Annotated in this window: 43 protein-coding genes and 1 pseudogene (1 of these 44 only partly in view); 27 read left to right on the top strand and 17 right to left on the bottom strand. The window is 71.0% G+C overall.

Going from position 1 to position 45,586, the window contains the following annotated elements:
- Positions 1 to 168: 168 nt before the first annotated feature.
- On the bottom strand, positions 169 to 1,302 hold the full coding sequence (locus tag ACFWW9_RS10615) for a glutathione-independent formaldehyde dehydrogenase (protein WP_390374354.1): 1,134 nt from the start codon (positions 1,300 to 1,302) through the stop codon (positions 169 to 171).
- A gap of 275 nt (positions 1,303 to 1,577) precedes the next feature.
- Here ACFWW9_RS10615 and ACFWW9_RS10610 point away from each other — a divergent pair, with 275 nt between their 5' ends.
- The 4 genes from ACFWW9_RS10610 to ACFWW9_RS10595 all read left to right on the top strand — a co-directional run bounded on the left by ACFWW9_RS10610 (position 1,578) and on the right by ACFWW9_RS10595 (position 4,279).
- Positions 1,578 to 2,198 (top strand): flavodoxin family protein, encoded by a 621-nt coding sequence (locus ACFWW9_RS10610; RefSeq protein WP_390374352.1) that lies wholly within the window; start codon positions 1,578 to 1,580, stop codon positions 2,196 to 2,198.
- A 52-nt stretch (positions 2,199 to 2,250) separates the two neighbouring features.
- A complete protein-coding gene (locus ACFWW9_RS10605; protein ID WP_390374350.1) occupies positions 2,251 to 3,087 on the top strand; it encodes an alpha/beta fold hydrolase in 837 nt (278 codons plus the stop codon).
- A gap of 311 nt (positions 3,088 to 3,398) precedes the next feature.
- A complete protein-coding gene (locus tag ACFWW9_RS10600) occupies positions 3,399 to 3,773 on the top strand; it encodes a hypothetical protein (RefSeq protein WP_390374349.1) in 375 nt (124 codons plus the stop codon).
- Positions 3,770 to 4,279, top strand: a complete 510-nt coding sequence (locus ACFWW9_RS10595; protein WP_390374347.1) for a sigma factor-like helix-turn-helix DNA-binding protein — start codon at positions 3,770 to 3,772, stop codon at positions 4,277 to 4,279. Before ACFWW9_RS10600 ends, ACFWW9_RS10595 begins: the two co-directional genes overlap by 4 nt.
- 24 nt (positions 4,280 to 4,303) lie before the next feature.
- Here ACFWW9_RS10595 and ACFWW9_RS10590 read toward each other — a convergent pair whose 3' ends face one another.
- The 5 genes and pseudogenes from ACFWW9_RS10590 to ACFWW9_RS10570 form a co-directional block, all read right to left on the bottom strand.
- Positions 4,304 to 4,834 (bottom strand): saccharopine dehydrogenase C-terminal domain-containing protein, encoded by a 531-nt coding sequence (locus ACFWW9_RS10590; protein ID WP_390374345.1) that lies wholly within the window; start codon positions 4,832 to 4,834, stop codon positions 4,304 to 4,306.
- A 100-nt stretch (positions 4,835 to 4,934) separates the two neighbouring features.
- A pseudogene (locus tag ACFWW9_RS10585) lies at positions 4,935 to 5,336 on the bottom strand (saccharopine dehydrogenase NADP-binding domain-containing protein); the annotation flags it as partial.
- 90 nt (positions 5,337 to 5,426) lie between these two features.
- Positions 5,427 to 5,711 carry a hypothetical protein gene (locus ACFWW9_RS10580; protein ID WP_390374343.1) on the bottom strand — a complete coding sequence of 95 codons (285 nt, stop codon included), beginning with the start codon at positions 5,709 to 5,711 and terminating at the stop codon, positions 5,427 to 5,429.
- Between the two features lie 378 nt (positions 5,712 to 6,089).
- Positions 6,090 to 6,266: a DUF397 domain-containing protein gene (locus ACFWW9_RS10575; RefSeq protein ID WP_390374341.1), complete on the bottom strand. Its 177-nt coding sequence runs from the start codon at positions 6,264 to 6,266 to the stop codon at positions 6,090 to 6,092.
- Positions 6,263 to 7,120: a helix-turn-helix domain-containing protein gene (locus tag ACFWW9_RS10570; protein WP_390374339.1), complete on the bottom strand. Its 858-nt coding sequence runs from the start codon at positions 7,118 to 7,120 to the stop codon at positions 6,263 to 6,265. The genes ACFWW9_RS10575 and ACFWW9_RS10570 overlap by 4 nt, the downstream gene beginning before the upstream one ends.
- A gap of 414 nt (positions 7,121 to 7,534) precedes the next feature.
- Here ACFWW9_RS10570 and ACFWW9_RS10565 point away from each other — a divergent pair, with 414 nt between their 5' ends.
- From ACFWW9_RS10565 to ACFWW9_RS10525, 9 genes are all read left to right on the top strand, one after another.
- On the top strand, positions 7,535 to 7,798 hold the full coding sequence (locus tag ACFWW9_RS10565) for a zinc finger protein (RefSeq protein WP_390374337.1): 264 nt from the start codon (positions 7,535 to 7,537) through the stop codon (positions 7,796 to 7,798).
- On the top strand, positions 7,795 to 8,130 hold the full coding sequence (locus tag ACFWW9_RS10560) for a hypothetical protein (protein ID WP_390374335.1): 336 nt from the start codon (positions 7,795 to 7,797) through the stop codon (positions 8,128 to 8,130). Before ACFWW9_RS10565 ends, ACFWW9_RS10560 begins: the two co-directional genes overlap by 4 nt.
- A 108-nt stretch (positions 8,131 to 8,238) precedes the next feature.
- The gene (locus tag ACFWW9_RS10555) at positions 8,239 to 9,117 is read left to right on the top strand and encodes a helix-turn-helix domain-containing protein (RefSeq protein ID WP_390374333.1); all 879 of its coding nucleotides are present in this window, start codon (positions 8,239 to 8,241) and stop codon (positions 9,115 to 9,117) included.
- A 317-nt stretch (positions 9,118 to 9,434) separates the two neighbouring features.
- A complete protein-coding gene (locus ACFWW9_RS10550; protein WP_390374331.1) occupies positions 9,435 to 9,827 on the top strand; it encodes an ankyrin repeat domain-containing protein in 393 nt (130 codons plus the stop codon).
- Positions 9,776 to 10,918: a glutamate--cysteine ligase gene (locus ACFWW9_RS10545; RefSeq protein WP_390374329.1), complete on the top strand. Its 1,143-nt coding sequence runs from the start codon at positions 9,776 to 9,778 to the stop codon at positions 10,916 to 10,918. The genes ACFWW9_RS10550 and ACFWW9_RS10545 overlap by 52 nt, the downstream gene beginning before the upstream one ends.
- 364 nt (positions 10,919 to 11,282) lie before the next feature.
- Positions 11,283 to 11,549 carry a GlsB/YeaQ/YmgE family stress response membrane protein gene (locus ACFWW9_RS10540; protein WP_390374328.1) on the top strand — a complete coding sequence of 89 codons (267 nt, stop codon included), beginning with the start codon at positions 11,283 to 11,285 and terminating at the stop codon, positions 11,547 to 11,549.
- 314 nt (positions 11,550 to 11,863) lie between these two features.
- Positions 11,864 to 14,074: a transketolase gene (gene tkt, locus ACFWW9_RS10535; RefSeq protein WP_390374326.1), complete on the top strand. Its 2,211-nt coding sequence runs from the start codon at positions 11,864 to 11,866 to the stop codon at positions 14,072 to 14,074.
- 20 nt (positions 14,075 to 14,094) lie between these two features.
- Entirely contained in the window at positions 14,095 to 15,180 is a 1,086-nt protein-coding gene (tal, locus tag ACFWW9_RS10530) for a transaldolase (protein WP_390374324.1), read from the top strand.
- A 243-nt stretch (positions 15,181 to 15,423) separates the two neighbouring features.
- Positions 15,424 to 15,786 carry a hypothetical protein gene (locus tag ACFWW9_RS10525; protein ID WP_390374322.1) on the top strand — a complete coding sequence of 121 codons (363 nt, stop codon included), beginning with the start codon at positions 15,424 to 15,426 and terminating at the stop codon, positions 15,784 to 15,786.
- A 16-nt stretch (positions 15,787 to 15,802) separates the two neighbouring features.
- Here ACFWW9_RS10525 and ACFWW9_RS10520 read toward each other — a convergent pair whose 3' ends face one another.
- The 3 genes from ACFWW9_RS10520 to ACFWW9_RS10510 all read right to left on the bottom strand — a co-directional run bounded on the left by ACFWW9_RS10520 (position 15,803) and on the right by ACFWW9_RS10510 (position 21,069).
- On the bottom strand, positions 15,803 to 18,439 hold the full coding sequence (locus ACFWW9_RS10520) for a SpoIIE family protein phosphatase (RefSeq protein WP_390374320.1): 2,637 nt from the start codon (positions 18,437 to 18,439) through the stop codon (positions 15,803 to 15,805).
- 140 nt (positions 18,440 to 18,579) lie between these two features.
- A complete protein-coding gene (locus tag ACFWW9_RS10515; protein ID WP_390374318.1) occupies positions 18,580 to 19,560 on the bottom strand; it encodes an RNA polymerase sigma factor RpoD/SigA in 981 nt (326 codons plus the stop codon).
- A 234-nt stretch (positions 19,561 to 19,794) separates the two neighbouring features.
- Positions 19,795 to 21,069: an ArgE/DapE family deacylase gene (locus ACFWW9_RS10510; protein ID WP_390374316.1), complete on the bottom strand. Its 1,275-nt coding sequence runs from the start codon at positions 21,067 to 21,069 to the stop codon at positions 19,795 to 19,797.
- A 141-nt stretch (positions 21,070 to 21,210) separates the two neighbouring features.
- On the opposite strand from ACFWW9_RS10510, the gene ACFWW9_RS10505 reads away from it, so the two are divergent.
- Together ACFWW9_RS10505 and asnB are read left to right on the top strand one after the other, a co-directional pair.
- Entirely contained in the window at positions 21,211 to 21,648 is a 438-nt protein-coding gene (locus ACFWW9_RS10505; RefSeq protein ID WP_390374314.1) for an Lrp/AsnC family transcriptional regulator, read from the top strand.
- A 151-nt stretch (positions 21,649 to 21,799) separates the two neighbouring features.
- Entirely contained in the window at positions 21,800 to 23,641 is a 1,842-nt protein-coding gene (asnB, locus tag ACFWW9_RS10500) for an asparagine synthase (glutamine-hydrolyzing) (RefSeq protein WP_390374312.1), read from the top strand.
- A 52-nt stretch (positions 23,642 to 23,693) separates the two neighbouring features.
- On the opposite strand, the gene ACFWW9_RS10495 is transcribed toward asnB, so the two are convergent.
- Together ACFWW9_RS10495 and ACFWW9_RS10490 are read right to left on the bottom strand one after the other, a co-directional pair.
- Entirely contained in the window at positions 23,694 to 24,359 is a 666-nt protein-coding gene (locus tag ACFWW9_RS10495; protein ID WP_390374310.1) for a M15 family metallopeptidase, read from the bottom strand.
- An 86-nt stretch (positions 24,360 to 24,445) separates the two neighbouring features.
- A complete protein-coding gene (locus tag ACFWW9_RS10490) occupies positions 24,446 to 27,454 on the bottom strand; it encodes a BTAD domain-containing putative transcriptional regulator (RefSeq protein ID WP_390374308.1) in 3,009 nt (1,002 codons plus the stop codon).
- Positions 27,455 to 27,582: 128 nt separating this feature from the next.
- Here ACFWW9_RS10490 and ACFWW9_RS10485 point away from each other — a divergent pair, with 128 nt between their 5' ends.
- The 3 genes from ACFWW9_RS10485 (at position 27,583) to ACFWW9_RS10475 (ending at position 31,549) form a co-directional block, all read left to right on the top strand.
- Positions 27,583 to 28,911, top strand: a complete 1,329-nt coding sequence (locus ACFWW9_RS10485; protein WP_390374306.1) for an FG-GAP repeat domain-containing protein — start codon at positions 27,583 to 27,585, stop codon at positions 28,909 to 28,911.
- Positions 28,912 to 28,970: 59 nt separating this feature from the next.
- Positions 28,971 to 30,287, top strand: a complete 1,317-nt coding sequence (locus ACFWW9_RS10480) for an FG-GAP repeat domain-containing protein (RefSeq protein WP_390374304.1) — start codon at positions 28,971 to 28,973, stop codon at positions 30,285 to 30,287.
- A gap of 179 nt (positions 30,288 to 30,466) precedes the next feature.
- The gene (locus ACFWW9_RS10475) at positions 30,467 to 31,549 is read left to right on the top strand and encodes a BMP family protein (protein ID WP_390374370.1); all 1,083 of its coding nucleotides are present in this window, start codon (positions 30,467 to 30,469) and stop codon (positions 31,547 to 31,549) included.
- Positions 31,550 to 31,597: 48 nt separating this feature from the next.
- On the opposite strand, the gene ACFWW9_RS10470 is transcribed toward ACFWW9_RS10475, so the two are convergent.
- On the bottom strand, positions 31,598 to 32,329 hold the full coding sequence (locus ACFWW9_RS10470) for a helix-turn-helix domain-containing protein (RefSeq protein WP_390374302.1): 732 nt from the start codon (positions 32,327 to 32,329) through the stop codon (positions 31,598 to 31,600).
- A 217-nt stretch (positions 32,330 to 32,546) separates the two neighbouring features.
- Between ACFWW9_RS10470 and ACFWW9_RS10465 the strand changes: the two genes are divergently transcribed.
- The 3 genes from ACFWW9_RS10465 (at position 32,547) to ACFWW9_RS10455 (ending at position 36,341) form a co-directional block, all read left to right on the top strand.
- Complete coding sequence (locus ACFWW9_RS10465; RefSeq protein ID WP_390374300.1) at positions 32,547 to 33,212, top strand: DUF4097 family beta strand repeat-containing protein; 666 nt, start codon at positions 32,547 to 32,549, stop codon at positions 33,210 to 33,212.
- Positions 33,213 to 33,243: 31 nt separating this feature from the next.
- On the top strand, positions 33,244 to 35,511 hold the full coding sequence (locus ACFWW9_RS10460) for a DPP IV N-terminal domain-containing protein (protein ID WP_390374298.1): 2,268 nt from the start codon (positions 33,244 to 33,246) through the stop codon (positions 35,509 to 35,511).
- Positions 35,512 to 35,591: 80 nt separating this feature from the next.
- Positions 35,592 to 36,341 carry a dienelactone hydrolase family protein gene (locus ACFWW9_RS10455; protein ID WP_390374296.1) on the top strand — a complete coding sequence of 250 codons (750 nt, stop codon included), beginning with the start codon at positions 35,592 to 35,594 and terminating at the stop codon, positions 36,339 to 36,341.
- Between the two features lie 45 nt (positions 36,342 to 36,386).
- Here the strand turns inward: ACFWW9_RS10455 and ACFWW9_RS10450 are convergent, their stop codons facing one another.
- The 3 genes from ACFWW9_RS10450 to ACFWW9_RS10440 form a co-directional block, all read right to left on the bottom strand.
- Positions 36,387 to 37,778 carry an FAD-dependent oxidoreductase gene (locus ACFWW9_RS10450; RefSeq protein ID WP_390374294.1) on the bottom strand — a complete coding sequence of 464 codons (1,392 nt, stop codon included), beginning with the start codon at positions 37,776 to 37,778 and terminating at the stop codon, positions 36,387 to 36,389.
- A gap of 171 nt (positions 37,779 to 37,949) precedes the next feature.
- Entirely contained in the window at positions 37,950 to 38,861 is a 912-nt protein-coding gene (locus tag ACFWW9_RS10445; protein WP_390374292.1) for a S1 family peptidase, read from the bottom strand.
- A gap of 4 nt (positions 38,862 to 38,865) precedes the next feature.
- Positions 38,866 to 40,335 (bottom strand): hypothetical protein, encoded by a 1,470-nt coding sequence (locus tag ACFWW9_RS10440; protein ID WP_390374290.1) that lies wholly within the window; start codon positions 40,333 to 40,335, stop codon positions 38,866 to 38,868.
- Between the two features lie 88 nt (positions 40,336 to 40,423).
- Here ACFWW9_RS10440 and ACFWW9_RS10435 point away from each other — a divergent pair, with 88 nt between their 5' ends.
- Both ACFWW9_RS10435 and ACFWW9_RS10430 read left to right on the top strand, forming a co-directional pair.
- Positions 40,424 to 41,536 (top strand): sensor histidine kinase, encoded by a 1,113-nt coding sequence (locus ACFWW9_RS10435; RefSeq protein ID WP_390374288.1) that lies wholly within the window; start codon positions 40,424 to 40,426, stop codon positions 41,534 to 41,536.
- Positions 41,533 to 42,192 (top strand): response regulator transcription factor, encoded by a 660-nt coding sequence (locus ACFWW9_RS10430; RefSeq protein ID WP_390374287.1) that lies wholly within the window; start codon positions 41,533 to 41,535, stop codon positions 42,190 to 42,192. Before ACFWW9_RS10435 ends, ACFWW9_RS10430 begins: the two co-directional genes overlap by 4 nt.
- A 6-nt stretch (positions 42,193 to 42,198) precedes the next feature.
- Here ACFWW9_RS10430 and ACFWW9_RS10425 read toward each other — a convergent pair whose 3' ends face one another.
- The gene (locus ACFWW9_RS10425; RefSeq protein WP_390374285.1) at positions 42,199 to 42,672 is read right to left on the bottom strand and encodes a winged helix-turn-helix transcriptional regulator; all 474 of its coding nucleotides are present in this window, start codon (positions 42,670 to 42,672) and stop codon (positions 42,199 to 42,201) included.
- Positions 42,673 to 42,747: 75 nt separating this feature from the next.
- On the opposite strand from ACFWW9_RS10425, the gene ACFWW9_RS10420 reads away from it, so the two are divergent.
- Together ACFWW9_RS10420 and ACFWW9_RS10415 are read left to right on the top strand one after the other, a co-directional pair.
- Positions 42,748 to 43,335: a dihydrofolate reductase family protein gene (locus ACFWW9_RS10420; RefSeq protein ID WP_390374282.1), complete on the top strand. Its 588-nt coding sequence runs from the start codon at positions 42,748 to 42,750 to the stop codon at positions 43,333 to 43,335.
- Positions 43,329 to 44,120, top strand: coding sequence for an MBL fold metallo-hydrolase (locus ACFWW9_RS10415; protein ID WP_390374276.1), 792 nt, complete (start codon positions 43,329 to 43,331; stop codon positions 44,118 to 44,120). The genes ACFWW9_RS10420 and ACFWW9_RS10415 overlap by 7 nt, the downstream gene beginning before the upstream one ends.
- A gap of 7 nt (positions 44,121 to 44,127) precedes the next feature.
- Here the strand turns inward: ACFWW9_RS10415 and ACFWW9_RS10410 are convergent, their stop codons facing one another.
- Positions 44,128 to 44,631 (bottom strand): pyridoxamine 5'-phosphate oxidase family protein, encoded by a 504-nt coding sequence (locus ACFWW9_RS10410; protein ID WP_390374274.1) that lies wholly within the window; start codon positions 44,629 to 44,631, stop codon positions 44,128 to 44,130.
- Between the two features lie 60 nt (positions 44,632 to 44,691).
- Here ACFWW9_RS10410 and ACFWW9_RS10405 point away from each other — a divergent pair, with 60 nt between their 5' ends.
- Complete coding sequence (locus ACFWW9_RS10405; protein WP_390374273.1) at positions 44,692 to 45,228, top strand: DUF4240 domain-containing protein; 537 nt, start codon at positions 44,692 to 44,694, stop codon at positions 45,226 to 45,228.
- Positions 45,229 to 45,316: 88 nt separating this feature from the next.
- Positions 45,317 to 45,586, top strand: the 5' end (the start) of a protein-coding gene (locus tag ACFWW9_RS10400; RefSeq protein ID WP_390374270.1) for an aldo/keto reductase. Its footprint extends 765 nt past the window's final position; only the first 270 of its 1,035 coding nucleotides appear in the window; it begins with the start codon at positions 45,317 to 45,319; the stop codon falls past the right edge of the window.

Raw genomic sequence — 45,586 nt, 5'->3', positions numbered from 1 at the left:
GTGGTGGGTAGTAGACCCGGCACCACCACGGCGAGCAGCGCCGCCCCGATCACGCAGAAACCCAACCACCGGCGATGTCGCATGACCGCAGCTACCCGCTGGTCCGGCCCTGAAACCTTTTCCGCTCCAAGTGGTGGTATATGCCGGATTAGTCCTGAATGGACCGGCCTACGGGTGCAGGAGGACCTTCGTCCAGCCGTCCTCGCGGTTGTCGAAGTGCTCGTAGGCCTCGGCGGCCTGGTCGAGGTTCAGCTCGTGGGACACGATGAGGCCGGGGTTGAGCTTGTCGCGGTGGATGAGGTTGCGCAGCTGCCGGTTGTACTGCTTGACGTTGGCCTGGCCGGTGCCCATCGACTGGCCCTTGAAGAAGAACGTGCCGAAGTCGAAGGCGAACCGGCCCTCCTTGGCCTCCTCGTCCGGGGCGCCGGGGTCCTGTGGGACGAAGACGCCGACGACACCGATGCGACCGGTGGGGCGGACGGCCTGGATCAGGCTGTTGATGGTCAGACCGGGCTTCTCGACGCCCTGGTGGTCGTGCGCCTGGTAGCCGACGGCTTCGACGCCGCGATCGGCTCCCTCGCCCCGCGTGGCGTCGAGGATCTGCTGCACGGCGTCACCGGCGCTGTCGTCGACGGGCGTGGCGTCCACGGCCTCGGCGAGCTTGAGCCGGTCGGGCTGGTGGTCCACGACGAACACCTGGTCCGCGCCGCGCAGGCGAGCCGACATGGCGGCCATGAGACCGACCGGGCCCGCGCCCCAGACCACGACCGAGTCGCCGATGCCGACCTGGGCGAGTTCGGTGCCGTGGTAACCCGTGGGGAGGATGTCGGACAACATGACGTAGTCCTTCTCCTTCTCCCGCGCGTCATCGGGCAGGACCAGCGCGTTCCAGTCTGCGTAGGGCACGCGCAGCAGTTCGGCCTGCCCGCCGCTGTAGGGGCCCATCGAGGCGTAGCCGTAGGCCGCGCCCGCGTTGCCGGGGTTGGCGGTGAGGCAGAACCCGGTGAGCCCGGACTCGCAGTTCTTGCAGAACCCGCAGCCGATGTTGAACGGCAGGCAGACCATGTCGCCGACCTTCACGCGGTCGACACCGGGCCCGACCTCGACGACCTCGCCCATGTTCTCGTGACCCAGGACCTTGCCCTGCTCGACGTCGGTACGGCCCTCGTACATGTGCAGGTCGCTGCCGCAGATGTTGGTGGTCGTGATCCGGACGAGCGCGTCGGTGGGGCGCTCGACCCTCGCGTCCGGGACCTCGTCGACGGAAACGTTCTTCGGGCCGTGGTAGACAAGCGCGCGCATGGGGAACTCCTCGATTGATCGTGCGATCCGAGTTGTTTTCGCTGGTGCTCGCGTCGTGGTGGCGCGGCACGGATCCCGGTCATCTCATCTCGGGGGCATACCCGGTTCGCCCGCGTTCATGTCCCCGGCGACGAAGCAATCGCCGTGACGCGAAGGCAGGTCGTTGTCATGAGCGGTAGTCGCATTCGGATGAACGGAGGCAGAGCCGGGCGTACTGCTCGACACTGACCCCGACCAGGCCGGTGTGAACTCGTCCGAACGGGGTAGCCGCCGGTATGACCACTTCAACGCCTTCGCTGAAAGCCCTCGCACTCGTGTGCACGCTCTCGCCGTCCCCGGCGGAGTCCAGCAGCCAGCTCATCGCCGACCAGGTGCTCGGCGCGCTGGCTGAGCACGGGGTAACGGGGGAGAGCGTCCGGTTGGTCGACCACGACGTGAAGCCCGGCGTCCTCACCGACATGGGGACCGGGGACGCGTGGCCGTCCATTCGGGAACGGATGCTCGCGGCCGACATCCTGCTGGTGTCCACGCCGACGTGGATGGGGCAGCACAGCAGCGTGGCGCAGCGGGCGATGGAACGCCTGGACGGAGAACTGTCCGAAGAGGACGACGAAGGACGTCTGCTGACCTACGGCAAGGTCGGTGTCGTGGCCGTGGTCGGCAACGAGGACGGCGCGCACAAGATCAGCGCGGACCTGTTCCAGTGCCTCAACGACGTCGGCTTCACGATCCCGGCGGCCGGCATCACGTACTGGAACGGCGAAGCCATGCAGGGCAAGGACTACAAGGACCTGAACGAGACCCCGAAGGCCACCGCGGGCACCACGAAGACCCTCGCCGCGAACGCCGCCCACCTGGCGCGGCTGCTCAAGTCCGCGCAGTACCCGCCGAGCTGAGCGCGACGTGCCCCATGCCGAAGTGTCGAGTGTTTCCACGCCTGGAGGACAGATGACCGAGGTCACCGCGCACCACGGAATGTTCAAGGACACCAAGCTCCACGTGGACGACACCGGCGGGCCAGGACGACCCGTGGTCCTGATCCACGGCTGGCCGCTGTCGGGTGAGTCCTGGAAGTACCAGGTGCCCGTGCTGGCGAGCGCGGGTTACCGCGTCGTCACCTACGACCGGCGCGGGTTCGGGCGCAGCGACAAGCCGCTGACGGGCTACACCTACGACACCCTCGCCGGGGACCTGCACACCCTGCTCGACGAGTTGGACCTGCGCGACGTGACCCTGGTCGGCTTCTCCATGGGCGGCGGTGAGGTGGCCCGCTATGTCGGGAAGTACGGACCCGATCGGCTGCACAGCGTCGTTTTCGCCTCTGCCGTGCCGCCGTACCTGCTCCGGTCCGATGACAACCCCGACGGTCCGTTGACCAAGAAGCAAGCGGCGGGGATGGCGGCCTCGCTGACGAAGGACAAGGACGCGTTCTACGACCAGTTCGTCACGGAGTTCTTCTCCGCCAACGGTGAGCTGAAGGTGAAAGAAGCGCAGCGCCGGGAAGCTCTCGCTCTGTGCGACCAGGCGAGCAAGGAAGCGGCGCTGGCCTGCATGGCCGCCTTCGGCGCCACCGACTTCCGCGACGACCTGGCCAAGGTGACCGTGCCCGCGCTGGTGGTGCACGGCGACAGCGACGCCACCGTGCCGTTCGAGGGATCCGGCGCCCGTACCCACGCCGCCGTGACGGGTAGCGAGTCGCACGTGATCGCGGGCGCGCCGCACGGCGTCACCGTGAGCCACACCGACGAGTGGAACCGGGTGCTGCTGGACTTCCTGGCGAAGTAGTCGTCGCTCGAACCGATGAGGTGCTCGCGCCGAACATCCAGGAGAAGGGGATCTCGACGCGAGTGGGCATCGGGAGTGGTCCACCGCCGTGCGCTTCCGCGGTTGCGAACGCCTCCCGGTGCTGTGATCGTGGATCACAGCGAGTCCGTTGCGGCGGTGCGCCCCTGTTCGGTTCGTGGTGCCGCCCCAGACCCCGGTGGCCTGTGCAGGACCAAGTGGTCTGGAGGCACGTGATGACGCGCGTCAGAGCCCAATCCATTGGACGGCGGTCCGACCCGAGTTCCTGGGGAGTGGAGTACCCGCGTCTGCGGGTGGACAACGTCCCGCGCGCGATGGACTTCTACCTCGCGGTGGGGTGCGAGGTGCACCTGGTGGCGGATGGGTGGGTGCAATTCCGCCAAGCGGAGACCCGATTCGTTCTCGTCCAGGGCTGTGACGACCGGGATCACGTCTCCGAGTTGCTCGACCTGACCAGCCCGGATCTGCTCGGGTTACGCGGAAGAGTGTTGGCATTGGGGATCGAGGCGGGTCCGATCGTGTGTTCTCCCAGCGCTCCCGACGGTCGGATCCAACTCCAAGATCCTGATCTGCACACGGTGATGATCACCTGCGTGACGCTCGCGTCGGCTGTGGAGATGACACCACCGGTCCAGCGCGGACCAAGAGACTTCACCGGGTACCGATGAACTCGGCGCAGGGATTCCCATCGGACGACACCGCGCGCCTCCTGGTCGCCGCCGGGAGAGGGGACGTGCACGCGTTCGGGCAGTTCTACGACCGTGTCGTGGGCACGATCGTGGAGTGTGTTCACGCGGTGGTGGGTGATCCGGTTCGTGCGGAGAAGATCGCCCACGAGGTCCTCGTCGAGGTGTGGGCAACTGCGGGGAGCTACTCGCCCGACCGCGGCGACGCCGTTTCCTGGACGGTGCGGCTCGCACAACGACGGGCGACCGAGCAGGTCGCTTCCGCGCCGGAGGTCGAGTACGCGGACACAGCGCCGGTGCGCCAAGACCGTGGTCGTGTCGCCGATGGGTTGACGCGGCTGACCCGGTCGCAGCGCGAGGTGTTCCTGCGGGTTCACCGTCAAGGGCAGACCTACCGCGAGGTCGGCAAGGCCATGGGCGTCTCCGTGGTCGCGGTGAGAGCACTGGCTCGTGACGCCGTGGCCCTGCTGCGGGACGTTCTCGCCTGAACAGGGCTGGCGACGGGATGGCGCTCACCGCGGCTTGTCGACCTGACGGAATTCGCACACCACACCGTGGTCCCGCAGGAAGGCCAGCCACCTGAGCGCGGAGTCGGCGTCATCGGCCGCGCAGTGCAGCCCCGGCGTCGTCGTGCGGGTGAGGATGTCGAGCACGCCGCACGCCAGCGTGACCGAGACGGTGCGGGCCATCGCCGTGTCCGTCCGGTCGCCGATGGTGTCCAGGAGGTACTCGCCCGACCACCGGACCTCGCCCTCGGCGACGACCTCCAGCGCGACGGACAGGATCACCCGGTCGAGGTCGTTCTCGGTCATCGGGTGCGCGCGGGCGAGGTCGGCTGCCACGACGTCGAGTCGGGAATCGTCGCTCGGCACGGGAAAGACGTCCGTCCACGCTTCGCGCCAGCCGTCGAGCCGCACGGTGCCGCGGACGAACGTGTCGAGCGGCCAGCGCATCCGGTAGCGCTCGATGAACGGGACGCTGTCGCGGTTGGGGTAGATCTCGAACTTCTCGCCGTCGATCGAGTGGGCGCGGGTCGCTTCCACGGGTGGTCGACGGTGATCGTCTGGTCGTGGTCGACGTACCGGGCGGGGTGCGCAGGGCGGTGAGGACGCTGCGGGGCGCCCAGCTGAAGCGGTAGCGGAAGTTGTTGGGAACGGCCGGAAGGCCGCCGCAGTAGGACGTGAACGCGGCGGTGCCCGTGACGTCACCGGCCTCGGCGACGAGGCGATGGGCGAGCAGGTGGTCGATGCCGGGGTCCAAGCCCGCCTCGGTGAGGATCGCCAAGCCCCGTTCCGCCGCGATCGGCGCGAGCGCGGCGATGTCGTCGGACAGGTAGCTGCTGCACGCGAAGTGCGCCGACCGGTCGAGGCACAGCCGCACCAGCGCCAGGTGCTCGGTGGCGGGCAGCATCGACACGACCACGTCACCGGGACGCAGGGCATCGGACGGCGCGTCGTGGTCGAACGCTCGTGGCGTGGCCAGGTTCGTCGCGCCGACCTTCGCCAGGCACCGTTCGGCACGGTCGGTGGTGCGGGCCCACAGCACGACGTCGTGGTCCGCCGCGAGGAGGCGGAGTCCGCTGCCGGTGGACAGGCCTGCGCCGATTCAGTGGACGCGGCCGGTGGGGGCACGAGATCAGTCATCGGGTAGCTCCTCGGTGGTCTTGGTCGCGAACAGGTCGGCGCAGCGCCGCCATGGCGCGGTGGCGTCGAGGAGGCCCCGGAGGTGGGGCAGCAGGTCGGCGGAGACCGCGGTGCTGGATTCGAGCGGCACGAGCGAGGGCAGGTTGTCGATCAGGTCCCAGCGTGTCGGGTCGAGGCCCGCGGCGTGGAGCGCGCGCTCGGCGCCGTGTCCGCACCGGCCGAGGGCGCCGATGACGATCGCGCGGCACGGCTCGCCTCCCGCCAGCAGCCGGTTCACCGTGGCCACCGACATCGGTTCCGGCCAATGCCACCGATGAAACCGAGCACCATGTGGACTCTTGACGTGCTGCAAGCGCGTCATCCGCTCCGATTCCCTCGGTGTCTGACCACAACGACCCGGCCCGGTCCACCGAGCACGCGGACGGCTCGACACGCTGGTGGACGCCGTCACCGGACTGCTGGTCCTGCCGGTCCCCGGTGATCCGAGCGCTCCTCGTCCGGTCATCGGGAGCAGTCCGGAGCAGTGATCGTGAGCGAGCCGCCACGGCCGGGTGAGTGTTCCACCGACTCGTTCGTGTGATCGACTTTCGTGGAGTCCGGCCGCACGTGGCGCGCTGTGGTGCGGTGGCTGTGTCGGGCACAGCCACCGCACCGGTCAGCCTTCGAAGCGGCCTTGCTTGATCCCGGTGAGGAACGTCCGCAGGGCGACCCGGTTGATCTTCAACACCGGCCCGCGTTCGTTCTTCGAGTCACGGACTGCGTCGAGGTCACCAGCGATCTCGACACAATCGGTGTTGGCGCTGCTCCGACTCGACTTGCGCCATCTGGTCATGCTGATCTCCTGATCCGTTCGGCCTCCCGCGCGATCAACGCGGCGGTCTGTTCCGCGTCGATCGCCACCTTCAGCGTCCTGTCCACGGCCTCCACGTAGGCCGCGATGTCATCATCGTCGTTCAGGAACAGCGCGGATCGTCGGTTTTCCAAGTGCACCAACGACGTGGTGCTGTTGCCGAGGAGAAGGAAAGGTCCTTCGAGAGCTGGATGCCAGCCTGCGTCCTCGGGAATTACGCGCACGGTGATGTTCGGCAACTGAGCCATCTTGGCCAAGTGGTCGAGTTGCTCTGCGAGCACCCGAGGCCCACCGATCGGTCGCCGCAGGACACCTTCGCCGACGAGGGCGAGTAGAACCGTGGGCTGGGTGCGCACCAGGATGTCGCGGCGACCCATTCGCACGGCGACACGCGTTTCCACCTCGTCATCAGGAACACCTGCGGCTCGCATGACCGCACGGGCGTACCCGCTGCTCTGCAACAAACCGGGCATGAGCAGGGGAGCGACGCTCGTGATGTGCGTGGCCATCTGCTCGAAGTCCAGCAGGGCGGCGAGTTGGGCCTGCTGCTCAGGCAACGTCACAGCCAGCCAAGCGTTGCCGCCGGTGTCACTCGCCAGCGAGAGGATCTCCTCGGTCTCGGCTTCGGTGGCACCGAGAACCTCAAGAATCCCTACGAGTTCGTCCGGACTTGGCGGTGACTCGCCGCTCTCGATCCTCGACATCGTGCTGTTGGCGATCCCCAACTTCTTTGCTGCGCCGCGCTGGGACAGGCCACCGCTGTCGCGAACCGAGCGGATCTTGGCTCCCAGGGCCATGGCTTTGGGAGTGATGTTGCGGACCATGCCCGTCAGCATAGGGAGGCTCCTTGAACTGCGATGTGTCGCCCGATCAGGGCATTGACCAAGTGTTGCGGAACAGTCAGTCTAGTTCCGCAACACTTGGAACACCCTAACGGCGAAGACCGGAAGAGCGCGACTCATGGTTGGTCGTGTCGGGCTCGTCGAACTGCTACCGGCCCCCGATGGGCCGGATGTCGGCGGCGGGCAGCACTGGTGCGCGCGAGGTCTGCGCAGCGCCCGGTGCACCCGTCGCCCCCGAGGTGCGGGCTGTCGGCCCGCGCTCCCGGTCCCGCATCGCGCCCCCGTGCGGACCGGGCACGGGTGGGGTCGCCCGCTTCCCCCGACAGGCGACCCCACCCGTGTCGGTAAACGCGTCAACCAACCACGAGGACACCCCATGAACCACAGCGCACTCCACGGGACGACGTGATGGCGCACCGAGAATTCCGCTGGCTGCCCCACGACGGTGGACGGCACGCGATACCGGCGAGCCTGGTGGTCGGCGACGTGGCCAAGACCCTGTGCGGGCGCGAACTGGCCGTCCCGCACGATCCGCCGACGAAAAGCGAGTGGTGCTGGCCCACCTGCCTGGCGTGCGACGCGTCGTGGCGGGAACGGGAAGGCATCCTCCCGTTCCCCCGCCCGGCCACGAGCCATCGCGTTGTCGCGAAACGGGCGGTGGCGCGGCGATGAGCGGGACCGACGACGCGCTGGTGTTCCGCGCCGTGCGCGAGAAGGTGCTCGACCAGTTCACCGACCTGGTCGACATCGCGCTCAACGGCGACCGGGACGCCGCCGCCGAGATCGCCCGCAAACACCTTCCCCGACTGCTCGCCGGACTGCGTGCCCTGCTGGCCGACCACGTGCCCGACGCCGACGGGCGCTGCGTCGCCTGCGCTTCCCGACGACGACGCGGCCCTCGGCTGTGCCGCCAGTTCACCGAGTTCCAGCTGGCGATCGTCACCTACGACGAACGGCCGCTTCGCCCCGCCAGGCATCGCCGGTGGCGTAAGCGAAACCCCTGACTCCCACTCCCCGGCAGTCCACAGTGGATCCTGCCGGACCGGATTCGACTACCGAAGGTTGACCTGGTGATAACCGACGACGCAAACCCCCGCCGCGCTACCCTCCACATGCGTGAGATCGGTCAGGAGATCCGACTCGCCCGACAACGGTCGAACATCAAGGCGACGCGGGCCTGTGAGGAGTTCGGCTGGTCCGCGTCGAAGCTCAGCAAGATCGAGAAAGGCTTTCGACGCCCGAGCAGTTGGGACGTGGCGCGGCTCCTGGGCCTGTGCAGCGTGGGGCCCGAGACCGAGGGCACGCTGCGCGCCCTGGTCGAGGAGTTCGACGCCGGGTACTTCGTGCGACGTCACGGCAACCGGTTGCCCGAAGCGTTGACCGTCGTGGCGATGCACGAAGCGATGGCCACCGCGGTCACGACGTACGCACCTGTGGTGGTGCCGAGCCTCGCGCAGAGCGCCGACTACGCACGCGCGCTGCTGAACGATGAGCTGGAGGCAGGCGCTGACGTGGACGCCGCGGTCGAGTCGAGGATGGCGAGACGAAACCGCCTCCTCTACGGGGTGACGGCTCCCTGCGTCGTGGTGTACCTCGGAGAGATGGCGTTGTCCGGGGTCGTCGGTAGCGCTGCCGTCATGCACGACCAGCTCACCGCGTTGGCGATGATGGTGAGCAGAGGCGTGATCACGCTCAGGATCATCCCCCGCAGCGCCAGTCTCAGCAGGCTCGGTCAAGGCGGCTCGCAGCTCGAGTTCCGCAGGTTCCCGTCGGTCGTCTACGCCGAGATCGACTGCTTGACCGTGGTCTACGACGACGTCGACTTGGTGAATCGATGGCGCACCAAGGAAAGCAGGCTCGACGAGGTGGCGCTCACCGCGTCGGATTCGCTTGATCTCCTGCTGTACTGGGTCGACCACTACGGCCGCCTGTCCACGTCCGTGGCACCGCCCGCACCTGCCGCGGCCGGTAGCGATGATGCCCGGTCATAACGATCACCTGAACGAATGACACCTCGTGCGTGTTCGGTGGTCGGAATAGCGGACCACCACTCACTCGAACGAGTCGATAATGATCACCATGCGACGGGCGGACACGGCTCGGGGACAGGGCGGTTGACTGCAACGTGAACGGCGACGCGAAGAACCAAGTGCGGTTGAGCGGCGCGTCGTCGGCGGCGACCAGGCTCGTGCGGCGCTGTCCGCCCTGCCTCCCGAGCACGCGGCTGGTAGCGGAGTGCTCCACTGGTGGCGAACGAGCCGGACGTTGGAGTCCGAAGCCGGTTCTCCTGCTTCAACACGTTTTCCCCGTGGCAGAAGCACTCACGGACGCCGAGCTGGACTTCCTGCGGTCGGTTCTCGACCTGGCGCGTGCCGGTGACACCGCCGGGCCGGCCGAGGCCGTGGACGCGGGCGTGCCCGTCAACCTCGCCAGTGGCGCCGGGGACTCGCTGGTGATCCTCGCGACCTACCACGACCACCCCGAGACCGTTCGCGCGCTGCTCGCGGCAGGCGTGGACCCGGCGCTCGGTGGTCGTTCAGCGCTCGACATCGCGCGTTCTTCGAACTCCCGGAGATGCTGGACCCGCTCACCGCGGACCGGTGATACGACCGAGGGTTCGAACCGCTCCACCCGGTTATTCCCCGACCCATGGACCAGAACACCGCCAAGACGACGATCACCAGCACTCGTGGTGGTGTGACGATGGGTGTCGAGGAGGAGTTCCTCCTGGCCGACCGCGTGTCCCGGCGGACCGTGCCGCGCGCGCCCGCCGTGCTGAAGCGGGTGCGGCCCGACGGGCCGGGGCTCGCGCACGCCGAACTGCTCACCTCGCAGGTCGAGGCCTCGACCGGCGTGTGCGAGGACGTGGACGAGGTGCGCGAGCACCTGGTGTCGGGTCGTGAGCGGCTGGCCGAGGCCGCCCGTCAGGAGGACGCGCTGCTCCTCGCGGCGGGGATGCCGCCGTTGCCGGGACAGGACGTCCGGACCACCTCCGGGGCCCGGTTCGAGGCCATCGCGGAGCGGTACCGCGCGGTCGTGGAGGACTACGAGTCGTGCGGTTGCCACGTGCACGTGGGTGTGCCCGACCGCGACACGGCCATCGCCGTGGCCAACCACCTGCGGCCGTGGCTGCCGACCCTGCTGGCGCTGTCGGTGAACTCCCCGTTCGGCGACGGCCGCGACACCGGGTACGGCAGTTGGCGGACGATGCGCCAGGCGGCGTTCCCCGGTTCCGGCCTGCCACCGCGGTTCGGGTCGGCGGCCGAGCACGACCGCGAGGTCTCCCGCCTGGTCGAGTGCGGCGTGCTGGTCGACGAGCGCATGAGCTTCTGGCTGATCCGCCCCTCTCCCACGTACCCCACGGTCGAGGTGCGCGCGCCCGACACCGCGTTGACGGTCGACGGCGCGGTGCTGCAAGCGGCCTTGACCCGCGCGCTCGTGCGCACCGCGCTGGCCGACCTGGATCGGGGCGTCGAAGGCCCGGAGATCGACCCGCAGACCGCGGCGGCCGCCCTGTGGTCCGCCGCGCGGCACGGGGTGGCCGGACCCGGCGTCGACCTCCGGCTGGGCCGCGCCGTGCCCGCCGAGGACTTGGCGACCGGTCTGGTCGACCACGTCGCCGCCGCCCTCGAGGACACGGGCGACGCCGCGCTGGTGCGAAAGCTCCTCAAGGAACTCCTCGCCAACGGAACAGGCGCTGACCAGCAGCGTTCCGCCGCTGTGCGGGGGAGGGGCGCGGCGGTGGACTTCGTGGCCGGCCGCACGTCGTCCGTGACGGGACCCGGTGCATGATCCGGCGCGCACACGGAACGGCGAACTCGTGCGAGCCCGCCGGGACGGTCCACCTCGGTGCGGACCTGGACGGCTTGGCGGACGTCGCCGACGACCTCGCCCGTCGCGCGGGACGCACTCGGCTGGAACGACGTCGACCAGTTCACGACCTCGGCGACCAAGAAGCCGACCACCACCGCCACGACGATCAGGACCACCGGCCCGATCGCTCGCGAGGGACTACCCCGGTCGGACCAACGGGAACCAGGCCCGCGATTCCGCCGACTTCGCACGTTTGGCGCGAGGATCCCTCGGGAAACCGGCCCGCGAACAGCAAGGGTCGACGACGGTCCGTCGTTGCCGCCGAAGAAGGGAAGACGTCATCGTGGGCATCTTGGGTTGGATCGTTCTGGGGCTCATCGCGGGTGCCATCGCGAAGGCGATCATGCCCGGCAAGGACCCCGGCGGCATCATCGTCACCATCCTGATCGGGATCGTCGGCGCCATCCTCGGCGGCTTCATCGGCCGCGCGCTGTTCAACAGCGACATCAACAGCTTCTTCGACCTCAGCACCTGGCTGCTGGCCATCCTGGGCTCGCTGGTGCTGCTCGGCATCTACCGGCTCGTGACCGGTCGACGCTCACACGCCTGACCCCGCAAGACGTGGAAGAAGCCCCGGCCGACACTGTCGGCCGGGGCTTCTTCCTGTCGGTGAACGGTTGGACGACCGTGTGCGGGGTAGCCTGGTGATGTCCTCCGCCGGGAGCGCCTTGACCCCGCCCTCACGACGCTTTGCTGTCACGTGAGCAGTCGGGCTGCCCCTTCCCACCGTGTTGTGACGAGCCCGTGGACGTCCTTTCGGCCGTGGGGTTTCTCCAGTGCGCCGGGCTGTCGGTGCTGATCGCCGCGCACACCCACCACGAGAGCGCCCGACGGTCACCAGACCAACCTCGAAGGACGTGTCCGATGACCGACAAGAGCACCGAGTCCGAGGCGCCTGCCGAAGCCGCCTCCGACACCCCCACCGGAAAACTGGCCCAACCGACCCCGACGCTGCCGGACGGTTTCACCGACCTGGACCGCCAGGCCATCGACACCGCGCGGGTGTTGGCGATGGACGCCGTGCAGAAGACCGGCAACGGTCACCCCGGCACCGCGATGAGCCTGGCGCCGCTGGCCTACTTGTTGTTTCAGAAGTGGCTTCGGCACGACCCGTCGGACCCCGACTGGGTCGCTCGCGACCGCTTCGTGCTGTCCATGGGCCACTCGTCGCTGACCCTCTACGTCCAGCTGTACTTCTCCGGCTACGGCCTCGAGCTGGCCGACCTGGAGGCGTTGCGCACCTGGGGATCCCGGACCCCCGGCCACCCCGAGGTCGGCCACACCGCCGGTGTGGAGACCACCACCGGCCCGCTGGGCCAAGGCGTCGGCAACGCCGTCGGCATGGCCATGGCCGCCCGCCGGGAACGCGGCCTCCTCGACCCCGACCCCGGTGCGGACAGCCTGTTCGACCACACCGTCTGGGTCTTCGCCTCCGACGGTGACATGGAGGAGGGCGTCTCCGGTGAGGCGGCGTCGCTGGCGGGCACCCAACGCCTGGGCAACCTGGTGATGGTCTACGACGACAACGACATCTCCATCGAGGACGACACGACCATCGCGTTCACCGAGGACGTCGGCAAGCGGTACGAGGCCTACGGCTGGCACGTCCAGCACGTCGACGACGGCGAGGACCTGGCCTCCCTGGACGCCGCTCTGGCCGCGGCCAAGGCCGAGACCGACCGCCCGTCGCTCGTCGTGCTGCGCACGATCATCGCCTGGCCCTCGCCGAACAAGCAGAACACCGGGGCCTCGCACGGATCCGCCCTCGGCGAGGACGAGGTGAGGGCCACCAAGCAGGTCCTCGGTTTCGACCCGGACAAGAGCTTCGACGTCGCACCCGAGGTGCTCGCGCACGTCCGTGAGGTCGCCGAGCGCGGCCGCGCGGAGCACGCCCGGTGGCAACCCGCCTTCGACGCCTGGCGCTCCGCCAACCCCGATCGGGCCGCGCTGTTCGACCGGATGCGTGACCGCCGACTGCCGTCGAACGCCTTCGACGCCCTGCCGGTCTTCGACGCCGACCCCAAGGGGATGGCCACGCGCAAGGCGTCCGGGCTGGTGCTGGCCGCGCTGTACCCCGCGCTGCCCGAGTTGTGGGGCGGCTCGGCCGACCTCGCGGAGTCCAACAACACCGCCGTCGAGGGCGAGCCGTCGTTCCTGCCCTCCGGCAACCAGACCAAGGCGTGGAGCGGTGGCCCCTACGGCCGGACGCTGCACTTCGGCGTGCGCGAGCACGCCATGGGGTCGATCATGAACGGCATCGCGCTGCACGGCGGCACCCGCGTGTACGGCGGCACGTTCCTGACGTTCTCCGACTACATGCGCCCCGCCGTCCGGCTGGCCGCGCTGATGCAGATCCCCGTCACCTACGTGTGGACCCACGACTCCATCGGCCTCGGCGAGGACGGCCCGACCCACCAGCCGATCGAACACCTGGCCGCGTTGCGGGCGATCCTCGGCCTGGACGTCGTCCGACCGGCCGACGCCAACGAGACCGCCGTCGCGTGGCGCACGATCCTGGAGCAAAACGACCGTCCCGCCGGGATCGTCCTGTCGCGGCAGAACCTACCGGTCTTCGACCGCTCGGTGATGGGCTCGGCCGGGGGCGCCGCGAAGGGCGCTTACGTGCTGGCGGAAGCCGGCACCGGACGGCCCGATGTGATCCTGATGGGCACCGGGTCGGAAGTGCAGATCGCTGTGGCCGCAAGGGCAAGGTTGGAAGCCGACGGCATCCCCACCCGTGTGGTGTCGATCCCGTGCCAGGAGTGGTTCGCCGAGCAGGACCAGGCCTACCGCGACGAGGTGCTGCCGCCTGCGGTCCGCGCGCGGGTCAGCGTCGAGGCCGCCGTCGCCCAGGGCTGGCGCGAGTTCGTTGGCGACGCCGGCCGGATCGTCGCGCTGGACCGCTACGGCGCCAGCGCCGCCTACACCGTCCTGTACGAGCAGTTCGGGCTCACCGAGTACGCCGTCGTCGCAGCAGCCCGCGACAGCCTCGAAGCTGCCGCGAAGGGCGTCGGCCCGGCCGCGGGCGCTGACGTCGTGGGCGGGCTCGAGACGCGCACCGCCGACGGCTCGTGACCACCACGGGAAAGGAACCCATGACACAGAACCTCGCCACCCTGTCCAAAGCCGGCGTCGCCGTGTGGCTCGACGACCTGTCCCGCGACCTCGTCCACGGCGGCGGTTTGCAAACCCACGTCGACGAGCACTCCGTCGTCGGCGTGACCAGCAACCCCTCCATCTTCGCCGCCGCCATCAGCGGCTCGAAGTCCTACGACGACCAGTTGCACGCCATGGCGGTGCGCGGGGTCACCGTCGAGGAGGCGCTGCGGGTGATCACGGCCGCCGACGTCCGCGACGCCTGCGACGTGCTCGCCCCGGTCGCCGCGCGCACGGGCCGGGACGGCCGCGTGTCCCTGGAAGTAGCGCCCTCGTTGGCGCACGACACGGACGCGACCGCCGCCGAAGCCGCCCACCTGTGGTGGCTGGTCGACCGGCCCAACCTGTTCATCAAGATCCCGGCGACCGTCGAAGGCCTGCCCGCCATGACCGAGACGATCGCCAACGGCATCAGCGTCAACGTCACCCTGATCTTCAGCCTCGAGCGCTACCGCGCCGTGATGGACGCTTACCTCGCCGGGCTGGAGAAGCGCGCGCTCGACCCCGACGCGTCCTTCGAGGGCATCGAGAGCGTGGCGTCGTTCTTCGTGTCCCGAGTGGACACCGAGATCGACCAGCGGCTCGACGACTCCTCGCTCAAGGGCAAGGCCGGTGTCGCCAACGCTCAATTGGCCTACCAGGCGTACGAGGAGGTCTTCTCCTCCGACCGCTGGAAAGCGTTGGAAGCACGGGGTGCGAGCAAGCAGCGTCCTTTGTGGGCGTCGACCGGGGTGAAGAACCCCGACTACAGCGACACGCTGTACCTGTCGGAACTGGTCGCGCCCGACACCGTGAACACCATGCCGGAGAAGACGATGCTGGCCTTCGCCGACCACGGGCAACTCGGCCGCCCGGTCCAGGAGACCTACGCCGACGCGGCCGCCGTCCTCCAAGCCGTGACCGACGCCGGGGTCGACCTCGACGACGTCTTCGCGGTGCTGGAGGACGAGGGCGTGCGCAAGTTCGCCGACGCCTGGGACGACCTCACCGATTCCGTGCGGGAACAGTTGCGCGACAGGGCCTGACGATTCCTGGCGGTCCGCTGCTCGATGAGTCGACGTGGAAGCACTGACATGGCAGGGAAACGAGGAGGTCCAGGTCACCGAGGAAGTCCGTGACCAGGGCAAGGCCGCAGGCGCGGTTCGGCCCGATCGTCGTGCCCGAGGGCACGCCGGACGAGCGGTTCCTGTTCCTGTCCGACGTCCGGTTGCCCTGATTTGCCCTGTTTTTGACCTGTAGGACCGGCCTGTCGTGGACGATGTCCGATCATGACACCCGGAGCGCAGATCACCGCCGGAGGCGCGGTGAACGCCGTCGACACCGCGGCTGTGGCGGCTTTCCCGGAGATCGCGATGCTGCTCGTGCTCCGTGACGCGGGCTGGACGTTCCTGCCGCGAGGATCCGACCCGGATCAGCTCGACGGTTTTCGGACGTGGGACGACGGGTGGTGCGACGCCATTCGCGTTCGGTCCGGCAGCGACGTGCGCGCGGTCCGCACGAATCCGGACGACCACCTCGTGTGGATCCGCACGGGCACGCTGGTGGACGTCGTCACGGAGTTGCTGGTCCTGCCGGTGCCCGACGACTCGACCGCGCCCCGACTGGTGATCGGGAGCAGCCCGGACCGGTGACCGCCACTGCGAGTGATCAGGGTTCGACGGGCGCCGTGGCCACCACGAGGTTGCTCCCGGTGGAGATCCCGTCGAGCCCGGACAGCTCCAGGATCCTCGCCGGAGCACTGCCCCGCGCGGCGGTCACGGTCAGCCTGCCGCCCGTTCGCGTGGTCTCCGCCGCCAGGTCGAGCAGCAGCGCGATGCCGGAACTGCTCAGGTACCGCAACCGGGTCAGGTCGACCTCGACCCGGAGACGGGCCGCCGCGGAGATCCGCGCCAGCAATTCGGCCCGCACCTCCCGCACGCGGGCGAGGTCCAGGTCTCCGGTGAGCCGCACCGCCAGCGCCCCGGCGGAGTCGTCCGGAGCTGGTCCGGGGTGCGATGCCACGGGGAGTCCGACCGTGTCGGCCGCGAGTCGGAAGCGGAGGGTCGTGCCGGTGGGCCCGCGGTCGAAGACCGCGCGTTCGGACAGCGCCTCGATGATCCGCACACCCCGCCCGCGGTTTCCGTTGTCCGTCGGTTCCGGTCGCCACCGCCCGCGGTCCCGTACGACGACGTCGATCCGGCCCTCGGCGGTGCGGGTGACCTCGTAGTCGAAGTCGCCGGGATCGTGCGGGTAGGCGTGGTCGACCGCGTTGGCCGCGGCCTCGCCCAGCGCGAGCTGGAGGTCGTCCAGCGCGTCCGGCGACAGGCCCGTCCCGGACGCCCACTCCTCGACCGCGCGCCGCATCACCCCGAGCTGGACGGACTCCGCGGGAACACCACGTCTGACCAGGGACTCGGGCAGGTACCGCACGGCGAGCAGCGCCACGTCGTCGTCGTGCCCGTCGGCCAGTAGCGCGTCGGTGACCTCGTGGGCCAGCGCGTCGGGCGCGAGGCCGCCGCCCGCGCGGACGGCGTCGAGCAGCCGCTCCAAACCGGTGTCGATGGGCGCGTCACGGCGTTCCACCAGCCCGTCCGTGTAGAGCACGACCGACGCCCCCGGTGCGAGCACGGCCATCTCCTCGCGGTAGGCGTCCCGCCCTCGCACGCCGAGCACGGGCCCGCCGCCCTCGTCGAGGAACCGGGCGGCACCGGCGTTCACCAGCACCGGCGGCGGATGTCCGGCCACGGCCCAGCGCAGCAGGCCCGTGGACCAGTCGAACGTCAAGCACGCGCACGTGCTGCCCGCCGCGCCGTTCACCCGGAGCGCGAAGGCGTCCAGGCGTTCCAGTGCCGCGGCGGGGGAGTGCCCGTCGAGCAGGGAGATCGCCAGCGCGGTGCGCAGCTGCCCCATCACCGCGGCGGCGGTGGGGCCCTTGCCCACGACGTCGCCGACCGACAGCGCGACGGTGGTGTCGGAGATCTGGAGGACCTCGTACCAGTCGCCCCCGGTCTGGGCCAGCGCCGAGGCGGGCAGGTAGCGAGCGGACGCCGCCAGCCTCGGCAGCTCGGGCAGCCGACGGGGGAGAAGGCTGCGCTGGAGGGTCTCGGCGATCTCGTGCTCGTGCTGCCGCAGCAGCTCCCGCTCGGTCTCCTCGCGCTGCCGCGCCGTCACGTCCCGTGCGATCGCCTGCACCCCGGTCGGCGTGCCCTGGACGCTCAACTCCAGTGCGAGCACCGTGCCATCAGCCCGCCGGACCTCCCACACCTCGTTCGCTTCCCGCGTCGTCGCCGACAGCTCGGCCACGGTGCTCTCGTACCCGGAGACGAACAGGTCGGTGACGGACGTGCCCAGCAGGTCCGCGCGGTCGTAGCCGAGCAGCGCGCACGCGGCGGGGTTGACCTCGACGAACCGCAGTTTTTCGTCGAGGACCCAGATCCCGTCGGTGGCGCGTTCCACCAGCAGCCGGTAGCGCTGCTCGCTGTCGCGCAGCGCCCTGGCGACGTTGGCCCGCTCCAGCGATTCCCCGCACCGGTCGACCACGGCCGCGACCAGCGCGATCTCCGCGGGTGTCCACCGCCGGGCGGTCGCCTGGTGCACGGCCATCGCGGCGACGAACCGGCCCTTCCTCATCAGCGGCTGGCAGATCACCGCGCGGATGCCCGTGGCCTGGTAGGCGGCCGGGTCGTCGTCCCGCAGCCGGTCGTCGACCCGGCTGTCGTCCACCACCCACGCCCCACCCGCGCGCATGGCCCGCAGACACCCCTCGCCGAACTGCGACATCGCGAACCGGCCCGTCAGGTGCGGCAGTCCCGTGGCGTGGTCCCCGCTCATGACGAAGTGGTCCTCGTCCGCCTCGGTCCTGGCGTAGGCGCACCGGTCTACACCGAGGTGCTCGCCCAACAGCCGCGTCGCCAGCGCCATGACCTGCTCGGCGTCCTCCACGGACTGCCACTCGCGTTCGAGGTCGGCGAGGAACCGCTCGTCGACACCCTGACCCGCGAGGACGCGCGCCACGACCGTGAGACCGCCCGGAGGCTCGGAGGACGTCGTGCACACGAGGAAGACCTCGACGTCCACGCCGTCGACCCGCAGGCTCGTGTCGCCCGACCACGCCCGGTCGGGCGCGGCCAACACCGCGATGAGCGCCTCGTCCGCGACGAACCGGTCGAACCGGGTCGAGGTGACGTCCGCGGCGGGCCCGATGCCCAGGATCGCCCGTCCCGCCGCGTTCAGCTCCGCGAAGGAGCCGTCAGCCCCGACGGTGGCCACGAGGTGCGAGAGGCCTCCGGCGTCCAGGTCCTCCACATCACTCCTGGGAAATCGGCGTCGTCAACTCCGTCACCGTCATGTTTTCACGTTCGTGCGAGACCCGCGACGCGGTTCGTCGCGGGTCTCGTTCGCGGTGACGCGGCACCGAGTCCGCCCCTGGTCATGCGCGAACGAGGTCATCCGGTCCAGGCGAGCAACGCCCGGTTGCGCTCCGGGTCGCGCAGCAGCCGCAGGGACTCCTTCTCCAACTGCCGGATCCGCTCCTTGGTCAGGCCCAGTTCGTCGGCGACCTCCTTCAGCGTGCGGGCGCGGCCGTCGACCAAGCCGTAGCGCTGGGTCATGATCCGCGCCTGCCGGGCGGGCAGCGTGTCGACCAGGGCGCGCAGTTCTCCGGCGAACCCCTCCCGCTCGACGGCCTCGTGGGCCTGAACGGCGTCGGTGTCCTCGATCAGGTCGGCCATCGACGTGCCGCCGTCGTCCCCGACCGGCGTTTCCAGGCTGATCGTGTTCCGCCCGGCCTTGCGCAGTTCGACGACCCTGGCGACCGGCAGCTCCACCACCTCGGCGACCTCTTCGGCCGTCGGCTCGCGGTCGGACTCGGACCGCAGTCCGCGCTCGGCCTTCCGCACCCGTGACAGCTGCTCGACCACGTGGACCGGCAGCCGGACGGTGCGGGTCTGGTCGGCCAGTCCGCGTTCGATCGCCTGGCGGATCCACCAGATCGCGTAGGTCGAGAACTTGTAGCCCTTGGTGTGGTCGAACTTCTCCACCGCGCGGATCAGTCCCAGGTTGCCCTCCTGCACCACGTCCAGGAACGGCAGCCCGCGCGCCGAGTGCTTCCTGGCCACCGAGACCACCAAGCGCAGGTTCGCCCGGATCATGTGGTCCTTCGCGTGCTCCCCCTCCCGCGCGATCACCCGCAGCTCACGGCCGCGCTCGGCGTCCAGCGGCGCGCTCTCGCCGTCCTCGGCCCGGCGGAGCAGTTCGACGGCGTACAGGCCCGCTTCGATCCGCTGGGACAGGTCGACCTCCTGCTCGGCGGTCAGCAACGGCGTCGTGCCGATCTCGCGCAGGTAGTGGCCGATCAGGTCCGCGTCGGGTGACCACTCCCCTCGAGGAGCACGGGACCTGGTCGGGCGGTCTTCCGGCAACGACATGATCATCTCCTTGTCGGGTCGCACCCGCGGGTTCGGTGAAGTGGAGGTGGGGTGGTCCGCGGCAACGACGGTCCATCACCCGTGCGCCCGAGAAGGGCCGGCACTGGTTCAACAGAACCGCTGCGTCTCGCATTCCTTGGTTCGGGAACGCGTTCGCGACATCGAAAGGGGGTACCCGAAAGGACGGCAGGCGTCCGGATCCGGCAGCTCCCGGAGCGGGCGTGGTGGCGGAGGCTACCGCGTTCCCGCCGCCCTGAGGACGGTGAGGACCAGGGTTCGGGTCACGGCGAGCACCTCGATCATGGGGACCTGTTCGCGAGGGCCGTGGGCCAGGCGGACATCGCCTGGTCCAAATTGGAGGGTCGGGATCCCGGCCGCCGCGTAGAGGCGGAGGTCGCTGCCGTAGGGGGCTCCGCACTCCTCCGGACGTGGTTGGGTTGTGGCGTCTGCGTAGGCGGTGCTTACCAAGTCGCGCAATGGGTTGCCTGCGGGGAGTTTGCCGCTGGCGAAGTGGCCGCCGGGCCATGTCACGGTTGCGGGGTGGTTGCGTAGCCAGGGGTCGGAGGCGCAGGTTTCCGCTACGCGTTGTTCGAATTGGGACTTGGCTTCAGCGGGGTCCTCATCCAGGCGTACGCCTAGGCGTCCTTCGGCGACCAGCAGGTCGGGGACGCTGCTGGCCCAGTCGCCTGTGTGCACCGTGCCCACGGACAGGGCGTAGGGCAGGCGGTGTTGGGAGAAAAGGGGATCCGGGTCTGTGTTGCGGTCGGTCTCCAGGCGGGTGAGGGCGTGGTGGATTGGTAGGTAGGCGTCGAACGCGCTGACGCCCGCGTCTCGTGTGCTGCCGTGGGTGGCTTGGCCAGAGACCTCGATGCGGAAGGTCACTGAGCCCGCGTTCGCGGTCACCAGGCGTCCGCTCGTCGGTTCGGTGATGACGCAGGCGTCGCCGGTGTGGCCCCGTCGCAGGGTGCCGTACGCGCCTAGGCCGCCGTCTTCCTCGCTGACGACGAAGTGTGCCGCCACGCGGCCTCGCAAGCGCACGCCGCTTGCCCTGATGGCCTCGAGTGCGGCGAGGTTGGCTACGACGCCGGCCTTCATGTCGCAGGCGCCTCGGCCGTGCACGATGTCGCCGACGGTCCTCGGTGTGAACGGGTCGCCGATCCAGCGGGCTGGGTCGCCTGGTGGGACGACGTCGACGTGGCCTTGCAAGATCACTGCGGGGCCGTCGGTGCCGGAGGTGGTGGTTGCTACCAAGCCCCAGGCCTCGTCGCGTGGTGCCTCCGAGCCGGGGAAGTCCGGTTGGGCGCGGAGGTCGGGTAGGTCCATGGACCACAGGTCGACGTCGAGGTCGAGCCGCTCCAGCCTGCGGGCCAGCCAGTGCTGCGCGTCGGACTCGGCGGCGGAGCCGGTGACGCTGGGGATCGCCAGTAGCGCCAGGAGGGATTCGGCGATCGCGGTCTCGTCGATGGCCGCGAGCGCGGCTGACTCGGCCGGGCTGAGTGACGCGTTCAAGGCACCTCGTCGTGGTCGTCTCAACGTGACGGGTGAAGCCTAGGAGGGGTCTCGTGGCGCGATCAATCGGCGAAAGCTGCTGGTAGCGTCGGTTTTTTGTGCGGATTCGCCAGTGGGTGACGATTTTTTGCGAGGGACGTCGTGGACAGCATCGACGAGGAGATCATCCGCTGCGTCACCCGTGACGCCCGGAGCACGTACGCCGAGATCGGTCAGGCGGCGGGGTTGTCGCCGTCCGCTGCCAAGCGTCGGTTGGACCGGCTTGTGGCGAACGGGGTCATTGCCGGGTTCACGGCGTTGGTGAACACCGAGGCCCTCGGGTGGAACGCGGAGGCGTTCGTCGAGGTCTACTGCTCGGGCAATCCGACGCCGGAGCAGTTGCGGCGCGCGTTGGAGGAGATCCCGGAGGTCATCGAGGCGTGCACGGTCTCCGGTGCTGCGGACGCGATGGTGTACATGCGCGCGGCGGACATCCCGCACCTGGAGAGGGCGGTCCAGCGGGTGCGGGCGAGCCGTGCGGTCGACCGCACCGAGAGCGTCATCGTGCTGTCGCGGCTGATCAACCGTCCTCGGCCGTGACGTGGACCGGGTAGCCCACCGGAGTGACTCTTGGCACAACGGGTAGTCGATCGGCGACAGAGCGTGCAATTCGGGCAGACATCCGACGGGTGGAGTGTTACACCTGGGTTACTAGTAGTTGTGAATGCTAAGTAACTTCAGGAGGCAGCGCATGTGCGGGATCGCCGGCTGGGTTTCCTACGAAGTGGATCTGACGCGGCGGCGGGAGACCGTCGACGCCATGACCGAGACGATGTCCTGCCGCGGGCCCGACGACCGGGGGACGTGGGTGCGGCGGGAAGTGGCGCTCGGGCACCGGCGGCTCGCCGTGATCGATCTGCCTGGTGGTCGGCAGCCCATGAGCGTGAGCACGCCGAACGGCGACGTGGCCATGGTCTACAGCGGTGAGGCGTACAACTTCACCGAGCTGCGCGAGGAGTTGACCGGGCTCGGGCACACCTGGTTGACCGACAGCGACACCGAGGTCGTCCTGCACGGGTACCTCCAGTGGGGCGACGCGGTCGTGGACCACCTCAACGGGATGTACGCGTTCGCGATCTGGGACGAGCGGGACCGGAAGCTGGTGATGATCCGCGACCGGATGGGGATCAAGCCGTTCTACTACTACCCGACCCGTGACGGCGTGCTGTTCGGGTCCGAGCCCAAGGCGATCCTGGCCAACCCGCTCGCCCCTCCCGTGGTCGACGCGGACGGGTTGCGCGAGCTGTTCGGGTTCACCAAGCGGCCCGGTTGGTCGTTGTGGCAGGGCATGAGCGAGGTCGGGCCGGGCACCATCGTGACGGTGACCCGCGAGGGCATCCGGACCCGCACGTACTGGAAGCTCGACGCCAAGCGGCACACCGACGACCAGGAGACCACGGTCGAACGGGTGCGCGAGCTGATGACCGACATCGTCGACCGGCAGCTCGTGGCCGACGTGCCGCGCTGCGTCCTGCTCTCCGGCGGCCTGGACTCCAGCGCCATCACCGGACTCGCGGCCACGCGGCTCGCCGAGCGGGGGGAGCAGCTGCGGACGTTCTCCGTCGACTTCGTCGGGCAGGAGCAGAACTTCACGCCCGACGAGATGCGCGACACCCCGGACTCGCCCTACATTCGCGACGTGTCGCGGCTGGTCGGCTCGGCGCACCAGGACGTCGTGCTGAACCCGGCCGAGCTGACCGACCCGGCCGTGCGCCGGGCCGTGATCACCGCCCGCGACCTCCCCGCCGGGCTCGGTGACATGGACACCTCGCTGTACCTGCTGTTCAAGGCGATCCGCGCCGAGTCCACGGTCGCGCTGTCCGGCGAGTCGGCCGACGAGGTGTTCGGCGGCTACCGCTGGTTCCACGACGAGGCCGCGGTGAACGCCGACACCTTCCCGTGGCTGGCCTTCCGCAACGGCCTGATGTCGGGGCGGCACTCGCTGCTCGACAGCGGTGTCGCCAAGACCCTGGACCTCGACGCGTACGTGGCCGACCAGTACCGCACGGCCGTGGCGGACGTGGAGCACCTCGACGGCGAGTCCGAGCGCGAGGCGCGGATGCGGACGATCTGCAACCTGCACCTGACCCGGTTCGTCCGGATGCTGCTGGACCGCAAGGACCGCGCGTCGATGGCCGTGGGGCTGGAGGTGCGCGTGCCGTTCTGCGACCACCGGCTCGTGGAGTACGTCTACAACACGCCGTGGTCGCTGAAGACCTTCGACGGCCGGGAGAAGAGCCTGCTGCGCCACGCCACCAAGCACGTGCTGCCGGACTCGGTGCGCGACCGGGTGAAGAGCCCGTACCCGTCCACCCAGGACCCCGGCTACGCCGCCGCCCTCCAGCAGCAGGTGAAGGAGGTGCTGGCGGAGAAGGACAGCCCGGTCTTCGACGTCGTCGACCGCGACTGGGTGCACCGGGTGTCCGAAGTGGACTCGGCGGGGATGTCGTCGATGCAGCGGATCGGCCTCGACCGGACGTTGGACCTCTACCACTGGTTCGACCTGTACCACCCGGAGCTGCGGCTCGCCTGAACCGCTCGACCACCGGCACGCCCATCGCGGGTGCGCCGGTGGTCAGGTCCACTCACCCGCGCCGGGACGTGAGCGTCGCCGGGCCGTAGGGCGCGTGCGCGGTTCCCGTCACCAAGGCCCAGTACCGGTCGCCGTAGGACCAGTGCCACCACTCGCTCGGGTAGTTCACGAAGCCGCTCGCCGACATCGCCTCGATCAGCGTCGACCGGTTGGCCCGCGCCTCCGCGTCGATGGCGAGGGACGCGGTGAAGCACTCCGGGCCGTACTCGGGCGGGGTGTCGTTGACCGCCGTGCCCATCGGGAGTTCCAGGCCGCCCTCGGTGCACAGGGTGAGGTCCACCGCGCCGCCCGAGACGTGCGGGGCCACCTCCGGCGGCGAGACGAACGTGGCCGCCTCCCGCCACACCCGTTCCTCCGTCCAGTCCGGGTTGGCGCGCGCGATCCTGGCCCGGCTGCTGGCGAAGTCCCGTTCCTGCACCACCCGCAGGCGGTACCCCTCGACCACGAGCAGGCGCAGGTCGCGGGGGAGCCTGCACTGCGCCGCCACCAAGCGGTCCGCGACGCTGACCCGCACGTGCGCGTAGGCCGTTCCCGCGCCCGCCATCCGGTCGTCCAACCGGATGGCGTCGACGTCCCGCAGGTCCACCAGGCGTTCGCCGGTCTCCCGGATCGGCACGGCGGCGACGCGGGGGTCCGACAGCAACACGAACGGCGGCATGGGTGAACGTTCCTCCGGGGTCGGGCACGGTTGGCGATCCGCCGCCCACCGTGCACCGCCCCGCTGCAAGAACGCTGTAACCCGGCCTACACCGCGGTTCCAGTGAGTTCGGCGTGGTCGCGGGCCCCGCAGAGGCGGAACGTCTCCAGCGCCTCCGCGGTCATCCGACGCGCGGTGTCCACGTTCCCCAACGCCTGGTGCACCTCGGCCAGCGTGCGCTGGGTCCGGGCCCGGAACAGCTCGACGCGCAGGTCCGTCCACCGCGCCAGCGCGTCCTCCAGACACTGCTCGGCCTGGTACAGCCTGCCGTCGGCGAGGTGGATCTCGCCCAGCACCCGCAGGGTGCACGCCTGGCCGAAGGCGTCCGCCAGCGTCCGGCTGACGGCCAGCGACCGCTCCGCGAGCCGCCGGGCCTCGGCGGAGTCCCCTCGGCGCAGCAGCGCCTTCGCCAACGCCCGCTCGCAGTAGGCCACCAGCATCGGGTCCTCGGTCTGCTCGAAGATCGCGAGCGCCGCCCGCGCGCACGCCTCCGCGTCCGCCCACTCGCCGCGGGCCCGGTGGTACAGCGACAGGCTGCGCAACGTCAGCGCCTCGCCGCGCCGGGAACTCGCCTCGGCGAACGCCGCGCGCGCCTCGGTCAGGGCCGCGTACGCCTCGGCGTAGTGGCCCATCTCGACGTGCACGGTCCCGGCCAGCCTGCGGGCGTTGCCCATCCCGCCCGCCTCCGGCAGCCCGCTCCAGATCTTGCGGGCCTGGTCCACGAAGTGCAGCGCCTCGGGCAGGTAGCCCTGGTCCCGGCAGGCGGCGCCGAGCGCGGCGAGGGTGGTGGCCTCCCCGCGCACGTCACCCGCCGCGCGGAACATCGGCAGCGCCTGGCTCAGGTGCGCCCGTGACGCCGGGAAGTCGTCCAGTTCGTAGTGCAGCTGGCCGAGCCCGGCCAACAGGGTCGCCTCGCCCAGCACGTTGTCGTTGCGGCGGGCCGCGTCGAGCGCCACGTCGTGGGTGCGCTTCCACGCCCCGAACGGGTCGGCGAAGATCCGGTGGTGGCCGCCGAACGCGCTGCCGGACAACGCCGTGGCCAGCTCGATCGCGAGGGCGTCGAGGTCCATCGCCGAGGCCAGTTCGACCGCCGCCGTCAGCGTCGGCTCCTCCGCGCGGAAGAAGTCGTACGGCCGGTCCACGACGCGCCGGGTGATCTCCGGGTCGACGGGCCGCCCCTTGCGGAACCCGGCCTGCACCGACGGCAGGAACAGCGGCGCGGCCTCGTCGATCCGCTCGACCAGCCAGATCCAGCTGCCCACCACCCGTTCCACGACGGCGGCCCGCGCCTCGGCGGTCTCCTCCGCGGTGGCGCGTTCCAGCGCGAACAGCCGCACCAGGTCGTGCAGCCGGTAGCGCATGAGCCCCAGGGGATCCGCGCCGTCCGCCTCCACCAGCGACACGTCGACCAGCGCCTCGAGCACGTCCTCCGCGTCGTCGGGCTCGACCTCCAGCGCGGCGGCGGCGATCCAGGCCGGGAAGTCCGGCAGACCGAGCAGTCCCAAGCGGCGCAACGCCTTCCTGGCCAGTTCCGGCAGCAGTTCGTAACTCAGGTTGATGCTGGCCCGCACCTGCTGGTCGCCCACCGCCAGCTCGTCGAGCCGGTCCTGCTCCCGCGCCAGCCGGTCCGCCAACCGGGACAGCGTCCACTGCCTGCGGGAGACCAGCCGCGCGCCCGCGACGCGGATGGCCAGCGGCAACTGGCCGCACAGCCGGGTGATCTCGGTGACGGCCGCGGGTTCGGCGTCACCGCGCTCGGCCCCGACGATCCGGGTGAGCAGCAGGTCCGCCGCGTCGGCGGGCAGCACGCCCAGCTCGACGAACGTCGCTCCCGCGAGCGCGGGCAAGCGGTTGCGCGAGGTCACGAGCACCGCGCAGCCGGGGCCGCCGGGCAGCAGCGGGCGCACCTGCGCCTCGTTCGCGGCGTCGTCGAACACGATGAGCGTGCGGGTGCCCGCGAGCACCGTCCGGTACCGGGCGACCCGCTCCTCCACCGAGCCGGGCACGGTCGTGGCCGAGTCGAAGTCGCGCAGGACGCGGCCCAGCACCTCCTCGGGCGTCGCCGGGCTCGCGGTGGAACCGTGCAGCTCCACGTGGTACTGCCCGTCGGGGAAGTGCTCCGCCAGGTCGTGGGCGACCCGCAGCGCGAGGGTGGACTTGCCCGTGCCGCCCGCGCCGGAGACCACGCCGATCGGCATCCCGCCGGGTCTGCGGAGCACCTGGGACAACGCGGCCAGCTCGGTCTCGCGGCCGGTGAAGTCCGACGGCGGTGACGGGAGCTGCCGCGGGGTCCGGGACGTGCCCGCGGGCAGCAGGTCCGGGTCGTAGCGCAGGATCGCCGCCTGCACGCGGCGCAGCTCCGGGCCGGGGTCGATGCCCAGTTCGTCCAGCAGCGCCCGCCGCCCGCGCTCGTACACCTCCAGGGCGTCGCTCTGCCTGCCCGCGCGGTACAGCACGACCATCAGGCTCGCGCGCAACCGTTCCCGCGTGGGGTGCTCGGTGACCAGCCCGGTCAGCTCGGCCAGCAGCCGCGCGCCCTGCCCCGCCGCGAGGTCCGCGTCGATCCGCTCCTCCAGGACGGTCAGCCGCAGCTCGTCGAGCCGCACGGCCTCGGCCCGCAGGAACGACTCGCCGATCCCGCCGAACGCGGGACCGCGCCACAGCGCCAGCGCGGTCGCCAGGATCCGCCCCGCGCCCGTGTGGTCGCCGTCCTGCGCGGCCTGCCTGCCCTGCTCCACCAGGCGGTCGAACCGGTGCACGTCCAGCGCGTCCGCCGGGAGGTCGGCGCGGTAGCCGTGGCGGTCGGAGGTGATGACCGGCGGCAGGCCCGCGCCGTCGAACGTCCGCCGCAACGTCGCCACGTAGGTCTGGACCACCGCGCGGGCGGTGGCGGGCGGGTCCTCTCCCCACACCACGCCGATCAGCCGGTCGACCGGAACCGTCCGGCCGTGCTCCAGCAGCAGCGCGGCCAGCAACGCCCGCGGCTTCACCCCCGGCAGCACCACCGGACCCGACGGGCCGGAGGCCTCCATCGGGCCGAGCAGGAAAAACCTCATCCGTCCTCCCCAGGACACCCAAAGCCGTCGACAGCGGCGAGTCGCTGTAACGGGAGTTGAACCGCCGCTACAGCCGTCCCCAGGAATCTCGTTGCTGTCGAACGACATCATCCCCAGGAAAGGCGATCATGAACAGATCCGGTTCCGCACGGCCCACCTCGCGGACGCTCCGACTCGTCTCCGCGTTCGCGGCCGTCCTCACCCTCACCACCGGCGTCCTCGCGCTGGACACCGCGGTCGGGACGCAGCCGGAAGCGGCGGCCGAGTCCTCGGTGGGCGGCACGATCTCCCGCTCCGAGGTGATCGCCCGCGCCAAGTACTGGTTCGGCCGGGGCGACACCTGGTACAGCCAGGACCAGAACGACGCCATCTCCGACGGTGACAGCCACAAGTACCGCCCGGACTGCTCCGGCCTGGTCGCGATGGCGTGGCACCTGCCCAAGAAGTCCGACGGCTGGGACCTCAACACCGGCGACTTCGCCGACTACTCGGGCAAGTCCTACGTCGACCTGGACGACCTGCTGCCGGGTGACGCGCTGCTGCGCAGCGGGCACATCGAGCTGTTCGAGAAGTGGGTCGACGCGAGCGACCACCACGAGGGCGCGTGGGTCTACTCCGAGAACACCTTCGGCCAGAAGACCAACCACAACATCGACCGCTGGGCCGAGCTGAGCGGCTACCGCGGCATCCGCTACGACAAGATCGTCGGCGGCGGCTCGAACGCCTCGGACGGCGCGGACTTCGACAACGACGGCGACGGCGACATCTTCTCCACCGCCACCGGCGTGATCACCATCTGGAACGGCAAGGGCAACAACAGCTTCGCCCCCGCGGTCACCTACGGCGGCGGCTGGAGCGCGTTCAGCAAGCCCATCGCGGGCGACTTCAACGCCGACGGCAAGAGCGACCTGGCAGCGGTCAAAGACGGCGAACTGTACATCTGGAACGGAAAGGGCAGCAACAACTTCGCCGCCGCGGTCGTGACCGGCGCGGGCTGGGCCCCGTACGCGGGCACCCTGTTCAGTCTCGGCGACATCAACAACGACAACCACGACGACATCGGCTCGATCCGCGACGGCGTCCTCTACACGTGGGACGGCCTGGGGATGAACAAGTTCGCCAAGGCGGTCGTCCACGGCGCGGGCTGGGGCGCGTTCAGCAAGCCGATCGGCGGCGACTTCAACGCCGACGGCGCCGGTGACATCGCCGCGGTCAAGGACGGTGAGCTCTACATCTGGAACGGCAAGGGAGCCGACAACTTCGCCGCCGGGGTCGTGATCGGCGCGGGCTGGGACCCCTACGCGTCCACGTTGATGGACCTGGGTGACATCAACAACGACGGCCACACCGACGTCGGGGCCATCCGGGACGGCGTGCTCTACACGTGGGGCGGGCTGGGCCTGAACAAGTTCGCCAAGGCCGTCGTCCACGGCGCCGGCTGGTCCCCGTACTTCTAAGCGTCCCGTGCCGGGGCGCCAGACGGCGCCCCGGCCCCTTATCCCTGGGGAGTCCCATCGTGTCCACCACTTTCACCCGTCGTGCAACAACGGCGGCCGTGACGCTCGCCGCGCTGCTCATCACCACGTCTCCCGCTCTCGCCGAGCCGGACTTCGCCGCCGCGAGCACCGTCGCCTGCGACAGCTCCGGCACCACCGGCCGGGACGCCACGCTGGCCACCCAGCTCAACGGCGTCCTGACCGCGAAGCTCAAGGGGTACATGACCGCCTACCGCGTGTCCTGCGCGCGGGTCATCGTCGACGCCGTTCGAGATCGCGGCCTGTCCGAACGGGCCGCGGTCATCGCGATCACCACCGTGATCGTCGAGTCGGGTCTGCAGAACTCCGACGACGCGGTCGACCACGACAGCGTCGGCCTGTTCCAGCAGCGCGCGAACTACGGGAGCGTCGCGGACCGGGTCAACCCCAAGAAGTCCACGAACATGTTCCTCACCACGATGCTGAACCTGACCAAGGTCGACTGGCAGACCGACCAGATCGGCAAGGTCTGCCAGGCCGTCCAGGTCTCGGCGTTCCCCGAGCGCTACCAGCCGCAGTCGGGTGACGCGCAGAAGATCGTCGACGCCCTGTGGACCGCGGGCGTCTCGGACGGCGCGGACTTCGACAACGACGGCAACGGCGACATCTTCTCCACCGCCACCGGCGTGATCACCATCTGGAACGGCAAGGGCAACAACAACTTCGAGTCGGCGATCACCTACGGCGGCGGGTGGGGCGCGTTCAGCAAGCCCATCGCCGGTGACTTCAACGCCGACGGCGTCAGCGACCTCGCCGCGGTCAAGGACGGCGAGCTGTACATCTGGAACGGCAAGGGCGGCAACAACTTCGCCACCGCCGTCGTCACCGGCGCGGGCTGGGACCCGTACGCGGCCACGCTGTTCACCCTCGGTGACATCAACCGCGACGGCCACGACGACATCGGCTCGATCCGCGACGGCGTGCTCTACACGTGGGACGGCTTGGGGATGAACAAGTTCGCCAAGGCCGTCGTCCACGGCGCGGGGTGGAGCGCGTTCAGCAGGCCCGTCGGCGGTGACTTCAACGCCGACGGCACCGGTGACATCGCGGCCGTCAAGGACGGCGAGCTCTACATCTGGAACGGCAAGGGCAGCGACAACTTCGCCGCCGGGGTCGTGATCGGCGCGGGCTGGGACCCGTACGCCGCCACGCTGATGGACCTGGGGGACATCGACAGCGACGGGCACACCGACGTCGGCGCGATCCGGGACGGCGTGCTCTACACGTGGGGCGGACTGGGGATGAACAAGTTCGCGAAGGCCGTGGTCCACGGCGCGGGCTGGTCCCCGTACTTCTGAGGGCGGACCGGGGAGGCTCCACCGCCGGTGGAGCCTCCCGAACGCGGGAGGTACGGTCCGTCGCTGACGCCCTGGTACGTCGGTGGGGGCAGGGTCTGCTCGGGTGAGCAGGGAGGAGACGAACCGTGCGTCGTCGTTCGCGTGGCACCGCTGTGGCCGCGATCACGTTGGCAGGACTCATGGTGGTGAGCGCCTGTGCGAAGGACTCGGGAGGCGGGACCACCACCGCGAGCGGTGGGGCGTGCGAGTTCGCGACACCGCCCAGCGCGCCCGCCGCCTCGACCACCAGCGCCGTCGCAGGCGACAAGGTCGACGGCAGCGCGTTGAAGATCGGGCTCGCCTACGACATCGGCGGCCGGGGCGACGCGTCGTTCAACGACCTCGCCGCCGCCGGGTTCGACCAGGCGATCAAGGACATGGGGGTGGCGAAGGACAACACCCGCGAGCTGTCCGCCGCCCCCAACGAGGACGAGTCGCTCAAGCAGGGCCGGTTGCGCACGCTCGCGTCCGACGGCTTCAACCCCATCGTCGGCGTCGGCTTCGCCTACACCGAGGCGTTGAAGGTCGTCGCGCCGGAGTTCCCGAACGTCCGGTTCGGCCTGGTGGACTCGGCGGTGGAGGGCGCGGCGAACGTGACGCCGCTGGTGTTCGCCGAGCAGGAGGGGGCGTTCCTGGCGGGCGTCGTCGCCGCGTACCAGAGCAAGAAGTGCCACGTCGGCTTCGTCGGCGGCGTGGACATCCCGCTGATCCAGAAGTTCGAGGCGGGTTACGTGCAGGGCGCCAAGACCGCCGCGCCGAAGATCCAGGTGGAGAAGAAGTACATCACCCCCGCGGGCGACTTCACCGGTTTCCAGGACCCCGCCAAGGGCCAGGAGATCGCGAAGGGCCTGATCGACCAGGGCGCGGACGTCGTGTACCCCGCCGCGGGCGCGTCCGGCATCGGCGTGTTCGCCGCGGTGAAGCAGGCGGGCGTGCTGGCGATCGGCTGCGACGCCGACCAGTACAACCAGCCGACGCTCGCGGGCACCAGGGACGTCATCGCCGCGTCGAGCCTGAAGCGCGTCGACGTCGCCGTGTACGACTTCTTCCGCGCCGCCGCGAAGAACGACCTTGCCTCGTTGCCGAAGGTCTTCGACCTCAAGGTGAACGGCGTCGGCTACGCCACGTCGGGCGGCCGGATCAACGCGGAGTTGCAGGGCGTCCTGGAGGGCTACCGGGCCCAGATCGTGGAGGGCAAGATCAAGGTCGCCGACCGGCCGTAGGTTATGTCGGGCGCGTCGGCGTGCCGGTCTCCGGCACGCCGACGTCGGTCACGGTGCCTCGCGGTCGGGCGGGGTTCCCTTGTCGTACAGGATCTCGCGGGCCTGTTCCGCCGCGCGGGTGATGCCCTCGCCGACGAAGTCCACGAAGCGGGCGATGTTCTCCAGGCGGACGGCGGCGGGGGTGCCGGAGCCCAGGACGTGGACGCCCTGGCGCGCGGTCGCGGCGAGGCGGGCGTTCGCGCGGACCGTGGCGATCATCGACTGGTACCAGACGTCGTCGTCGACGACGTAGCGCTCGCGGCGGCGGTCGTCGCGTTCCCGGCGGATCAAGCCCTGGCTCTCCAGGAACGAGACCGCCTTGGACACGGACGCCGTGCTGACCTGGAGCCGCGAGACCAGTTCGGCCGCGGTGAGCGTGCCGTCGTCGGACGTGTAGAGGCTGGTCAGCACGCGGGCCATCATCTTGGGCAGGCCCGATCCCATGAGCAGCGTCGTGAACGTCTCCTCGTACTCGCGCACGGCGTCCGCGTCCCGGCCGTGGGGCTGCGGGGGAGCCTGCCCCTTGGGCGCGGCCTGCCCGCGCCGGTGCGCGCGGTGCTCGGTGGCGCGGTGGGCCAGGTCCGCGCGGTAGCCGGTGAAGCCGCCGTTGCGCGTCACCTCGCGGGTGATCGTCGACGTGGGCCGGTCGAGCCGCCTCGCGATCTCCGCGTAGGAGAGGCCGTCGGCCAGGCCCAGCGCGATCTGCTGGCGCTCCTGCTGGGTGAGTCTGCCTCCCGGCATCGCGATCCCTCCTCTGGTTGCCGCGAGCATAGCGTTCACCGCTGAATCATTGCAACGAACAGGCCGCCGTTGTTGCATTCAAATCAGACCCATTGCAATGATTTGATAGCTTTGAACTGCGAAAACAGACTTGTTGTGCAACGAACTTGTTGCCTGATCCGCGAACGCAACGTAGCGTTTCCACTATCAGAAACAACGAGCACAGGAGCTGAACACCATGCGCACCTTCGCCACCCCCGCCCCCATCTCCGCCGTCCTCGACATCCCCGCGGGCCGCGTCCACTTCATCGCCGCCGACCGCTCCGACACCGCGGTCGAGGTCCTCCCCTCGGACGCCTCCAAGCGCCGCGACGTGAAGGTCGCAGAGCAGACCACGGTCGACTTCGCCGACGGCGTCCTGCGGATCGCGGCCACGGCCAAGAACCAGGTCCTCGGCAACTCCGGCTCCATCGAGGTCACCGTCCAGCTGCCCGCGGGCTCCCACGTGGAGGCCAAGGCCGCCAGCGCCGAGTTCCGCGGCGTCGGCAGGCTCGGCGAGGTCACCCTGGACAGCTCGCACGGCGTGATCAAGCTCGACGAGGCCTCCGGCGTCCACCTCACCACCCTCGCCGGCGACGTCACGGTCGGCCGCCTCACCGGTCCGGGTGAGATCAGCACCGCCCAGGGCGACATCCGCGTCACCGAGGCCGTGCGCGGCGCGGTCGTGCTGAGCACCCAGGCCGGTGACGTCACGGTCGGCGCGGCCGTCGGGGTCTCCGCGTCGCTGGACGCGGGCACCACCCGTGGCCGCATCCACAACGCCCTCAAGAACACCACCGGCACCGCCGACCTGACCATCCACGCGACGACCGCCCACGGCGACATCGACGCCCGCAGCCTCTGAGAAACCACCACTGGGGAAGGGAAAGACGACGATGAGCACGACCGAGGACTACCGGGCAGCCGAACTCCTCCTCCGCCGACCGGCCAGCCCCGGCGAACTGGTGGTCGGCGACAAGGTCCGGCCGCGGTGGATCGACGGGGGCTCCCGGTTCCGCTACTCCGTGAGCACCGGCGCGGGCAGGCGGTTCGTCCTGGTCGACCCGGACGCGGGCACCCGTGGGCCCGAGTTCGACCACGCCCGGCTCGCCGCCGCGCTGGCCACCGCCGCCGGCCACCCGGTCGACCCCGAGGCGCTGCCGTTCACGGCCGTCGAACGGGTCGGCGACGCCGTGGAGTTCGTGGCCTTCGGCGAGTACTGGCGCTGCCGCCTCGACGACTACACCTGCGAGCGGGCCGAGTTCACGCCGCCGGGCAACCCCCTGGACGTGCCGTCGCCCGACGGCAAGGTCGCCGTCTCGCAACGGGGACACGACCTGTGGGCGCGGTCGCTGTCGGACGGCCGCGAGTGGCCGTTGACCACCGACGGCGGCCCCGACCACGCGTACGGCCCCGGCCCGGCGAGCACCGGCAACGGCGTGCTGCTGCGCAAGTTCGGCCTGCCCCACCTGCCGCCCGCGGTGGCGTGGTCGCCCGACTCCACGAAGGTGCTGGCGCACCGCACCGACGAGCGCGCCGTCCGGCTCACCCACCTCGTGCAGGCCAGGCCCGCCGACGGCGGCGCTCCCGTGACGCACACCCAGCGGTACGCCTACGCCGGTGACGAGCACCTGCCGCTGGCCGAACTGGTCGTGCTCGACGTCGTCGAGGGCACGGTCGTGCGCGCCAAGTCCGACCCGCTGCTCATGCCGCAGCTCTCGCCGATCACGGCCAAGTGGGCGTGGTGGGCACCGGACGGCTCCGCGGTCTACTACCTCGACCGCACCCGCGACCTGCACACGCTCGCCCTGCGCAGGCTCGACCCCGTCACCGGAGAGGTCGCCACCGTCCTGAGCGAGACCGGCCCCACTCGCGTGGAGCCCAACCAGTGGGCCTTCGAGCCGCCGATCGTGCACGTGTCGGCCGACGAGGTGCTGTGGTACTCCCAGCGCGACGGCTGGGGCCACCTGTACCGCTACGACCTGCGCACGGGGGAGCTGCTGAACCAGGTCACGTCCGGGTCGTGGGCGGTGCGGCAGATCCTGCGCGTCGACGACGCCGTGTACTTCACCGCCTCCGGCCTGGTGCCCGAGGACCCGTACCGGCGCACGGTGTGCCGCGTCGGCCTGGACGGCACCGGTTTCGCCCGGCTCACCGACGACGACCTCGACCACGTCGTCACCGTTTCCCCAGACGGGCGCTGCTTCCTGGACTCCGCGTCCACTGTGGACACGCCTCCGGTCACGACCGTCCGCGACTGGTCCGGCCGGGTGCTGGTCGAGCTGGAGCGCGCCGACGTCACCGGGCTCGTCGCCACCGGGTGGACGCCGCCGGAGCGGTTCCGGGTCAAGGCGGCCGACGGCGTGACGGACCTCTACGGGGTGCTGTACCGGCCGCGGGGCTTCGACCCCGCCCGGCGCTACCCGGTCGTGGACACCCTCTACCCCGGCCCGCAGGTGAACCGGGTCGCCCCGAGCTTCGACCCCGGCGGCATGGGCCTGGACGCGGAGCCTTTGGCGGCACTGGGTTTCGTGGTCGTGGCGCTCGACGGCCGCGGCACGCCGGGCCGGAGCAAGGCCTTCCACGACGCCTCGTTCGGCCACCTCGCCGACGCGGGGACCTTGGCCGACCACGCCGCCGCCCTGCGGCAGCTCGCGGAGACCCGGCCGTGGCTGGACCTGGACCGGGTGGGCGCGTTCGGCCACTCCGGCGGCGGGTTCGCCACCGTGCGGGCGCTGCTGGACCTCCCCGAGCTGTACCGGGTCGGCGTCGCCCTCTCCGGCTCGCACGACCCCCGCTTCTTCAACCCCGGTTTCGTGGAGGCCTACGACGGCGCGGACGACCCCGAGGCGTGGGCACGCGCATCCACTGTGGACATCGCGGACAGGCTGGAGGGCAAGCTCCTCCTCGTCCACGGCGAGATGGACGACCAGGTCCACCCGCAGCACACGCTGCGGCTGGCCGACCGCCTCGTCGCCGCCGACAAGGACTTCGAGCTGCTGCTCGTGCCGGGCGCGGAGCACACGTTCATCGACTGCCTGTCCTACGTCCGCAAGCGCTGCTGGGACTTCCTGGTGCGCGAGCTGATGGGCGCGGAGCCCCCGGCCTACCGCCCCGCGCCGATCCCCGTCGGCGCCGAGCTGCTGGCGGAGATGTTCGCCTGAACACGGGGGTGATTCCCGGTCGACCTCGGGCCTGGTGGAGGCTGGAACCGCCACCAGGCCCGAGGAAGGAACATTCGCCCATGCCCACCAAGACGCTGCTGATCCCCACGCCGGACGGCCAGGCCGACGCGTTCGCCGCCTTCCCCGACGGCGGGGGACGGCATCCGGGGGTGCTCCTGTACATGGACGCCTTCGGCCTGCGGCCCGTGTTGGAGAAGATGGCCCAGGACTTGGCCGAGCACGGTTACTACGTGCTCGTCCCGAATGTCTACTACCGACACGGGCCGACCCCGGTGGTCGAGCTGCCGGAGCACATCGGCGCGGACGACCGGCCCGCGCTGTTCGGCAAGCTGATGCCGCTGGTCAAGAGCCTCACGCCCGATCTGGTCCTGCGCGACGCCGCCGCCTACCTCGACTTCCTCACCGCCCAGCCCGAGGTGGCCGCCGGACCGGTGGCCACGACCGGCTACTGCATGGGCGCGGTGCTGGCGATGCGCACCGCGGCCGCGCACCCCGATCGGGTGGCCGCCGTCGCGGGCTTCCACCCCGGTGCGCTGGTCACCGACGCGCCCGACAGCCCGCACCGGCTCGTCTCCACGCTCACCGCCGAGGTCCACCTCGGCCTGGCCGTGGGCGACCTGTCGCCGGAGGCGATCACCGACCTCGACGAGGCGTTGGCCAAGGCGGGGGTCGACCACGTCATCGAGACCTACCCGGACACCGTCCACGGGTTCACGATGGCCGACACCGAGGCGTTCAACCCCGCCGCGCTGCAACTGCACTGGGACCGCCTGCTGCCGCTCCTCGCCCGCACGCTGACCAGCGCCTGAGAGCACCACCCCGTCCGGTCGCCGACCGGACGGGGTGGCGGGCCGTCAGCGCTTCGACCGCAGCCGGTGCCGCAGGTTGACCGCGACCGCCCGCGCCAACGTGCCCGGCTTCGCCAGCGAACTCGGGTGGTCGACCATGTGCGTCACGTTGTCGAACCGGCGGCCGATCACGGAGTCGTGCACCGAGGCCTCGGAGATCTGGTCCTGCGCCCACCGCACGATCGGGTAGGCCCGCGGGTAGGGGCCGTCCACGTGCGGCAGCGCCAGGTCGGCCCCGGTGGAGATGTCCCACGCGGCGTCCACGACGACCTTCTGCAGCGCGAAGAACTCCTTCGCGGGCCGGGACAGGTCCGGCGCGGAGCCCAGCCACTCGGCGAGGCACGCCGCGTGCAGCGTGGCCGACGACATGCCCTGCCCGTACACGGGGTTGAAGGACGCCACCGCGTCGCCGACCGCGACGAGCCGTGCGGGCAGGCGGTCCACCAGGTGGAAGTCCCGCCGCCTGCTGTCGGCGTGCCGGTAGGTGCGGATCTCGCCCACGACCTCGTTGTCCGCCACGGCCGCCAGGTCCGCCGGGAACACGTCCCTGGCCACGCGCACGGCGTCCTCCGGCGTGCGGCCCGGCTTGGCGTCGCGGTACCCCGCCATCATCAGCATCCACAGGTCGTCCTCGACCCGGCAGACCATCGCCCCGGACGCCTCCGCGGAGTTGGCGGGGGAGTTGAGGGCCAGGATGATCGAGCGGTCGGGGTCGCCCTCCTCGCGGCGCAGGAACGCCGTGGCGTAGTTGAGGTCGACGGTCATCCGGCGCAGCGGCGGGCGGTCCCACCCGGACCGCTCCAGCCACTCGGACAGCCTGCTGGACCTGCCCATGGCGTCGACCACGAGGTCGGCGTGCTCGACCGCCGACGTCCCCTCGGACTCGCAGTGGACCCCGGTGACGGCGTCGCCGTCGAGGACCAGGTCGGTGACGCGCGCGGAGATCGTCTTGACGTTCGGCAGCGCCAGCACCCGCTCGCGGATCCGCGCCTCCAGGAACGGCCTGCTGCCGTTGAGCATCGCCGCGGTGGACCCGACGACCTTGAGCACGCCGTCCACGTAGATGTCCCGCGACTCGACGGGCGCGAGGTACGCGCCCGCGGCGACCGCCTCCTCGGTGAAACCGGGGAACCACCGCTCCAGCTGGGCCAGGCCGCCGGGCAGCAGCGCGTGGATCTGGGAGCCCTGCGGCACGCCGTGGCGCGGCCGGTCGCCCGTGTCCGGCCCGTCGGTGTCGACGACCAGCACGGACTCCGCGCGGTCGGCGAGCGCGCGCGCCGCCAGCAGCCCCGCGACGCTGCCGCCGACGACGACCGCCCGGCCGAGCACGACCGAGGGGCTGGTGGTCCGGGACGGGGTGGCGAGCGCGGCGAAGAGGGCGGCTGGGGAAACAGCCATGGTGAGTGCCTTCCGGAAGACGGTGCGGTCCGCGGCGGGACCACGCCGCTTTCGTTGCACCGCAACGGAACGGCCCCACGTGGTCCCGCAGCCGAAGCAGGTTATCGCCACGGAGCGGCGCGAACGGGACCGGGTCGGCCCGTGTCCCCGAGGACGGCGAGAAGTCGCCGACTACACCGCGGGGATCCCCGTCTGCTGGCGGATCCAGTCGGCCTGCACGTCCACCCGCGACACGATCTCCGCGCCCGGCTGCGGGCACGCGGGACCGGTGCTGACGATGGCCACCAGCATCCCGCCGCGGTCGTCCCTCGACACGAAGAACGGCGACCCCGAGTCCTCCGGGCACGGGCTGTTCTCCACGGTGCGGGGGACCACCGGCAGCGCCTCCAGCGTGGTCGGCGAGATCGTGGACACGGTGAACGCGCCCCGCTTGAGGTGGTCGGACGGCACGATGTCGGTGGCCGAGAGCGACCCCCACCCGGCGAACTGGAGCCGCTGTCCGATCGGCGGCGGGGTGTCGGCCAGCCGCAGCGGCGCCACGTCGGTCACCGGGACGCTGAGCCTGGCGAGCGCGAGGTCGTTGACCGGGGACTGGCGCACGTCCACGACCTTCGCGGTCCGGCCGCCGGGGTCGCTGTCCTTCAGCTTCCCGATGGTCACCGTCATCGTGTACGGCGGCACGCCGCTCACGCGGCCGTCGTTCAGGTCGTGGAAGCAGTGGCCCGCCGTGACGATCCACTCCGGGGCGATCAGCGACCCGCTGCACCCGCCTCGCCGCACCCCGCCGCCGACCTGCGGGATGTCCACCGACGCCAGCTTCGCGTTGAACGGCAGCACGGCGCTCACCGGCGGCGGGGGCGGGGGAGTCGTGGTGGTCGGCTTCGCGCTCGGCGGAGGGGTGGGGACCCCGGCGCCGTCGCCGCCGACCAGCCCGTGACCGGGCGTCTCGACCCGTTCGGCCTGCACGACCGCCCGCAGTTGGGGCAGGGCGACGGACGCGAAAGCGGCTCCGGCCCCCAGCGCCATGGCGAGCGCCACCGTCCCGAACCGCAGCGCCGGGCGTCTTCGCGAACTCGTACTCACTCCCCTAATACGGCTGGGCGGCCAAGTCGGTTGAAGTGACCGCCGAATGGCGGCGAAATGCCAGGCCGAACGCCGCCGCGGCGTAGCCGCACAGCACCAGCAACCCCGCCCACCACGGCAGCGGGAAGTACCCCGTCGATGGCGCGTAGTGGCCTACGACCTGCGGGAACTCCTCCACGGTCTGCTCCACGGCGAACCCCGCGGCGGGCGTCACGCGCAGCAGCCAGCGCGCCACCTCGTCGGGCAGCAGCGGCACGACGGCGACCGAGTACGGCGCCGGCAGCACCGCGACGACGACCAGCACCGCCGCCCAGGCCCGCCGCAGCAGCACGGCGGCCGCGAACGCGAGGACCGCGGTGGCGGCGGCCACCACACCGACCCCGACGACGACCCGCAGCACGACCGGCCACGGGACCGGCAGGACGACACCGCCGTTCGCCCGCAGGACCGCCGAGCCGACCGGCACCACCACCGCCGCCGCGACCAGGCCGACGACGAACGACACCGCGCCGACCACCCTCGCCCGTGCCCGGAGGTCACCCCCGGCCGCGAACCGCGCCGCCACGACGGCCAGCACCAGCAGCCCCGCGACCAGCCCGACGAGCAGCCCCGCCGGGGTGTGACCGCCCGGCCCGGACGCGGGCCCGATGTCGCCCGACCCGGTCACGGTGACCGTGCCGTCCGCCTCGACGACCCCCGGAGCCTGGTGGAACTTCTCCCAGTCGGTCGCGCCCGACTCGCCGATCAGCGCCTCCGTCCACCCGCTCACGGGAACGCCGTCGACCGAGGCGCTGTCGAACACGGCCGTGGCCTGGGTGAAGCGGTCCTGCCCCGCGCTCGCCCCGAGCCCGGTCGGCACCAGCGTGAGGTTGCCCGGCGACGTGACGGCGAGCCCGACCAGCACCGTCTCGGGCAGTTCCGGCAGGTCGACGGTGGCGACGGTCGTCCACCGGACGCCGTCGGTCGACTCGTCCCCGGTGACCCGGTCGCCGGACCGGGTCAGGCGCAGCCAGCGCGGCCCGGTCAGGCGTTCGGGGCTGCCCGCGGTGTCGTGGACGAAGTCGTGCTGCATCCGCACGCCGTGCTCCGCGGTCAGCACGAGCGCCGCGTAGGCGGACCCCGGCCGGGTGCCGTCCTTGAGGACCAGTCCCGCCTTCGCCCACGGCACGAGGCCGGGCACGATCTCATCGTGGTCCGGCGGCGGGTAGGTGATGATCCCGGTCAGCGACGTCAGCCGGACCGTGACACTCCCTTCGCGCCCCAACGGCCGGTGCGCGAAGGTGAACTGGTCCCTCACGGCCGTCCCGTCGGGTCCGATCGGGTCGGCGGGGCAGGGGATCTCGACGGTGCCCGCGCTGCACGTCGACCGGTCGGCGACGGCGAGCAGCAGTCCCGGTAGGACGGTGAGCAGCGCGGCGACGACGACGGCGACGATCCGGCCGCGGGTGCGGAACTCGGTCCAGGCTCTGTGCATGGCCGGGAGTTCTACGGCGGCGGCGGTGACAGCGGCCGAACCGCCGTCGTCATGCCCCTGTTAGGTCCCGCACGGCATCCTGGGCCGCATGGACGAGCAACGACGCCTGCGGGTGCGGGCGCGCTTCACTGCGTTGTACGCCGTGCTGTTCCTCGCCTCGGGCGCGGGGCTGCTGGCCCTCACGTTCCTGTTCGCGGGCACGGAGGTCAGCCACGTCGCCCCCGTCGGGCTGCCGCGCCCGGAAGTGGTTCCCGGTCTCCAGGAGCAGCTCGACGGCGCGGACGCGGCCCGGACCCGGCAACTCGTGGTGAGCGCGCTGATCGCCCTCGTCGTGATGGCGGTGCTGTCCGTGGTGATGGGCAAGGCGGTCGCGGGGCGCGTGCTGCGGCCGTTGCGGACGATCACCGCGGCCACCCGCCGCATCACCGCCGAGAACCTGCACGAACGCCTGGCGGCGCCCGGCCCGGACGACGAGGTCAAGGACCTCGCCGACACCATCGACGGCCTGTTGGAACGCCTGGAGACCTCCTTCTCCGCCCAGCGCCGGTTCATCGCGAACACCTCCCACGAGCTGCGCACGCCCCTGGCCACGATGCGGGCGTCCCTGGACGTGGCCGTGGCCAAACCCTCGGCGGAGACCCAGACCGTCGCCCTCGCGGACCGCCTCCGCCCCGAGCTGGACCGTGTCGACGACCTCCTGGAGGGTCTGCTGGTCCTGGCCCGCGCGCAGCACGGCGTCCTCGCCGACCGCGTCGAGGTCTCCCTGGCCGCAGTGGTCTCCGAAGCTCTCGGCGCTCGTGCGGAAGTGTTGGCGGACAAGGGGATCACGGTCGACGACAGCGCCGTGACGGGCCGGGCGTGGACGGTCGGGAGTCCGGCGCTGCTGACCCGCATGGTGGAGAACGTGATCGACAACGCCGTCGTGCACAACCAGCAGGGCGGTTGGATCCGCGTCACCGCGGGCGACGAGCCGCGCCTGGTCGTGGAGACCGGCGGGGACGTCCTGGACCAGGACCACGTGGCCGGGCTCGCGCAGCCGTTCCGCAGGCTCGCCGCCGACCGCACCGGCTCCGACACCGGCACCGGACTGGGCCTGTCGATCGTCGCCGCCATCGCGGGTGCGCACGGCGGGCGGCTGGACCTGCACGCCCGTCCCGAAGGCGGCCTGCGCGTCACCCTGTCCCTGCCGTCGACGTCATGAGGATCCTGGTCGTCGAGGACGCGCGGACGCTCGCCGCCGTCGTGGCGGAAGGCTTGCGGGACCAGGGGATGGCCGTCGACCTCGCGCACGACGGCTTCACCGCCGCGGCCAAGCTGGACCTGAACCCGTACGACGTCGTCGTGCTGGACCGCGACCTGCCGGGCATCCACGGGGACGTGCTGTGCCGCATGGTGACCGAGCGGACCGACCGCCCGATGGTCCTCATGCTCACCGCCGCGGGTTCGCCGGGGGACCGCGTCAGCGGCCTCACCCTCGGCGCGGACGACTACCTCGCCAAGCCCTTCCACTTCCCCGAACTCGTCCTGCGGGTGCACGCGCTGGCCCGCCGCCGCCCCGCCGCCCGGCCCCGAACGCTCCGCGCGGCGGGCGTGGAGCTGGACCCGGTGCGCCGCACGGTCACCCGCGACGGCGTCCCGCTCGACCTGTCCGTGAAGGAGTTCGCGGTCCTCGAGGCGCTGCTGCACGCCGCCCCGGCGCACCTGAGCGCGGAGGCCCTGCTGGAACGGGTCTGGGACGAGCACGCCGACCCGTTCACCAACACCGTGACCGTCACGATCGGCCGCTTGCGCCGCAAGCTCGGAGGCCCGCCGATCATCACCACCACCGCGGGTGTCGGCTACCGCATCGCCGAGTAGGACCCGTCACGGCTGGTCGGCGGCGCGCAGGCGCTCCAGCGGGCTCGGGCCGTCACGCGGTTTCGGCGGCGCGTCGAGGTGGTGCACGCGGAGTTCGTCCATCAGCTCCTCGACGAACGCCGGACCTCCGTCGCGCAGGAGTTCGTGCCTGGCACGGAGTTCGGTGCTGTCGGGCCGCCAGTCGAGGCCCCAGTCGCCGAGGGCGCAGAGGACCGGGACCGTGCGGATGCCCGCCTCGGTGAGGCTGTAGCGGGCGCGCTGCCCGCGCGCCGCGGTGCCGCGCGTGAGGATGCCCGCCTCCACGAGCCGCACGAGCCGGTCGGCGAGGATGTTCGTGGCGATGCCCTCGCTCGACCCGGTGAGCAGCGCGCGGAAGTACCGGCGGTCGGCGAAGACGACGTCGCGCAGCACGAGCAGCGACCAGCGGTCCCCGAGCACCTCGACGGCGGCGCTGATCGGGCACCCGGACCGTGGTTCCACGACTCCTCCTTGACAGGGTTTCCGCCCTCACTATAGTGGTTGCAAATCGCAACCACTCTGGGAAGAGGAGTGAGGATGGGCCGCTTCGTCTACTGGATGAACGTGTCCCTCGACCTGCGGATCGAGCAGGTGCCGGGCGACAACGGCGCGGGCGAGTGGCTGCGCATCGGCGAGGAGCTGCACCGCGAGTTCAACGCGAGGGCGCGACAGCTCGCCGTGATGGTCCAGGGCCGGGTCATGTACGAGACCATGGAGGAGTACTGGCCGCGGGCGCGCACGGACGCGTCGCTGCCGGAGGTCCTGCGCGAGTACGGCGAGATCTGGACGTCCGCGCCCAAGGTCCTCGTCTCCCGCACCCGGCAGACGGCCGACCACGACACCCGCGTGATCGGCGGGCACGACGCGATCGAGCAGCTGGCCGCGCTCCGCGCCGAGACCGACGGCGCCATCGGGGTCGGCGGGGCGACGCTCGCCACGCAACTCCTGCGGGCCGGGCTGCTCGACGAGCTGCTGCTGTTCACCCACCCCTCGGTCCTCGGCTTCGGCAGGCCGCTGTTCGACGACTACGACCGACCGATCGACCTCGACCTGCTGGAGCAGCGGTCGTTCGAGCAAGGAGTCACCATGCACCACTACGCCCTCCGGGACGTGACCCCGTGCTGACCGAGGTGGCGAAGGGGATCTCGGTCCACCAGAGCGAGTTCTGCCGGAGCAACGCCGTGGTCGTCCAGGGCGCCGCCGGTGTCCTGCTCGTCGACGCGGGCGTGCACGAGGCCGAACTGGTGTGCCTCGCGGGCGACCTGGCCGAGTCGGGCCACACCGTCGTGGCGGGCTTCTCGACGCACCCGCACTGGGACCACCTGCTGTGGCACACCGCGCTCGGCGACGCGCCCCGGTACGCCACCGCCAGCTGCGCGGAGACCGTTCGGGAGCGGCTGGCGGGCGGCATCGACGCCCGCCGGTTCGGCATCCCCGACGACGTCCCGCTCGACCTGCTCGGCCTCGTCACCGGTCTGCCCGCCGAGGCGGCGCGTTTCCCTTGGGACGGCCCGGACATCACCGTCGTCGAGCACCGCGCGCACGCCCCCGGCCACGCGGCGCTGCTGATCCGCGACGGCGGGGTCCTCGTCGCGGGCGACCTGCTGTCCGACGTCCTGGTGCCGATGCTCGACCCGACCGCCGCCGACCCGATCGAGGACTACCTCGCCGCGTTGACGCTGATCGAGGACGTGGCCGACGAGGTCGAGGTCGTCGTCCCCGGACACGGGTCCGTAGGTGGAGCCGACCAGCTGCGCCAACGGATCGAGCGCGACCGGGCGTACGTGCACGCCCTGCGCGACGGCCGTGAGCCCGTCGACCCGCGGATCGGCCCGTCGGCCGAGCCCGGCTGGGAGTGGGTGTCCGACGTGCACGCCGGGCAAGTTCGCCGCCTCGCCGAGCGCGGCTAGTCCCGCGTCAGAGCACGCGGGCCCGGTGGTCCCGGTCGATGCCGTGCAGGGCGCAGCCCTGGCGCGGTTCGCGGGGGCACAGCACCCACAGGTCGGACGCCGTGGCCCGGTAGAGGCGCCACGGTGATCCGCCGACCAGGTCGTCGCGCGTGAGCGCGTTGCCGCCGCGGCCGGGTGGGCCGGGGAAGTCGGGCAGGACGTCGTCGAGCGCGTCCGGCGGCACCTCGCGGGCCTCGCCCACGGCGTACACCGCGCGGCCGTGGTAGGCGGGAACGGTCGAGTCGAAGACCACGAGGCTCACGCCGGGGCGGGCCGCCAGGTTCCGCGAGTGCTCGGCGTCGACCTCCGACACCCACAGGAACTCCCAGCCGGACCGCGGGGAGAAGTAGACCGGGGTCACCCACGGCTCGCCGCCCGCGGACACCGTGCCCAGGGTCAGGTAGCGGTTCCCGTCCAGCAGGGCGCGGGCGTGCTCGGCGAGGACCTCGTGCGGCTCGTCGGGGGTCACCATGCGGGCAGCCTAGGGTCCGGCCTCCCGGTTTTGTCGTACCCCGCCGGCATCCTCTCGGGCATGGACACCGAACGCTTCTGGACGCTGATCGCCGACGCCCGCACCGGAGTACCCGACCCGACGGACGTCGAGGCCGTCGCCGACCAGGCGAGCACGCTGCTCGCGGCCCTGCCCGCCGCGGAGATCGTCGCCGCCCAGCAGGTCTTCTGGGACCTGATGGCCGACTCCTACCGCAACCCGCTCTGGGCCGCCGCCTACCTCGTCAACGGCGGCTGCTCCGACGACGGCTTCGACTACTTCCGCGGCTGGCTCATCGCCCAGGGGCGGGAGGTGTTCGAGCGGGTCGTCGCCGATCCGGACGCGCTGGCGGACCTGCCGCAGATCGTCGCCGCCGCGCCGGACGGCGACGAGATGGAGGGGGAGGACGTGCTCGGCATCGCCTGGAACGCGCACATCAAGGCCACCGGCGAGCAGTTGCCGCGCGGCGCGGGCACCATCCGCTACCCCGACCTCGACCCGGACTGGGGCTTCGACTTCGACGACGAGGCCGAGATGGCCCGGCGCCTTCCCCGGCTGGCGGCCCTCTACGTGAGCTGAGCGACAGGCGTTTGCGTACCGGAGAGGTCTCCACTAACGTTCCGAAGTAGCGGAGAGGTCTCCGCTATCGGACAGGAGGAGCACCGCCATGCGCTACACCAAGCTCGGGGCCACCGGCCTCGACGTCTCGCCGATCGCACTCGGCTGCATGACCTACGGCGACCCCACCAGGGGCCACCCGGTCTGGTCGCTGGACGAGGAGCGGTCCCGCCCGCTGATCAGGCAGGCGGTCGAGGCGGGGATCAACTTCTTCGACACCGCCAACATGTACTCGCAGGGCTCCAGCGAGGAGATCCTCGGCCGCGCCCTCAAGGACTACGCGAACCGCGACGACGTCGTCATCGCCACCAAGCTGCGC

The organism is Umezawaea sp. NPDC059074 (assembly GCF_042738955.1).
GTDB lineage: Bacteria > Actinomycetota > Actinomycetes > Mycobacteriales > Pseudonocardiaceae > Umezawaea.
Note: the sequence above shows the minus strand (reverse complement) of the source record. Positions and strands in the feature narration are given on the sequence as shown.

Excerpts from the sequence above, each read along its gene's own strand:
- ACFWW9_RS10485 (WP_390374306.1), top strand. The coding sequence starts at position 27,583 with ATGAACAGATCCGGTTCCGCACGGCCCACCTCGCGGACGCTCCGACTC.
- ACFWW9_RS10560 (WP_390374335.1), top strand. The coding sequence starts at position 7,795 with ATGAGCGGGACCGACGACGCGCTGGTGTTCCGCGCCGTGCGCGAGAAG.
- tkt (WP_390374326.1), top strand. The coding sequence starts at position 11,864 with ATGACCGACAAGAGCACCGAGTCCGAGGCGCCTGCCGAAGCCGCCTCC.
- ACFWW9_RS10605 (WP_390374350.1), top strand. The coding sequence starts at position 2,251 with ATGACCGAGGTCACCGCGCACCACGGAATGTTCAAGGACACCAAGCTC.
- ACFWW9_RS10565 (WP_390374337.1), top strand. The coding sequence starts at position 7,535 with ATGGCGCACCGAGAATTCCGCTGGCTGCCCCACGACGGTGGACGGCAC.
- ACFWW9_RS10460 (WP_390374298.1), top strand. The coding sequence starts at position 33,244 with ATGAGCACGACCGAGGACTACCGGGCAGCCGAACTCCTCCTCCGCCGA.
- ACFWW9_RS10435 (WP_390374288.1), top strand. The coding sequence starts at position 40,424 with ATGGACGAGCAACGACGCCTGCGGGTGCGGGCGCGCTTCACTGCGTTG.
- ACFWW9_RS10405 (WP_390374273.1), top strand. The coding sequence starts at position 44,692 with ATGGACACCGAACGCTTCTGGACGCTGATCGCCGACGCCCGCACCGGA.
- ACFWW9_RS10570 (WP_390374339.1), bottom strand. The coding sequence starts at position 7,120 with ATGCTGACGGGCATGGTCCGCAACATCACTCCCAAAGCCATGGCCCTG.
- ACFWW9_RS10615 (WP_390374354.1), bottom strand. The coding sequence starts at position 1,302 with ATGCGCGCGCTTGTCTACCACGGCCCGAAGAACGTTTCCGTCGACGAG.
- ACFWW9_RS10440 (WP_390374290.1), bottom strand. The coding sequence starts at position 40,335 with ATGCACAGAGCCTGGACCGAGTTCCGCACCCGCGGCCGGATCGTCGCC.
- asnB (WP_390374312.1), top strand. The coding sequence starts at position 21,800 with ATGTGCGGGATCGCCGGCTGGGTTTCCTACGAAGTGGATCTGACGCGG.
- ACFWW9_RS10455 (WP_390374296.1), top strand. The coding sequence starts at position 35,592 with ATGCCCACCAAGACGCTGCTGATCCCCACGCCGGACGGCCAGGCCGAC.
- ACFWW9_RS10610 (WP_390374352.1), top strand. The coding sequence starts at position 1,578 with ATGACCACTTCAACGCCTTCGCTGAAAGCCCTCGCACTCGTGTGCACG.
- ACFWW9_RS10465 (WP_390374300.1), top strand. The coding sequence starts at position 32,547 with ATGCGCACCTTCGCCACCCCCGCCCCCATCTCCGCCGTCCTCGACATC.
- ACFWW9_RS10515 (WP_390374318.1), bottom strand. The coding sequence starts at position 19,560 with ATGTCGTTGCCGGAAGACCGCCCGACCAGGTCCCGTGCTCCTCGAGGG.
- ACFWW9_RS10575 (WP_390374341.1), bottom strand. The coding sequence starts at position 6,266 with ATGACCAGATGGCGCAAGTCGAGTCGGAGCAGCGCCAACACCGATTGT.
- ACFWW9_RS10420 (WP_390374282.1), top strand. The coding sequence starts at position 42,748 with ATGGGCCGCTTCGTCTACTGGATGAACGTGTCCCTCGACCTGCGGATC.
- ACFWW9_RS10410 (WP_390374274.1), bottom strand. The coding sequence starts at position 44,631 with ATGGTGACCCCCGACGAGCCGCACGAGGTCCTCGCCGAGCACGCCCGC.
- ACFWW9_RS10595 (WP_390374347.1), top strand. The coding sequence starts at position 3,770 with ATGAACTCGGCGCAGGGATTCCCATCGGACGACACCGCGCGCCTCCTG.
- ACFWW9_RS10555 (WP_390374333.1), top strand. The coding sequence starts at position 8,239 with ATGCGTGAGATCGGTCAGGAGATCCGACTCGCCCGACAACGGTCGAAC.
- ACFWW9_RS10450 (WP_390374294.1), bottom strand. The coding sequence starts at position 37,778 with ATGGCTGTTTCCCCAGCCGCCCTCTTCGCCGCGCTCGCCACCCCGTCC.
- ACFWW9_RS10495 (WP_390374310.1), bottom strand. The coding sequence starts at position 24,359 with ATGCCGCCGTTCGTGTTGCTGTCGGACCCCCGCGTCGCCGCCGTGCCG.
- ACFWW9_RS10430 (WP_390374287.1), top strand. The coding sequence starts at position 41,533 with ATGAGGATCCTGGTCGTCGAGGACGCGCGGACGCTCGCCGCCGTCGTG.
- ACFWW9_RS10545 (WP_390374329.1), top strand. The coding sequence starts at position 9,776 with ATGGACCAGAACACCGCCAAGACGACGATCACCAGCACTCGTGGTGGT.
- ACFWW9_RS10470 (WP_390374302.1), bottom strand. The coding sequence starts at position 32,329 with ATGCCGGGAGGCAGACTCACCCAGCAGGAGCGCCAGCAGATCGCGCTG.
- ACFWW9_RS10525 (WP_390374322.1), top strand. The coding sequence starts at position 15,424 with ATGACACCCGGAGCGCAGATCACCGCCGGAGGCGCGGTGAACGCCGTC.
- ACFWW9_RS10490 (WP_390374308.1), bottom strand. The coding sequence starts at position 27,454 with ATGAGGTTTTTCCTGCTCGGCCCGATGGAGGCCTCCGGCCCGTCGGGT.
- ACFWW9_RS10475 (WP_390374370.1), top strand. The coding sequence starts at position 30,467 with ATGGTGGTGAGCGCCTGTGCGAAGGACTCGGGAGGCGGGACCACCACC.
- tal (WP_390374324.1), top strand. The coding sequence starts at position 14,095 with ATGACACAGAACCTCGCCACCCTGTCCAAAGCCGGCGTCGCCGTGTGG.